Origin of the sequence: Pantoea dispersa, assembly GCF_019890955.1 — a bacterium.
In the GTDB taxonomy this organism is placed as follows: Bacteria; Pseudomonadota; Gammaproteobacteria; order Enterobacterales; family Enterobacteriaceae; genus Pantoea; species Pantoea dispersa.
On the sequence record NZ_CP082348.1, the window covers coordinates 115,344 to 172,747 of the forward strand.

53 protein-coding genes and 5 pseudogenes (1 of these 58 only partly in view) are annotated in these 57,404 nt (G+C 56.0%); 10 read left to right on the plus strand and 48 right to left on the minus strand.

The features are described 5' to 3' along the window. Window positions 1-98 precede the first annotated feature (98 nt). A pseudogene (gene istB / locus K7H94_RS22600) lies at window positions 99-695 on the minus strand (IS21-like element helper ATPase IstB); the annotation flags it as partial. A gap of 157 nt (window positions 696-852) precedes the next feature. Between istB (K7H94_RS22600) and K7H94_RS22605 the strand changes: the two are divergent. Next, on the plus strand, window positions 853-1,266 hold the full coding sequence (locus tag K7H94_RS22605) for a hypothetical protein (RefSeq protein ID WP_222952425.1): 414 nt from the start codon (window positions 853-855) through the stop codon (window positions 1,264-1,266). A 20-nt stretch (window positions 1,267-1,286) separates the two neighbouring features. Here K7H94_RS22605 and K7H94_RS22610 read toward each other — a convergent pair whose 3' ends face one another. Together K7H94_RS22610 and K7H94_RS22615 are read right to left on the minus strand one after the other, a co-directional pair. Continuing rightward, window positions 1,287-2,522 carry an acyltransferase family protein gene (locus K7H94_RS22610; RefSeq protein WP_222952544.1) on the minus strand — a complete coding sequence of 412 codons (1,236 nt, stop codon included), beginning with the start codon at window positions 2,520-2,522 and terminating at the stop codon, window positions 1,287-1,289. Beyond that, window positions 2,515-3,087, minus strand: a complete 573-nt coding sequence (locus K7H94_RS22615; protein ID WP_222952426.1) for a recombinase family protein — start codon at window positions 3,085-3,087, stop codon at window positions 2,515-2,517. The genes K7H94_RS22610 and K7H94_RS22615 overlap by 8 nt, the downstream gene beginning before the upstream one ends. 163 nt (window positions 3,088-3,250) lie before the next feature. On the opposite strand from K7H94_RS22615, the gene K7H94_RS22620 reads away from it, so the two are divergent. Continuing rightward, window positions 3,251-6,256 carry a Tn3 family transposase gene (locus K7H94_RS22620; protein ID WP_222952427.1) on the plus strand — a complete coding sequence of 1,002 codons (3,006 nt, stop codon included), beginning with the start codon at window positions 3,251-3,253 and terminating at the stop codon, window positions 6,254-6,256. Window positions 6,257-6,425: 169 nt separating this feature from the next. Here K7H94_RS22620 and istA (K7H94_RS22625) read toward each other — a convergent pair. From istA (K7H94_RS22625) to K7H94_RS22670, 10 genes and pseudogenes are all read right to left on the minus strand, one after another. After that, window positions 6,426-7,957 (minus strand): annotated as a pseudogene (gene istA / locus K7H94_RS22625) (IS21 family transposase). Between the two features lie 354 nt (window positions 7,958-8,311). Then, window positions 8,312-8,932: a LuxR C-terminal-related transcriptional regulator gene (locus K7H94_RS22630; RefSeq protein ID WP_222952428.1), complete on the minus strand. Its 621-nt coding sequence runs from the start codon at window positions 8,930-8,932 to the stop codon at window positions 8,312-8,314. Between the two features lie 27 nt (window positions 8,933-8,959). After that, window positions 8,960-10,039: a fimbrial protein gene (locus tag K7H94_RS22635; protein WP_222952429.1), complete on the minus strand. Its 1,080-nt coding sequence runs from the start codon at window positions 10,037-10,039 to the stop codon at window positions 8,960-8,962. Between the two features lies 1 nt (window position 10,040). Then, window positions 10,041-12,602 (minus strand): fimbria/pilus outer membrane usher protein, encoded by a 2,562-nt coding sequence (locus K7H94_RS22640; protein WP_222952430.1) that lies wholly within the window; start codon window positions 12,600-12,602, stop codon window positions 10,041-10,043. A 111-nt stretch (window positions 12,603-12,713) separates the two neighbouring features. Further along, entirely contained in the window at window positions 12,714-13,433 is a 720-nt protein-coding gene (locus K7H94_RS22645; protein ID WP_222952431.1) for a fimbrial biogenesis chaperone, read from the minus strand. A 160-nt stretch (window positions 13,434-13,593) separates the two neighbouring features. Then, window positions 13,594-14,124 (minus strand): fimbrial protein, encoded by a 531-nt coding sequence (locus K7H94_RS22650; RefSeq protein WP_222952421.1) that lies wholly within the window; start codon window positions 14,122-14,124, stop codon window positions 13,594-13,596. 18 nt (window positions 14,125-14,142) lie between these two features. Beyond that, entirely contained in the window at window positions 14,143-14,685 is a 543-nt protein-coding gene (locus K7H94_RS22655; RefSeq protein WP_222952432.1) for a fimbrial protein, read from the minus strand. A 244-nt stretch (window positions 14,686-14,929) separates the two neighbouring features. Continuing rightward, window positions 14,930-15,136, minus strand: coding sequence for an FKBP-type peptidyl-prolyl cis-trans isomerase (locus K7H94_RS23350; RefSeq protein ID WP_420874743.1), 207 nt, complete (start codon window positions 15,134-15,136; stop codon window positions 14,930-14,932). Window positions 15,137-15,850: 714 nt separating this feature from the next. Continuing rightward, complete coding sequence (locus K7H94_RS22665; RefSeq protein WP_222952434.1) at window positions 15,851-16,066, minus strand: hypothetical protein; 216 nt, start codon at window positions 16,064-16,066, stop codon at window positions 15,851-15,853. A 630-nt stretch (window positions 16,067-16,696) separates the two neighbouring features. Then, window positions 16,697-17,810: pseudogene (locus K7H94_RS22670) on the minus strand (IS3 family transposase). A 35-nt stretch (window positions 17,811-17,845) separates the two neighbouring features. On the opposite strand from K7H94_RS22670, the gene istA (K7H94_RS22675) reads away from it, so the two are divergent. From istA (K7H94_RS22675) to K7H94_RS22710, 8 genes and pseudogenes are all read left to right on the plus strand, one after another. Next, a complete protein-coding gene (istA, locus tag K7H94_RS22675; RefSeq protein WP_222952435.1) occupies window positions 17,846-18,868 on the plus strand; it encodes an IS21 family transposase in 1,023 nt (340 codons plus the stop codon). Next, window positions 18,865-19,652: pseudogene (gene istB / locus K7H94_RS22680) on the plus strand (IS21-like element helper ATPase IstB). The gene istA (K7H94_RS22675) and the pseudogene istB (K7H94_RS22680) overlap by 4 nt, the downstream one beginning before the upstream one ends. A 252-nt stretch (window positions 19,653-19,904) precedes the next feature. Continuing rightward, a complete protein-coding gene (locus K7H94_RS22685) occupies window positions 19,905-20,309 on the plus strand; it encodes a YobI family P-loop NTPase (protein WP_222952436.1) in 405 nt (134 codons plus the stop codon). A gap of 389 nt (window positions 20,310-20,698) precedes the next feature. Further along, window positions 20,699-21,352: pseudogene (locus K7H94_RS23265) on the plus strand (YobI family P-loop NTPase). Between the two features lie 60 nt (window positions 21,353-21,412). Continuing rightward, complete coding sequence (locus K7H94_RS22695) at window positions 21,413-21,874, plus strand: TolC family protein (protein ID WP_222952438.1); 462 nt, start codon at window positions 21,413-21,415, stop codon at window positions 21,872-21,874. Further along, window positions 21,832-22,431: a hypothetical protein gene (locus K7H94_RS22700; RefSeq protein ID WP_222952439.1), complete on the plus strand. Its 600-nt coding sequence runs from the start codon at window positions 21,832-21,834 to the stop codon at window positions 22,429-22,431. The genes K7H94_RS22695 and K7H94_RS22700 overlap by 43 nt, the downstream gene beginning before the upstream one ends. Further along, entirely contained in the window at window positions 22,389-22,793 is a 405-nt protein-coding gene (locus K7H94_RS22705; RefSeq protein WP_222952440.1) for a hypothetical protein, read from the plus strand. Before K7H94_RS22700 ends, K7H94_RS22705 begins: the two co-directional genes overlap by 43 nt. 75 nt (window positions 22,794-22,868) lie before the next feature. Next, window positions 22,869-23,438 (plus strand): hypothetical protein, encoded by a 570-nt coding sequence (locus tag K7H94_RS22710; protein WP_222952441.1) that lies wholly within the window; start codon window positions 22,869-22,871, stop codon window positions 23,436-23,438. On the opposite strand, the gene K7H94_RS22715 is transcribed toward K7H94_RS22710, so the two are convergent. The 35 genes from K7H94_RS22715 to rfaH form a co-directional block, all read right to left on the minus strand. Further along, window positions 23,435-24,148 (minus strand): IS6 family transposase, encoded by a 714-nt coding sequence (locus K7H94_RS22715; RefSeq protein ID WP_222952442.1) that lies wholly within the window; start codon window positions 24,146-24,148, stop codon window positions 23,435-23,437. The genes K7H94_RS22710 and K7H94_RS22715 overlap by 4 nt on opposite strands. Before the next feature lie 741 nt (window positions 24,149-24,889). Then, entirely contained in the window at window positions 24,890-25,825 is a 936-nt protein-coding gene (gene repA, locus K7H94_RS22720; RefSeq protein WP_222952443.1) for a plasmid replication initiator RepA, read from the minus strand. Between the two features lie 726 nt (window positions 25,826-26,551). Beyond that, window positions 26,552-27,349, minus strand: a complete 798-nt coding sequence (locus K7H94_RS22725; protein ID WP_222952444.1) for a DsbA family protein — start codon at window positions 27,347-27,349, stop codon at window positions 26,552-26,554. 68 nt (window positions 27,350-27,417) lie between these two features. Beyond that, complete coding sequence (mobF, locus tag K7H94_RS22730; protein WP_222952445.1) at window positions 27,418-32,889, minus strand: MobF family relaxase; 5,472 nt, start codon at window positions 32,887-32,889, stop codon at window positions 27,418-27,420. Then, window positions 32,886-35,420 (minus strand): type IV conjugative transfer system coupling protein TraD, encoded by a 2,535-nt coding sequence (gene traD / locus K7H94_RS22735; protein WP_222952446.1) that lies wholly within the window; start codon window positions 35,418-35,420, stop codon window positions 32,886-32,888. The genes mobF and traD overlap by 4 nt, the downstream gene beginning before the upstream one ends. A gap of 99 nt (window positions 35,421-35,519) precedes the next feature. Continuing rightward, window positions 35,520-35,879, minus strand: a complete 360-nt coding sequence (locus tag K7H94_RS22740; RefSeq protein ID WP_222952447.1) for a hypothetical protein — start codon at window positions 35,877-35,879, stop codon at window positions 35,520-35,522. A gap of 324 nt (window positions 35,880-36,203) precedes the next feature. Beyond that, window positions 36,204-36,503: a hypothetical protein gene (locus K7H94_RS22745; RefSeq protein WP_222952448.1), complete on the minus strand. Its 300-nt coding sequence runs from the start codon at window positions 36,501-36,503 to the stop codon at window positions 36,204-36,206. A 30-nt stretch (window positions 36,504-36,533) separates the two neighbouring features. Next, the gene (gene traT, locus K7H94_RS22750; protein ID WP_222952449.1) at window positions 36,534-37,265 is read right to left on the minus strand and encodes a complement resistance protein TraT; all 732 of its coding nucleotides are present in this window, start codon (window positions 37,263-37,265) and stop codon (window positions 36,534-36,536) included. A gap of 131 nt (window positions 37,266-37,396) precedes the next feature. Continuing rightward, window positions 37,397-37,957, minus strand: a complete 561-nt coding sequence (locus K7H94_RS22755; protein ID WP_150059748.1) for a hypothetical protein — start codon at window positions 37,955-37,957, stop codon at window positions 37,397-37,399. 16 nt (window positions 37,958-37,973) lie between these two features. Beyond that, the gene (gene traG, locus K7H94_RS22760) at window positions 37,974-41,003 is read right to left on the minus strand and encodes a conjugal transfer mating-pair stabilization protein TraG (protein WP_150059749.1); all 3,030 of its coding nucleotides are present in this window, start codon (window positions 41,001-41,003) and stop codon (window positions 37,974-37,976) included. A 62-nt stretch (window positions 41,004-41,065) separates the two neighbouring features. Beyond that, the gene (gene traH / locus K7H94_RS22765; protein ID WP_222952450.1) at window positions 41,066-42,433 is read right to left on the minus strand and encodes a conjugal transfer pilus assembly protein TraH; all 1,368 of its coding nucleotides are present in this window, start codon (window positions 42,431-42,433) and stop codon (window positions 41,066-41,068) included. Between the two features lie 34 nt (window positions 42,434-42,467). Further along, window positions 42,468-42,746, minus strand: coding sequence for a hypothetical protein (locus K7H94_RS22770; RefSeq protein WP_150059750.1), 279 nt, complete (start codon window positions 42,744-42,746; stop codon window positions 42,468-42,470). A 32-nt stretch (window positions 42,747-42,778) separates the two neighbouring features. Continuing rightward, window positions 42,779-43,402 (minus strand): F-type conjugal transfer protein TrbB, encoded by a 624-nt coding sequence (gene trbB / locus K7H94_RS22775; protein ID WP_222952451.1) that lies wholly within the window; start codon window positions 43,400-43,402, stop codon window positions 42,779-42,781. Next, window positions 43,392-43,604: a hypothetical protein gene (locus tag K7H94_RS22780; protein WP_141496874.1), complete on the minus strand. Its 213-nt coding sequence runs from the start codon at window positions 43,602-43,604 to the stop codon at window positions 43,392-43,394. Before K7H94_RS22780 ends, trbB begins: the two co-directional genes overlap by 11 nt. Then, window positions 43,601-43,744: a hypothetical protein gene (locus K7H94_RS22785; RefSeq protein WP_222952546.1), complete on the minus strand. Its 144-nt coding sequence runs from the start codon at window positions 43,742-43,744 to the stop codon at window positions 43,601-43,603. Before K7H94_RS22785 ends, K7H94_RS22780 begins: the two co-directional genes overlap by 4 nt. 10 nt (window positions 43,745-43,754) lie before the next feature. Continuing rightward, the gene (gene traF / locus K7H94_RS22790; protein WP_222952452.1) at window positions 43,755-44,552 is read right to left on the minus strand and encodes a type-F conjugative transfer system pilin assembly protein TraF; all 798 of its coding nucleotides are present in this window, start codon (window positions 44,550-44,552) and stop codon (window positions 43,755-43,757) included. Beyond that, the gene (gene traN / locus K7H94_RS22795; protein WP_104094405.1) at window positions 44,549-46,417 is read right to left on the minus strand and encodes a type-F conjugative transfer system mating-pair stabilization protein TraN; all 1,869 of its coding nucleotides are present in this window, start codon (window positions 46,415-46,417) and stop codon (window positions 44,549-44,551) included. Before traN ends, traF begins: the two co-directional genes overlap by 4 nt. Beyond that, on the minus strand, window positions 46,414-47,040 hold the full coding sequence (gene trbC, locus K7H94_RS22800; RefSeq protein ID WP_222952453.1) for a type-F conjugative transfer system pilin assembly protein TrbC: 627 nt from the start codon (window positions 47,038-47,040) through the stop codon (window positions 46,414-46,416). The genes traN and trbC overlap by 4 nt, the downstream gene beginning before the upstream one ends. 10 nt (window positions 47,041-47,050) lie before the next feature. Beyond that, window positions 47,051-48,043 (minus strand): conjugal transfer pilus assembly protein TraU, encoded by a 993-nt coding sequence (gene traU / locus K7H94_RS22805; RefSeq protein ID WP_150059754.1) that lies wholly within the window; start codon window positions 48,041-48,043, stop codon window positions 47,051-47,053. Continuing rightward, window positions 48,040-48,381, minus strand: a complete 342-nt coding sequence (locus K7H94_RS22810; RefSeq protein WP_222952454.1) for a hypothetical protein — start codon at window positions 48,379-48,381, stop codon at window positions 48,040-48,042. The genes traU and K7H94_RS22810 overlap by 4 nt, the downstream gene beginning before the upstream one ends. A 146-nt stretch (window positions 48,382-48,527) precedes the next feature. Further along, a complete protein-coding gene (locus K7H94_RS22815; protein ID WP_222952455.1) occupies window positions 48,528-48,815 on the minus strand; it encodes a hypothetical protein in 288 nt (95 codons plus the stop codon). A 41-nt stretch (window positions 48,816-48,856) separates the two neighbouring features. Then, complete coding sequence (locus K7H94_RS22820; protein ID WP_222952456.1) at window positions 48,857-49,621, minus strand: hypothetical protein; 765 nt, start codon at window positions 49,619-49,621, stop codon at window positions 48,857-48,859. Further along, entirely contained in the window at window positions 49,605-49,817 is a 213-nt protein-coding gene (locus K7H94_RS22825) for a hypothetical protein (protein WP_222952457.1), read from the minus strand. The genes K7H94_RS22820 and K7H94_RS22825 overlap by 17 nt, the downstream gene beginning before the upstream one ends. 31 nt (window positions 49,818-49,848) lie before the next feature. After that, window positions 49,849-50,331, minus strand: coding sequence for a hypothetical protein (locus K7H94_RS22830; RefSeq protein WP_222952458.1), 483 nt, complete (start codon window positions 50,329-50,331; stop codon window positions 49,849-49,851). Between the two features lie 10 nt (window positions 50,332-50,341). Next, window positions 50,342-50,980 carry a hypothetical protein gene (locus K7H94_RS22835; RefSeq protein WP_222952459.1) on the minus strand — a complete coding sequence of 213 codons (639 nt, stop codon included), beginning with the start codon at window positions 50,978-50,980 and terminating at the stop codon, window positions 50,342-50,344. 49 nt (window positions 50,981-51,029) lie between these two features. Then, complete coding sequence (locus K7H94_RS22840) at window positions 51,030-51,314, minus strand: hypothetical protein (protein ID WP_088518010.1); 285 nt, start codon at window positions 51,312-51,314, stop codon at window positions 51,030-51,032. Further along, entirely contained in the window at window positions 51,311-51,934 is a 624-nt protein-coding gene (gene traW / locus K7H94_RS22845; RefSeq protein WP_127835201.1) for a type-F conjugative transfer system protein TraW, read from the minus strand. Before traW ends, K7H94_RS22840 begins: the two co-directional genes overlap by 4 nt. Beyond that, entirely contained in the window at window positions 51,931-52,377 is a 447-nt protein-coding gene (gene trbI, locus K7H94_RS22850; RefSeq protein WP_222952460.1) for a type-F conjugative transfer system protein TrbI, read from the minus strand. Before trbI ends, traW begins: the two co-directional genes overlap by 4 nt. A gap of 15 nt (window positions 52,378-52,392) precedes the next feature. Continuing rightward, window positions 52,393-55,044, minus strand: coding sequence for a type IV secretion system protein TraC (traC, locus tag K7H94_RS22855; protein WP_222952461.1), 2,652 nt, complete (start codon window positions 55,042-55,044; stop codon window positions 52,393-52,395). Then, entirely contained in the window at window positions 55,034-55,264 is a 231-nt protein-coding gene (locus K7H94_RS22860; protein WP_222952462.1) for a hypothetical protein, read from the minus strand. The genes traC and K7H94_RS22860 overlap by 11 nt, the downstream gene beginning before the upstream one ends. Next, window positions 55,264-55,800, minus strand: a complete 537-nt coding sequence (traV, locus tag K7H94_RS22865) for a type IV conjugative transfer system lipoprotein TraV (protein WP_222952463.1) — start codon at window positions 55,798-55,800, stop codon at window positions 55,264-55,266. Before traV ends, K7H94_RS22860 begins: the two co-directional genes overlap by 1 nt. Window positions 55,801-55,902: 102 nt before the next feature. Next, window positions 55,903-56,274: a hypothetical protein gene (locus K7H94_RS22870; protein WP_222952464.1), complete on the minus strand. Its 372-nt coding sequence runs from the start codon at window positions 56,272-56,274 to the stop codon at window positions 55,903-55,905. A 114-nt stretch (window positions 56,275-56,388) separates the two neighbouring features. Continuing rightward, a complete protein-coding gene (locus K7H94_RS22875; protein WP_222952465.1) occupies window positions 56,389-56,568 on the minus strand; it encodes a hypothetical protein in 180 nt (59 codons plus the stop codon). After that, window positions 56,561-57,055 carry a hypothetical protein gene (locus K7H94_RS22880; protein ID WP_222952466.1) on the minus strand — a complete coding sequence of 165 codons (495 nt, stop codon included), beginning with the start codon at window positions 57,053-57,055 and terminating at the stop codon, window positions 56,561-56,563. Before K7H94_RS22880 ends, K7H94_RS22875 begins: the two co-directional genes overlap by 8 nt. Then, window positions 57,052-57,404, minus strand: partial view of a transcription/translation regulatory transformer protein RfaH gene (gene rfaH, locus K7H94_RS22885; RefSeq protein ID WP_141496857.1) — the 3' portion only. Its footprint extends 160 nt past the window's final position; only the last 353 of its 513 coding nucleotides appear in the window; the start codon falls outside the window, past its right edge — the gene reads right to left on this strand; it ends in the stop codon at window positions 57,052-57,054. The genes K7H94_RS22880 and rfaH overlap by 4 nt, the downstream gene beginning before the upstream one ends.

Genomic DNA, 57,404 nt, shown 5'->3' on the forward strand with positions numbered 1-57,404 from the left:
CATGTTGCGTATTCTGGTGAAGTTGAACGGTTATTCCGGGGGAACGTGAACGCGCTATTTCCTAACGCGCTCACGACGATATTTATTACCTCTCTTGTTCATTTTGTGTCAACCAGAGACCGCCTTTTTCGCATCGATTCACCCTTCATTTCCAGACGATGGGCATTGTGCATCACCCTGTCTAGGATGGCATCGGCAAGGGTGCTCTCCCCCACGCATCCGTACCATTCTTTCGTAGGCAGCTGGCTTATCATCACCGTCGCGCTCTTGCCATAACGATCGTCCATCACTTCAAGCAGATCGTTACGATGCGCGGACGACAGCGCTTCAAGCCCCCAGTCATCCAGGATAAGCAACTGAGTTCCTGACAGCTGCTTTAGTTGCCTACCGTAGCTGCCATCAGCCCGACCGTGCGTCAGCTCGCCCAGCAACCTGCTCAGCCGCCAGTACTGCACGCTGTAACCCTGCTGGCACCCGTTGTTGCCCAGCGCGAAGCCGATATACGTTTTGCCGCACCCGCACGGGCCCGTTATCAGCAGGTTTTGACCCCGCACTACCCAGTCGTTCTGGCTCAGCTGCGCTATCCGCGAACGATCCAAGTTTCGCGTCGGCTGCCAGTCGACGTCGTGCACTGAGGCCTCCAGCCTCAGCCGTGCTTTTTGCAGCAGTCGCTTCTGTTTACGCTGCTCCCGCAGCAGATGTTGGGGTCTGACGCTCAGTGGAACGAAAACTCACGCTAAGACCTGCCTCCTGCATTCTCCTGCTGAAATTGTCCCCAGGTATTTTTCGGGATGATTTCAAATTATTGTCCTAAAGTTAATCAGCAAACACGTAAACTCTATGCGAGTGGATATGAATAACTACTTCAGAATAGTGCCTGAGCCGCTTACTAAAAAAGACATCGCAGAATCGCTCCAGCTGGCGACACGGTTTTCCGGTAAAAATAAGTTAGCTGAGGTTACGTTATTTACCCGATATCCTCTTGAAATTATAAAGTTTCTTGATGGAGTGATACCGGACCGCGATACTAAAAAATTAGTCGCAGGAGAAGCCGTCCAATACCAGGGGGTTAACATCAGCTATTCTACCGCTGTTGATGAAACAAAAAACTACAACGTGATTCTGGCTATTGACTGCCTGCCAGATAGGGGAGGGGCCGCTACCAGCAATTATGAGTATCAGATTGTTCTCGCTTCAGTCAGTCCGGACGATTATTCCTTGCCCATCGATCACTGGCTCCGAGATACGAACCCGACCAGATTCTGACCGGGTTCGTATCTGTGCCGTCAGAGCAACCTGTTAAGCAATCTCTTTCTTATGCTGACCACAACCTGTTCCTGAAAATGAAGGCTAATCCAGACCGTCAGGACAAGAAATAAAGCATATCCGCTCAGGCTCAGCTGTATGCCGCCTGCCCTTTCAACCCACTCATGCCATCCTCCACGCCAGTCTGAGAATATGCTCCGCAGCAGAGGCTCGAACGTGCTCCACAGGTAAAACAGAGGGACGTGCAGGGCAAAAATCGACAGGGATGATGCCCCCAGACGAGGCAGATAACGCCGCAACAGGTCTGAGCGCGGAGTGGGAAGCAATGCACACAGGTACAGCAGCGTCAGCTGTGACGGCAGTAAAAGACCATTATGCAAAAGTGGATACCAGAAGCGCTCCGGGCGCTGGGTATAAATCCACGATGCCAGGATAAAACAGGCAAGAATAAACAGCGAAAGCATGCTGCAGCGAGCGGCTCCGGGCCGGTACCCCCTCTGCTGATGCTGACGAAACAGGCTGTAACACAGGATACCGCATATAAACTCAGGCAGTCGAAACGGTGGAAATCGCTGCAGCAGGCCTGTCCAGGGTATTCCCCACAGGGCATTTAAAATGACGTAAAGCGGTGGTATCAGGCTGATAAAGCAGGTTAACGCGATAGCTGACTTAACTCTTTTTATGTTCAGTAACCGGGGAGTGATAAAAGGAAACACAAGGTAGAAAAAAAACAGTGTTGACAGAGACCAGAGTGGCGCATTAAAGGTGAGGTACAGCGGGTTCCAGGCCTGCAACATGAATAGCTGTAAAACAGAGTTAATCATCAGCTCACTGTTATCCATATAATGTTCCAGAAGCGAACGATCAGCTATCAGTTCATGCGTGTCATAAACGACAAAGCGTGGCGAGGCCCCGGCGCCATCCGGCGGAACTGACAGCCAGTGCATAAGTATCAGAACCAGAACTGAAGAAATGAGCGCGACAATATGTACAGGATAAAGATTACAGAAACGTTTAATCCAGAAACTACTTGCGGGTTCACGCATCTGGTTCTGATTAAAGTAGACGTGAGCAAGCAAAAATCCGGACAATACGAAAAAAGTGCTGGTAGCAAAAAATCCCATGCTGGTGACGTTTCTTAACCATGGAATATAATCAAGCTGCGGATAACGGTGTGCGGTATGGTAAACCATAACAAAAAAACCAAGGGAAAATCTCAGCCATTCCAGTCCGACAAAACGGGTTTTATTATTCATCATGGCTCCGGGACATGTTTATTTCGGTGAGTATTTTATAAACGGTTGAACGGGCAATTTTAAGCTGTCGGCTTATCTCTGATGCACCTGTGCCCTGCCTGTGCAGAGCCAGTACACCTCCACGATCAACTTTTCGCTTACGCCCAAACCGGACCCCTTTCGCCATAGCTTCCTGTCTCCCTTCGTTAGTGCGTTCCAGAATTCTGCGCCGTTCGGCCTGTGCAACAGCTGACAGAATGGTGACCACCATTTTCCCCATGTCTCCATCAGTGCTGATCCCGTCATCGATGAAACGGACTGCCACGCCCTGGGCGTCGAATTCCTTTATCAGCTGGATCATATCGGCGGTATCCCGGCCGAGGCGGTCGAGCTTTTTCACCAGAATGACATCCCCTTCCTCCACTTTCATACGCAACAGGTCAAGCCCCGGACGATCGACTGAACTGGCGGATGCCTTGTCGTTAAAGATGCGATTGGCTCTCACCCCCGCGTCTTTGAGCGCTCTGATCTGAATATCGAGAGACTGCTGACTGGTTGATACCCGTGCGTAACCAAAAAGTCGCATAAAAATGTATCCTAAATCAAATATCGGACAGGTTGTGTCTGTTATAACAAAATAACGATTTAACGGACATATAAATTAAGCAATTTTTACGTGTCCGATAATTTATAATATTTCGGATGGTTGCAAAATTGTTAATTTATAACAGTCAGGCAGGGAGGCCGATATGCCAGTTGATTTTCTGACCACTGAGCAGACTGAAAGCTATGGCCGATTCACCGGTGAACCAGATGAGCTTCAGCTGGCCCGCTATTTTCATCTTGATGAGGCAGACAAGGAATTTATCGGAAAAAGCAGAGGTGATAACAATCGTCTGGGTATTGCCCTGCAAATTGGATGCATCCGTTTTCTGGGCACCTTCCTCACCGATATGAATCATATTCCTTCCGGCGTCCGGCATTTTATCGCCAGACAGCTCGCCATCCACGATATCACCGTGCTGGCAGAGTATGGTCAGAGAGAAAATACCCGTCGTGAGCATGCCGCGCTGATACGTCGGCATTATGATTATCGCGAATTTGCCTGGCCCTGGACTTTTCGTCTTACCCGTCTTTTATATACCAGGAGCTGGATAAGCAACGAACGTCCGGGGCTGCTTTTCGACCTAGCAACAGGATGGCTGATGCAGCACCGAATTATTCTCCCCGGCGCGACCACGTTGACCCGGCTGATTTCAGAGGTAAGGGAAAAGGCAACGCTGCGTCTGTGGAGCAGGCTGGCAATGATACCGTCTGCCGTACAGCGTTCACAACTGGAGACGCTGTTGGGCCCCGCAGATTCCGGCCGCCTGTCGTTGCTGGAATCACTGAAGAAAGGCCCGGTGACCATCAGTGGCCCGGCGTTTAATGAGGCAATTGATCGCTGGAAAACGCTGAGCGATTTTGGCCTTCATACTGATAACCTGAGTGCGATCCCGGCTGTACGTCTGAAAAATCTCGCTCGTTATGCGGGAATGACTTCGGTGTTCAATATTGCCAGGATGGCTCCGCAGAAAAGGGCAGCGATATTGGTTGCCTTTGTCCTTGCATGGGAGACGCTGGCGCTGGATGATGCACTGGACGTTCTGGATGCCATGCTGGCTGTCATCATCCGTGACGCCAGAAAGATTGGGCAGAAAAAACGACTCCGATCTCTGAAGGATCTGGATAAATCAGCACTGGCGCTCGCCAGCGCGTGTTCGTACCTGCTGAAAGAGGAAACGCCGGACGAATCAATCCGGGCTGAGGTGTTCAGCCACATCCCCAGGCAAAAACTGGCCGACATCATCGCGCTTGTCCGCGAAATTGCCCGCCCCTCAGACGATAACTTTCATGATGAAATGGTGGAGCAGTACGGACGGGTTCGTCGTTTCCTGCCCCATCTGCTGAATACCGTTAAATTTTCAGCAGCTCCCGCCGGGAGCGCCACCCTGAATGCCTGCGATTACCTCAGCCGCGAGTTCAGCTCGAGGCGGCAGTATTTTGATGATGCACCAACGGAAATCATCAGCCGACCATGGAAACGACTGGTGGTTAATAAGGAAAAACATATCACCCGAAGGGGATACACGCTGTGCTTTCTCAGTAAACTGCAGGACAGCCTGAGACGGCGGGATGTTTACGTTACCGGCAGTAACCGGTGGGGAGATCCCCGTGAAAAATTACTACAGGGCGCAGACTGGCAGGCAAACCGAATTAAAGTTTATCGTTCCCTGGGGCACCCGACGAATCCACAGGACGCAATAAAATCGCTGGGTCTTCAACTGGACAGCCGTTACAGGCAGGTAGCCGTACGTCTTGGCGAAAATGACGCGGTTCAGCTGGATATTTCCGGCCCCAAGCCCAGGCTGACAATTTCTCCCCTCGCCAGTCTTGACGAGCCGGACAGTCTGAAACGACTGAGCAAACAGGTCAGCGATCTGCTCCCTACCGTGGATTTGACAGAGCTGTTGCTTGAAATCAACGCCCATACCGGATTTGCTGATGAGTTTTTCCACGCCAGCGAAGCCAGCGCCAGAGTTGACGATCTGCCCGTCAGCATCAGCGCCGTTCTGATGGCCGAGGCCTGCAATATCGGCCTGGAACCCCTGATACGGTCAAATGTTCAAGCCCTGACCCGACACCGGTTGAACTGGACAAAAGCAAACTACCTGCGGGCTGAAACTATCACCAGTGCGAATGCCAGGCTGGTTGATTTTCAGGCAACGCTACCACTGGCACAGGTCTGGGGTGGTGGCGAAGTGGCCTCTGCAGACGGAATGCGCTTTGTTACGCCGGTCAGAACAATCAATGCCGGGCCGAGCCGCAAATACTTTGGCAATAACAGGGGGATCACCTGGTACAATTTTATGTCCGATCAGTATTCTGGCTTTCATGGCATTGTTATACCGGGAACTCTAAGGGACTCAATTTTTGTACTGGAAGGCCTTCTGGAACAGGAAACCGGGCTGAATCCCACCGAAATTATGACCGATACCGCCGGGGCCAGCGATCTTGTCTTTGGTCTTTTCTGGCTGCTGGGATACCAGTTTTCTCCGCGCCTGGCTGATGCCGGTGCTTCGGTTTTCTGGCGCATAGACAATGACGCCGATTATGGGGTGCTAAATGATATTGCCAGAGGACAGTCAGATCCCCAAAAAATAGTCCTTCAATGGGACGAAATGATCCGGGCTGCAGGCTCCCTGAAGCTGGGCAAGGTGCAGGCTTCGGTGCTGGTTCGCTCGTTACTGAAGAGTGAACGCCCTTCCGGACTGACTCAGGCAATCATTGAAGTGGGACGCATCAACAAAACGCTGTATCTGCTTAATTATATTGATGATGAAGATTATCGTCGGCGCATTCTGACCCAACTAAACCGGGGAGAAAGCCGCCATGCCGTTGCCAGAGCTATTTGTCACGGTCAGAAAGGTGAGATAAGAAAGCGATATACCGATGGTCAGGAAGATCAACTGGGTGCACTGGGGCTGGTCACTAACGCTGTCGTGTTATGGAACACTATTTATATGCAGGCAGCCCTGGATCATCTCCGGGCACAGGGGGAAACCCTGAATGATGAAGATATTGCACGACTCTCACCGCTTTGCCACGGACATATCAATATGCTCGGACATTATTCCTTCACGCTGGCGGAACTGGTGACGAAAGGGCATCTGCGGCCATTAAAAGAAGCGTCGGAGGAGGAAAACATTGCTTAACGTGAGTTTTCGTTCCACTGAGCGTCAGACCCCATGTTCATGTGCGACCAGCAGCGACAGTCGCTCGCTGAACGCCAGTGGCTCATAGGTGCCGGGCTGCTCCATCTACGCCGACAGCGCTTCCGCCATCCCGGTCAGCTTCATCACCATCGGGGACATTGTTTTTCTCTCAGTGGAAGTGGCGCGGGCCACGGATGTTCTCATGCTCCCGGGGCAGCTTCTGCGACGGTTGCGCGGCGCTGTCCGGTGGAACTCGATCGCGGTTACTTTTCAGCACCGATTTAAGCTGCTTCAGCCGGGTAAGCCCCTCGCGGTTGGCGAGCCTGCAGCAGGCGTTGACGCGTTCAGCCGGATATTCCCGCGCCAGGCTCAGCAGCCCCAGACACAGCCGGTAGGCCTGTTCAGGATGCGCCCGTTCATCGAGACGCGCGCTGCCCCACGTCAGCACCTCGCGGCCCAGCTTTTCAGGCGGCCCGGCGTCCACTGATGGTGGTGCCGGTACCGCTCTGGCATATGCGCGGGCGTGGTGCTGCTGCCCGGGTGAAGTCGGCTTGCGTGAGCAGCAACCTGCTGGCCGTTGCACCACACCTCCACCAGGTTTTCGAACACGTGCAGCTCGGCCAGACTGCCAACGTACTGATGTGGCACGGAGTAGTGGTGCTGCTCGTATTCAACGTGGTAGTCGATATTCACCTTCGCCTTTTTGATGTGCCGGTAGCGCTGGGGCTGAACGTGTAAAGGCCGCAGCGCGGGCCTGTCCAGCCTCTCTAAGGCCTCCTGGCGGGACCCGGGCAAGTTTTTGAAGGCACGAGTGTTGAGAGCGTCAACCAGCACGCGGATACAGCTGTTCAGCTCGGCAAGGGAGAAGAAGGTCTGGTGCCGCAGACGTGCCAGGATCCAGCGCTCAACGATCTTAACGCCAACTTCTACTTTCGGTTTGTCCCACGGTTCTCTCGGACGTGCCGGGATCACCGCCACCTGATAGTTCTCGGCCAGCTGCTGGTAGGACGGATTCAGCTCCGGATCGTACCGGCATGCGCGGGTCACGGCGCTTTTCAGGTTATCCGGCACGAGGATTTCGGGTACGCCGCCGAAGAACTCCAGTGCCCTGACGTGGCTGAGCAGCCAGTCGGGCAGCGACTGGGTATACGTGGCCTCAGCCCAGGTGTAGCTGGATGCTCCCATGACGGCCACGAAGATCTGCGCCTGTCGGCACTCGCCGGTTGAGGGCTAGATGATTGCTACCGTCGGGCCGCAGTAGTCGATAAAGCACTTCTCGCCCGCAATGTGCAGCTGGCGCATGGTTCGCTTCTGCTTCTGGCACCAGGCCCGGTAGCGGCAGCAGAACTGCGAGTAGCTGTAGGCCCTGACCGGCACCCGCTGGCAGTACTCCTCCCACAGCAGATGGCGGGTAACGCCCTTACGCCGTAGCTCCATATGCACGCCGGCCCAGTCAGGATCTTCAAGGTCGCCGGGCTGGCTGTCGGATTCGGGGTAAAGAAGGCGTGCAAGCTGAGCGTCAGACATTCCCTCCGGCAGCGGCCAGGACACGGGCGCTGCCGCAAGCCGTTTTAGCATTTTCTGGATTGCACCGGTACTGACGTCGGCGCACTGGCTTATCTGGCGGAAGGAGAGTCCGACGTCAAAACGCAGTCTTAAAATTTCACGGATTTCACGCATTGCTACCCTCTGATTAGGCATCTCTCGCTCCTGATGGGGAAACAGAGAGATATAGCAGCAAAAAACAATGCGTTAAGAAAGATTCCGGAGAACGTGAACGGTGATTCTGCCAAAGTGCACGCCGATTCTGGGGCCATGAACGGTGATTCTGGTGATGGGTCATAAATGTGGCACTTTAAGCCAGAAAACGCGTTCACGGTAAACCAGAATGGGTGTTCACGATGGGCCAGAATACGCAGTTGTATCTAATCCTGGGGGCAGGTCAAATCGGAAAGCCCATACAGGAAAAACTTTAACGCAGTGGCCACTTTTAGGTGACCACTATAATCAATTGTATTGATGAGTTGAGTTGGCTGCACATCTAGCTTGGAAAGGTCAAAGTAAATTTATATCCATACGAAAGATTTCACTCTCACTATCAAATCCTAGTTTGCGCATAGCAGCACGCTTTTGTGAGCTTATGGTTTTTACGCTACGTGATAATAGTAACGCCGTTTGTGATACCGATAGACCAGCATAAAGATATTCAATCACAGCTTTCTCCTTTTCTGAGAGAAGTTGCCGACTTGGCTTATCCATGTTTTGATTATCATCAAACTTCAGTTCCTGAACATTACAATGGTGAGTCCAGATGTGGCTTAAACCCGTAATCCAGTTTTCTAGCGAAAATGATTTACAAAAGTAACATTTCACCTTTGGCTTCAACATATCACTAAATTGTTGTTGTTGAAGGCTATCTCCCATAGTGACGATGATCATGTTAGGATAGGTTAACGCCAGTTGATCAACCAGCGAATGTAGATTCAATTCCTCTTTTGGCAGTGAAGCATCAATTAAAGCAATATGGGCTGGAGCTACACTCAGAGAAAAAAACAGTTCCCGGCTGTTTTTACAGCAGTCAGACACGGCAAATCTGGGTACGCTATTAATAATTTTCTTAAGGCCTTCCAGAAAGATGGGATGATCATCAAGAATGATAACTTTAACTTTCTTCATTTTTTAGGGTGACCAGAGTTAGTTCATTTATTCGATCGTTATTGTATAAGTCGCAATTGCATCAATATTGCCTGTTTGCTGATGATTTTCTCCAGGTAGATAACGCAAGAACCAATACCAAGTTTGCGCAAAGTGACTCGTGTCACCACTAATTGCGGCATTGTATGGCATGGGTAATTTCTCACCAAACTTCTGCCAGTCCCCACCTTGCGCGTTGGTAGAAAAACGTATAGCCATGTCGTCAATCGACGTTGCCAGTGCGCTTGTGTCGTTATTCAGCAATTGAGCCGCCTGAAAGGTAATTGACACATTGTAGTTGTTGGCAGTGTTATCACGTAGCGGCGAGCAGGAAACTTCAATCGGCGTTACCTGCGCCTGACCGAGGGTTGCTTCCTGATCGCCTGATTTGGGTCGATAAATGGTCCCGAAATTCACTGTGCGGTTCTGTTCAGTGACCAACGTGCAGCTGGCTTCAGTAGCAATGCTCGGGGCCAGCAGGCCACTGTTAAGCACATCCATTTGCTGTTGTGTCGCGCCATTCGATTCCAGCAGTAGCGCGCCACCGTTGGTCAATTGTAGCGAGCGCTGCAACTGGATTGGTGTGTTATTACTGATTTTAACGAGCTGCGCCTTCAGGCTTAAACCGACGCGGCGCGTGCCTGTACCTTCACTGGTGATTGAACAACTCGCGGATTTACCTGCGGAAATCGCGCCGCTGCCTATACACCTGCTACCTTCGCTGTAGGCATCAGCGAACAAACGTACACCGATGCCATTCACATTGGTTGTCAGCACATCGCGGCCCGGACCGATCCAGTCCAGTGCACCGCTTTCTTTCAAACCCAGCGATACCGGTGTGGTGATTGGGCCATCACACTGTACCCCAATATCCAGCAGCGTGTGTGGTGCATCGCCGATAGCAGCAAACAGCGGCGTAGCGGCAGGGATTTTTACCAGGCCATTGAGCGGTTGCTGTTCGCTGCGGGTGTAACTGCAGCCATTAGGTAAATCCGACAGCGCCAGATTTTGTGCCCACACGGCATTGCAGCCCAAAAGCGCGGCAATCGCGCTGCTTAACAGCAGTTGTCTGCCTAACACTTTACTCATTTTAAACTTCCTCACTGTTTTGGCAGACGCTCTGCACCTGAAGCGGTACACCGTCCATCTGATTTTCACTGGCGGATTTCAGGTTGAAGTTCACCTTGCAAGATGCATCCGCGCCGCGCCCCCACTGCACTTCGAGCGAGCCGCTATCTGGCATGCCGGAAATATAGAGCAATCCTTCATCGCCGACGATGCTGCCGTTGTTCTGCTCGCCTTCCTTCAGCAGCAGTTTGGCGGTGGCGCCAAACGGCACATAGTCGCCGTTGGCTTTACGCAAGGTCATCATGACCTGATGGCCACGCTGGGTTTTGAAGTCGGCTAAGACCACAGCACCACGGGTTGGCGTCACGGAAGTGCTGGTTTGATCCAGCGCGACGTTGGTGCCCAAACCTTGGGGATCGAGAGAAATGTCGGTGCGACGATACGGCGTCATATAAGGCATCACCGCATAACCGCGCCAGTCGGTGGACAGCCCGGTTTGGTTGTTCACTTTGATGTTGGCTGCGCCCGGGGCACGCACCAGCGCCACGGTGTCGCTCATCTCCTGCGACAAGGTCACGCCATACGGATGAGCGACGATGCCGCCGCGCAGGCCGTAGTTGATTTGCTCCTGCGCCTGGCTGCGGTTATAGCCCGCTGACACCGTGCCGCTGTTGCCGCGATACGATGCAGAGAGGTTACTGGTGTTGCTGTAATTGCCCAGCGTCTGGCTGACGTTGTAGTTGAGCTGGTTATCCAGCGCATTACCGCTCAGACCGGCCTGTTGAGTGGTGCCTTGACCTTTGATGCGTGCCATGCCGTAGTTCAGCTGCATGGAGTTACGGGAATCCCCTGCCAGCCAGCGGCTCAGCGGCACCGATGCGGTTAACGCCAGACGACGATCTTCTTTGCCGCTGTTACTATCGTGCGACTGGCTGAGATTTAGGCCGTAGCTGACGCCGAATACGTTGGTGTTGTAGCCCAGCGTGTAGGTGCGCAGACTACCCGGCTTGTTCCAGTAATCACGTTGTGAACCCGAGACATACATTGAACCGGCATCGCCCAGCGCCTGGTTCAGCATCACCTGGAACTCACCACGAGGACGGTAATGGCGGTTAAACGCACCGTTCATGTTATCCGCCGGATTGGTCATCGCATCCTGCAAGGTGTAATAACCTTCAGTTGAGTAGCGATAGGCCGCCAGCGACACCGACGTGCCGGTTTCGACAATACTGCGTGTATAGCGCAGGCGATAAGATTGTCCCTGACTCTTTTCACCGTCCGGCAGCGTGGCACTGGATTGGGTAATATCCGCAGAAACCGCGCCCAGGCGACCAATACCTAATCCTATACCGGCGCTGGCAGACAGATAACCTTTCGCCAGCTGCATGCCGCCATATACGGTCATAGCGTTTGGCAAACCATAAATCAGCGTGCCCTGAACAAATTTAGTCGGACCGGTGGTGACTGTGCCGCCATTGTTGCGCAGGCGACCAAGAGTCAATGCGTATTTAAGCTGTCTTTCACGTTGCATGATGGCTATGGAAGAGTAAGGCTGAGAAAAGGTGCGCTCACTGCCATCGTTCTCTTTGACGGTCACAACAAGGTCGCCGCTTAACGAAGCAGGGTAAAGATCATTGATCTCAAACGGGCCAGGCGGCACATAAGATTGATAGATCACGCTGCCGTTCTGGCGAATTGTGACTTCTGCCCCTGATTCGGATACTCCGCGAATGACCGGCGCGAAACCACGCAGGCTGTCGGGTAGCATGCTGTCGTCAGAAACCAATTGGCCGCCCTGGAACTGCACGCTGTCGAAGACATCCGCCGGCGTGGCGCTATCCCCGAGAGTGAGCTGGCCTTTTATGGTATGGATATCGCGTTGCAGATAGGTGCTGATGACATCAAAACTTGAACTGTCGCCCTTACGTGGACCACTGCGCTGTTGATAAGTGCTGTAACTGCGTAAGCGCCATGGACCGAGATTCAACCCGCTGCGCAGATTGGCGTAAAGTGCATCAGATGTCCCTGGCTGGCCCACAAGACGACGTGATTGGTTACCACTGATATTGTAATTTAGTAATACCGCAGGTAATCCCTGACTCCATGAAGCAGGATCGGTTTCTCCACGCGCACGTTGTTTGACTAACATTTGCGGAATCGAGATGTCCAGTCGTTGATCAGAAAATTTAAAATCCAGGCGAGCTGCAGGAATCAGCTCCCGAATGTCATTTATCGTTGTAATTTTATCTGCTGCTATTAGTTGCGGTATAGCATTGCTGCGGAGCCCCATGCTCTCATAATCAGCAAGGGTGAAATTTGGCAACAATTCATTTTTGTCATTTAGGAAAAAATCTACATCCCTGTCGTCAATAAAGTAATTATTGACATATACGCTGACACGATAGATGCCAGGAGCCTGCGCGCCTGCCTCAAAGTGGCTTAAGTCAGTCACTACCGCAGCGGTCGGTTGATCTGATCCCACCCTTAATAATGCGGGATTAAAATACTCTTCAGCGTGCACTTGGCATGAAAGCGTGGAAAAAACACTACCGCTCAATAAGATGTTGCATATCAGTTTATTCATGTTATTCACAAAGAAAGGAAACTGTACGTTATGCCACTCACTTAAAGGTGGCGTTATTTTTTTTCTTACTATCATTGAGAATATCGCGCCTGTGTAACTGATGGTTTTTAACTAGATATCAATGTTTTTCTTCATCACCGGCATCGTTCCACCCATATCGTTAATGCTGCGATACTCAACCTGTGAACCATTAATGGAAGCGTCTAAATGATAATTTTGACTCTGGAATGGTGGCACCATAGCGCTTACATCTTTGATTTCTTTTCCGCCTACGCTAATTTTATTGAGCGTGACGTAGTAGGGTGTCGGATTGTTGACTTTCAAAGTTGAACCACTGCGTGAGAAGGTCAAATCACGATAGGCATCTGACGACTTACCTTTCAAGTCACTAGGACGGTAGAACATTTTTATTTTCAAAACATAGGCGAATGAAATAGTATTCTTTCCTGTATTCGACTTTGACTGTGACGGAATAGCTTTAACATTAATCCAAAACGCCGATTCTCTATCCTTTGGCAAGTCACCACCTGTTTTTACGATGCGGAGCGTGTTCTTTCCTTTATCCTGCCGATAAAGAGGCGGCGTTAAAACAAAGGGCGGCTTAGCCTTATTATTCACCTCGTCAATGTTAGATAACCACGACTGAGCTAAGAAAGGAGCATTTTCCGCTGAATTAATCACAGTAATATTAGCTTCTTTGTTAATCGCATTGTAAATAACACGCGTAGAACCCAGGCTGAATCCACCTTTATCATCTACAGCATTAGCTACTAAAGGCGCGACTGTAAATAACAGGATCATGCCTTTGATAAAGGATGATATCTTCAACATTTAACTAACCTCAAATATTTTTTTGATATATATGCAAATGAGCTTTTATTTTACAGGCGCAAATCAATAAGCACGCTTGCTAATTGCAGAATTATCTGACATTGAAAGAAGCCGCAATATTTCTATGCGGCTTTGCGCTGGATTTCAAACCGGACCGAATTTATTGCATTGCAAGCGCAATCGTTGCAACTGAATTAATATCACCAGCTACGGGAGTTACAGAACCTACACGGTAGGCTTTAACGTGTGCAGTAACCGTACCCTCACCATTGGCTGGAACAAAATTTGATGACCACACAGTTCCACCGCTATTGACACGACTATCATCAGTTTCAGTAATGCCAAGAAGCACACCGGTAGCAGTACCTGTGTTTGCAAGATATTGTGCATCTCCAGCATCGGGAGTATAGGTAAATTTAACACCAACATTAGAAACTGAGCTTGGGCAGCTATCAATATCAAAGCTGAAGGCTTCTTCGCCCACAACCTGCCCCGGCGATGCAGCAGCCAAATCAGCTGTGATGATATTAGTCATATTGATAGTTTGATTCAAATGTTCAGATTTAATAACGCAAGTTGTATCTGCAACCGATGCATTGATAGTTAAAATACCGGTATCATCAGCCATAACCGGAGAAATAGGACTTAATGCAATCAATGCAGCTCCAAATGGTAAAAATTTCAATTTCATGACTATTCCTTGATTGTTTTATTCGTATGACATTGTCAAGTTGACAAGAGCGACATAATTTCCTGACACGACGGTTGCAGCCCCGCCTTCACTGGTATACCTAGAGCGAAATAAGCTATTTGTAAGATTAAAATCAGCTGCCCCCCCAGATAAGACCTTTTCAATTACCGCTCCTTTACGAATAGCGTTATTATTATCATCCGGATTGTATAGAATAGTTCCTATCCCTCTGGCATCAGAGCTGGTCTCTGGAACAAGACTGCCCCATTCATTGGCCTCATTGAAGTCAAAAGCAAGACTTGCTTTATTCAAATTAGCTGGACAACCTGTGACGCTGATAGTTATTGGTTTATCCTCAATTCTGACTCCATGATTAAGAGCTTGTATGTCAGCTCTGTTAACAGGAGAGAATTTTACATTCGAAGTTAATCCAGAAATAGTACAACTCGTATCTGTCACGTGACCGACAAAGTTAATAGAGCCTGTCGATGCTAAGGCATGACTTGCAGCCGACAGCAGAGTCAATGCTGCAACGGCGGTGCATAATTTTCTAAATTTCATATTTCATTCCTGAAAATCAAAATTAAAGGTAATTGCATGTAAGAAAATCACTAGTAAAACATGCTCAAGTGTTACAACTTAAGCTAGCTACGCAATAATAATGATTCTGAGGTATTACGCATACGAGAGCACTCTCAAAAAACACAAATCAATCCGAGAATAAACTGCATATCATTGTGGCTTGAGGTAAAGCAACCCAAAAAATCTTCAAGGAGGCAACATTCTACTTTCGACGTCATTACATTTAGAGACTGATTTTAATATCAAAGATCAAGGTTACATTCGGGGGAATAAGATTCTCCACACCAATATCACCAAATGCTTTATCTGCCGGCAATGTCACTTCAACTTCACTGCCTTTTGTAAGCTTACTTAACACCTTAATTCGGAGAGACTCAATCTTCAGTGGACATAATATGCAGTCTCCGTATTCTTTTCGCCACAAGAGCACTCTCAAAAAGCATTACGAATCGACACGGGTTGTAGACATCTCAGAGGTCAATTTGAAGTGACTCCGAGCCCATAAATAAATCTGCTCTAAATTTTGAGCCCAGGAGGACCCTATGGGCATGCTTTAAAGATGAAGCTGTCCGCCAGATCAACAAGCGGGACTATTCAGCAGCCGAAGTTTCTGAGCTCTAGGCGTCTCGCAACACAGCATCTATGCAGCTCAGCCTGCTTCAGGGCAAAAACTATCTGCTCTTCGGTGAATCGTGACTTTTTCATCGGCACAACCTCCGCTTGCGGGGGAGTGAATATCATGCCGGAATTCTGTTTCTGAATGGAGCAGGATTTAGGGTCAGGCTCAAACGTGCTACAGTGATTTTTCGAATAGCTACGATAACTGCTCAGGAATTTCAAAAATGATCGGATGCCTCGAAAGATAAAAATATCGTTTTCACAGGCATCATCACACGTACTCAGATAATGGTGGATGACACAACAGTTACTTGCGACAGCCCCGCTCCATACTTCATATAAGATTCAAACTTAAAAAGTTGCGAAGTATCTTTACTATACGGACATGGCTCATAGGGAATGTAACAGTGATGACATTATAGAAAACGCGGTATACTTGCTAATCTTGGATTGGGTCGCAAGCCAATCTGTAAAAATATTAACATTCTCGTTAATGATTGAAGTTTTGAAATTAAATAGCTAATACTCAATCCTGAATATATCTGTCAATAATTTTGCAGATGGCTCGACAACTTCCATAGACCTCAGTGTAACAATCATGACCATCTCTTAATTCATCATTGACATAACCAAAAAAAAATATTGACGCTATAACGGCACCGAATACAAAAGAGAAAAAATGACCTGTTAGGTTTTTTATAGTAATGCCTTGGCCTTCATCTTCATTATTATTGAGCATCATGCCCTCCGTGATAAAATATGAATGCTTGATAAATTTAGAAATAAAAGCAAATGCAATAATCTCTTAACGCAACATGTATACACTCGTTTTCAAAATTATGCAAATAAAATCCATTCTTTATGTTAAAAATCTAATTTTAGCCATTAATTAGCTTAGTAATAATTTCAATCATAAATACCTGATTTGTTAAAATGTGATCCTTGTCGCATAATTGATTCAGATCCAAACGTAGCTTAAGTGAAGATATGTGTTTTAATGTCATTATTCAAGCGCAGTTTTATATGCTTTATACGATTCAGTTGTGAGATATTCAACTAAATGTACATTTGTATAAACTGTCATTTATCAACGTAATAAAAATATCACACTCAAAGGGATGTTTTATATGCTGTGTTTATTTTAATCACCTAAAACTTAATTTATAAAATCACCATAAATAACTAAAAATAAAACTAAAGTTACTGCCGAGCTTTCTCATAAAAAATTAATAAGCCGTTGTATAATCAGTGCATAACACGCATCTTGCAATGCTAATAAGAGTTATAACTTAATTTTCATAAAGCTCTCTTTATGCATCTTATTCTATGTGGAACAGTTACAATGACCTGCCCCCAGGATTAGATACAACCTTCAGTTAGTAATGTCAGTTGGTTTTTCTTCATATTTCCCGTTTCGCCAGCCCGCTGCAAATTCAGCCGGCGTCAGGTAATACAGCGATGAATGTGGTCGACATTCGTTATGATCCTGCCGCCAGTCATTAATGATTTCCCGGGCATGTAGAATATCGCTGAACCAGTGCTCATTCAGGCATTCATCCCGAAAGCGACCGTTGAAACTCTCAATAAATCCGTTCTGCGTTGGCTTGCCCGGCTGGATTAAGCGCAACTCAACACCATGTTTAAAAGCCCATTGATCGAGCGCGCGGCAGGTATATTCCGGACCCTGATCGGTTCTTATCGTTGCAGGATAGCCACGAAACAGCGCAATGCTGTCCAGAATACGTGTCACCTGAACGCCTGTAATCCCGAATGCCGTGGTGATCGTCAGACATTCCTTCGTGAAATCATCCACGCAGGTCAGGCACTTCATCCTGCGGTCGCTGGCAAGTGCATCCATGACAAAATCCATCGACCATGTCAGGTTTGGGGGTGCGGACGAATAAGCGGGAGCCGCTCAGTCGCCAGCCCCTTGCGGTGTCGCCTGCGCTTTACACTCAGGCCGTTGAGATGATAGATGCGGTATACCCGCTTGTGGTTGACGTGAAGGCCCTCCCGACGCAGTAGCTGCCAGATGCCGGTAAACAAAGCGGCGGCGCTCATGTGCCAGCTCTGTGATGCGTAGAGACAGCTGCGCGTCAGCAGCCGGACGCTGAGCCGAATAACGGCAGGTCGACAGGGACAAACCTGCCAGCCTGCAGGCACGGCGTTGCGACAGACCTGCGGCCTCACACATGACTTCCAGTGCTTCCCGCTTCAGGTCTGTCGTCAGAACTTTCGGCAAGAGCCACCTGAAGCATCTCCTTATCCAGCATGGCTTCAGCGAGCAGCTTCTTGAGGCGGGCGTTCTCCTCTTCAGGCGACTTTAGCCGCTTCACTTCAGGGACTTCCATGCCGCCAAACTTCTTGCGCCAGGTGTAAAACGTGGCATCGGAAATGGCGTGCTTACGGCAGAGCTCACGGGCAGAAACTCCGGTGTTACCAACGGTGCAAAACTGATCCACCCCAGCGTTTGAAAACTGATCCAGGGGTTAATCTGCTCCTCTGAATACAGGGGGAGCTTATGATCACTTTTGAGATTCGTATGGAAATTAAAGTCCTGCACAAGCGGGGAATGAGTATCCGGGCCATCGCCAGAGAACTGGGTATTTCACGCAATACTGTCCGCAGCCACCTGAAAGCCAAATCTGAAAAGCCGCAGTATTCACCACGCCCGGCATCATCATCACTGCTCGATGAATACCGCGATTATATCTGTAAGCGGATCAGCGACGCGCATCCCTACAAAATCCCGGCTACCGTTATTGCCAGGGAAATCATGGAGCTGGGCTATCGTGGAGGGCTGACTATCCTGAGGGAGTTCATCCGTTCGCAGACACTCCCCGTACAGGCAGAGCCGGTCGTTCGCTTCGAAACCGAGCCCGGGCGGCAGATGCAGGTTGACTGGGGGACCATGCGAAACGGCAAGTCCCCCCTGCATGTGTTCGTTGCTGTTCTGGGGTATAGCAGAATGCTTTACATCGAGTTCACCGACAACATGCGCTACGACACGCTGGAATCCTGTCACCGCAATGCGTTCAGCTTCTTCGGCGGCGTACCGCGGGAAGTTCTGTACGACAACATGAAAACGGTTGTGCTCCAGCGAGATGCTTACCAGACCGGACAGAACCGGCTCCATCCTTCCCTGTGGCAGTTCGGCAAAGAGATGTGCTTCTCTCCCCGGCTGTGTCGCCCCTTCAGAGCACAGACTAAAGGTAAGGTGGAGCGAATGGTCCAGTACACCCGCAACATCTTCTACATCCCGTTAATGACGCGCCTGCGCCCTATGGGGATCACCGCCGATGTTGAAACCGCAAACCGTTACGGCCTGCGCTGGCTGTACGATGTGGCCAATCAACGGAAGCATGAAACTATCCAGACCCGCCCCTGTGATCGCTGGGTGGAAGAAAAGCAATCCATGCTGGCACTGCCGCCGGAGAAAAAACAGTATGACGTGCAGGTCAACGAAAGCCTGGTGACCTTCGACAGGCAGCCGTTGCATCATCCGCTGTCCATCTATGACACGTTCTGCAGGGGAGCCGCATGATGGTCGAACTGCAACATCAACGGCTGATGGTGCTTGCTGAACAGCTCCAGCTGGACAGCCTTATCGGCGCGGCGCGGCGCCGGCGCTGTCGCAACAGGCATTGGATCAGGAATGGAGCTACATGGACTTCCTGGAGCACCTGTTACATGAGGAGAAACTGGCCCGGCCTCAGCGTAAACAGGCGATGTACACGCGGATGGCAGCCTTCCCGGCGGTCAAGACGTTCGAGGAATACGACTTCACCTTCGCCACCGGCGCACCTCAGAAGCAAATCCAGTCGCTGCGTTCCCTGAGCTTCATCGAACGTAACGAAAACATCGTGTTACTGGGCCCCTCGGGCGTAGGGAAAACACATCTGGCGATAGCCATGGGCTACGAGGCAGTACGGGCGGGCATCAAGGTTCGCTTCACAACAGCAGCGGACCTGCTGTTACAGCTGTCGACTTCCCAGCGTCAGGGGCGTTACAAAACGACACTCAATCGCGGTATCATGGCCTCAAAACTGCTCATCATCGACGAAATAGGCTATCTGCCGTTCAGTTAGGAGGAGGCGACGCTGTTCTTCAAGGTCATCGCCAAACGTTATGAAAAGAGCGCGATGATCCTGACCTCTAACCTGCCGTTCGGGCAGTGGGACCAGACGTTCGCCGGGGATGCGGCCCTGACATCGGCGATGCTGGACCGGATCTTACAACACTCACACGTAGTCCAGATAAAAGGAGAGAGCTATCGACTGAAGCAAAAACGAAAGGCCCGGGTTATAGCGGAAGCTAATCCTGAGTAAACAAGGTGGATCAATATTTGACCGTTGGTGGTGACGGTAAGTAGATCACTTTTTACCCGTTGTTGACATCCGGCTTCTGCCTCGCGGAGAATACTGATGATCTGTTCGTCGGAAAAACGCTTCTTCATGGGGATGTCCTCATGTGGCTTATGAAGACATTACTAACATCGCGGTGTGTTAATCAACAGGGAGCAGGTCAGTTGTGTTAACTTCAGCCGCAGCTGCACGCATGAATATTAAACAAGGATAGAAATGAAATTATTACGCTGGGCAATGGATGCATGCAGAAAGCTGGAGACTTGCCTGATTAGAATGCGGCCTGAGGAAGAGACTGTGCCAGATTATAGCTTTACAGCGCTGACACCTAAAAAAATCCCTGCGGCTCCTTCTATTGAATATTTCAGAGTGCTGACATTTGCCCTTTCACAGAAAAGCGTCAGGAATATATCCGTTACAGATTCATATGGAGCAGGAAAAAGTACAGTCATCAATTCCTATCTCGAGGAATATGAAAAAGGGCATTTTATCAACGTGTCTCTTGCAAGCTTTGATATGCCGGGGAATGGCGATCCCGCAAAGTCACAGGAAGTTGAACTGAGCATCCTGCAGCAGAACCTTTATAAAAGAACCGGGATGCGCTTCCTGATTCCAAGATAGATCGTATTCTGAACAGAAATAAAGCGCATATAGACCGCGTGTTCTGGGCATCGCTCAAGATCTTGGTACCATTAAGCGGGGTTTTATTCCTCCTGTTCCACAAGACAGCGCACCAGTCCACAGGCGTACCTGAAAAAATATACGATATAATTAACGAATTACCTTATGGAAAATTCGCAATTCTGCTTATCCTGTCACTGGTAACGCTTTATCATTTTGCAGAATGCGCCTCAAAAGTTGGCATTTTCGATAAAAAGATAAAGCTTAACAAGGTAGGGTTACTCAGTGGTGAAATAGAACTCGACAGCCGTGAGGCCTCGTCGCTGCTCAATAACTGACTGGATGAGATTGTTTATTTTTTTTCAAAGCTTGAAGAATACCGCATCGTTATTTTCGAAGACCTGGACAGGCTTAAAAACCCTGACATATTCGTCAAACTCAGGGAAATCAATAAAATCGTCAATAACAACCTTCCGTAAGATAAACCACTGCGCTTTATCTATGCTGTACGCGACGATATCTTTTCGGGAGTGGCTGCCCGCACCAAATTTTGTGATTTTATTGTGCCCGTTGTACCTGTGATGGACAGCAGGAACGCATTCTCCCTGCTGAACAGCATAATGAAAGAGATGATCCCTGATGGTGAAGAGTGCCTGCGCGGCACGGCTGGGTATATCAGTGATATGCGAACGCTGCAAAACATTATGAATGAGTACCGTATATTCAGCGCGGTGGTTGATAATAAAAACCGGAAAGTCAGCCTTTATGCCATGGTTTTCTATAAAAATATATTCACGCACGACTACAGCTTAATCGACAGGAAAATCAGCGTACTTTTTAATTTCATATATCAGTATCGCACGCACAGGCTTCATGAAAGCTACTTCACCGGACTGGATGATCGCATTCGCTATCTGAGCCAGAAACTGACAGCGATTCGCGAGGAAAAATCCAGCACCGCTGAGGACGTCAGAAAAAGCTTGATATATTCATTTTTGCCTGAGAAGTTATCGGGAGTGGTTCATTTTTTTAAACCTTCCTAGTCATCAGCGTATTATCAGAATAACCCTCAACTGATTGATACGGATCAGTTTGTCAGTGATGTGAACGCGTTTGAAAAGTTATTTTCCAGTCCTTCAGGCGTATCGGTAGGCTATGTTTATCAGGGTAATTATAACACGGTCAAGTTAAGTGAAGCCGAGCAGGCTGAAGTTACGAACAGCTATCAACGCAGGGAAAAACTTGTCGGGGAAGAAAGAGAGCAGAATTATATCAGGGTTCAGAGTGAGCTGAGGCTGGCCCGTGAAGAGAAGCGCCGCAGAAATGCCATCTCGCTGGCCGAATTAGTGATATCAATAAATAAAGTAAAATTTGATGCCATTGTAATAAATTATTTAGATAAGATAGATACGCATGACTTCATCAGCGCGGAACAGAAAAAGCCGTCAGGGATGAAATGCGCTACGGCGGCTCGGATGCTCTGTATCTGCTTCTGTCACGGGGCTACCTCGACTAGGATTTTATGCGTTCCCGTTCTGTTTTCCATGACGGAGGCCTGTCCGTAAACGACAATGAGTTTATTAAAAACGTGGCTCTCGGGATTTCCAGCCATCAGTCCAATGAAGATGTCGCTCTGGATGACGTCAGCGGGGTCATTCTGGAAATCGCCGCGCAGCATCTCCTGCACCACGAGGCCACCATGCATCGTCAAATCGTCGCGCACATGCTTAAGACCGGCGACGGGCGCCTCGATGAAATGTTCGCTACGCTCTTCACAAAATCCGGGGAGCATATTCTCAGCCTGATGGTTACGCTGGAGTCCCGTTTTGCAGAGCCCGGCAGTTTTGCCCCACTGCTTATACGGGCGCTGGATACAAACCGCTACCTGGATGTTCTGGTTGCACACCTCAGCGAGGCGGTTAATGGCGGGACCTATTCAAGGCTCGCTGCGGCCGTTATCTCCCGTATAGCACCCGAACGCGCAGAAAAGCGCAATGAGTACCGGCGCTACGTGGAGTCGCTCGGCACCGGTATTGCTGACTTCCTTACGGGCAGATTACCCCTGAAGAGTGCAGAGCTTTGCCCTGGACGACCGCGCAGGTGCACGCGCTACCGGCGCTAAAGTACTTCAGTGAGAATGCTGATGAATTCGTGGAGTCGGTGTTCCTCAGCTCACAGGAAGAGGGACAGGCCGTTACCGACGTGCTCGCGCTGGAAACGCTGAGCGATGAAATGAAGATCAGGATAGTCAGGGAAATGAACTTCTGCCTGGACAGCCTTTCGGCAATATCTTCCGACCCCACCCTGCCGGACGCAACCCCGACGTTGTCTTTCCATGACCTGTTCTATCGTCACGACCGGATACAGGTCGGATGGCCTGAACTTATCCTGTACATATGTGAAGACTGCAATATGCAGGTTCTGACCGAATATATCACGCGCCACGCCGGTACCCTGTCACTCTCCGGCCCGGAGGTAAGCTAGGGCGATATTTACGTATTACTTTATAAGAAAGTTATCTGTAACGCGGACTTGAGCGAATAAGATTACAGAAAGATTATGACTCAAGTTGAAATCAATAAGTTCTGTTTCGATAAAGATATTGGCAACAATCGGCTAATTCACCTGCTGGAAATGAATAAAATACCGTTGTCCGAAGAGAGTTTTACTCACGTAATTAATAGTGCATCCGAAACTGACCGCAAATTCTGCCAGGCTCTCGCAGGCTGGTACTGCTGCTATCAGGATATCTTTATCACAGCAGCAGATTTATATCTGCATAAAGAAGAGAGCGAGGAGTTGTTCACAAGCGTTCTGGGCCGGCTCATGGTTTCTGATGCTAATAAAATGGCGCTGTATCTTCACTGCGAGGAGCATTATTTAGAAGGAAATGAAGTTGATATTAACCTGCCGCAGGATATAAAAATATCCGCTTTCTCTGCCACCAGGAATCAGGAGGTGAAGATGCGGTTAATGACTTCACTTATCGCCAACAACTACCGTGATAAGAATCGGCTGGCCGAGATGGCGGGGAAAATGAGCGAAAGCGAATTGCAAAAAATATTTACGCAGAGCACCGCAGCCACGCTTACGCTTAATGACCGGGATTTATGGGCTCTGTCTCATTAACGTTGGCAAGTCAGCAAAGCAGCCAGAAGATAAAATTGTTCCGCAGGGGGCAATCCATCACCCTGTGGATGGTGATATTGCCCCTTGCGTATCATGTGAATCAACTCGATGCCGGCCAGTATTGCCTGCGCCCGCCGGAATGATTTGAACCCCAACATCTGGCGTATCCGACGTTTGATATTCCGATGGTCCTGCTCCACAAGGTTATTCAGGTATTTGTTTTGCCTGACGGTAATAGTTTCTTCACCGGCTTTATTGGCATTGAGCATGGTCAGTGCTGCTGTGTTGGCGCCACTTTTATCGATAGTCACTACCTCAGGGTCACCGTGGTGTCGAATGGCTTTATGGAAGAAACGCAGGGCGGCTGCGGCATCCCGTTTAGCCGTCAGCAGGAAATCGATGGTCTGACCCGCTGTATCAACCGCCCGGTACAGATATTTCCACTGTCCTCTGACTTTAATATAGGTCTCGTCCATTCGCCACCGACGTCCCACGGGACGTCGGTGCAGACGAAACGCCTTATCCAGTAAGGGCACCATACGGATAACCCAGCGGTGAAGCGTGGAGTGGTCAACGATAATACCGCGCTCAGCCATCATCTCTTCGAGGTTGCGCAAACTCAGGGAATAAGCTAGATACCAGCGGACACACTGTGCGATAACATCGGCGGGGTAATGCAGACGTTTGAAGGCTTTTCGGATCAGAGACATGGTCAGGTAACATAACAAAAAAACAACATGTTACCTGACGACCCCTTAATGCGACAGAGCCGGCGAAAGCCCAACCCCGCCCTGACCGACGCCGCTTAAGCAGCGGCCTGTCAGCAGCTTATCAGTCAGACGGTCGGAGACGAAAGAAAGAAACCGCGGGCCTCTGGCCACAAAGCGGCTCAGACTCTGTAGTTACAGCATTCATTTATCAGCCACTGCAGTTCCGGCCCTGCGGGCCGGGCGGCCGGGGCTGGTCAGTGGGGGCAACCTGGTTTCAGGTACGGCGCGGGTCTGGGTTGAGAGGGGCGTTAAGTTTCAGGGCAGCACCGTATCTTTCTATGCTGAGTCTATGTTTGTTGTAACTACTTTCTAATTCCGGTGCCCGCGTCAGCGGGAGGTGCTTCAGACTCCGAGCGGCGCGGACGTTTACGGCCGCTGCAAGCGAAGGCCTTATTTATCCCCCGCAGAATGTTGGCATGAACACCTTATTTATCTTTTCTGATTAATTCTTTCTGACGTAAGTCAGGAATGTTTTGCGGATAATTTCAGATCTGTTTGCAGGTAAGTCACGCTTTCCTATTGCGGCTAAATGTGGATAAAAAATTCCGCGACCGGAGAGCGGCGCGAATGTGGGATATTTTGCGGAAAAGCGGATGCCGCGGCGGGCCGGAAATACGCGATTTTATCTGCGGCACAAACGCCTTTACCGCCAGTTAAGGCGGTAAAATTCGCAGGTGTTCGTCAGTGGACGACGTCGGGCGGGGCGGGCTCGTAGCCGAGACCGAGCTCCAGCTGGTTCAGGTTCTGCCACACCAGGCGGTCAAAGGCGTCCGCGTCGGTGTTCATCAGCTCGTGGTTCGGCAGCGTCCGGATAAGCCAGCTGGCCATCGCCGTACGGCGCTCGTCGAGCGGAAGTTTGCCCAGCTTATTGCGGCGCTTCTCTTTCACGGCCTTTTCACGCCGCTTCAGCAGCGTGGCCATGCGCATGTTCTCATACCAGCGCTGGCGCGCGGCGCGCACCGACTCGTGCGTGCCCGGCTCGATGATGCCTTCCGCTTCAGCCCCGAGGCGCTCATTGCGCTGGACATACAGTTTGTCCATATTGACGCCGCACAGCTGCCAGAAACGATCGGTGAGCACGATATGGCGCGGCATCCAGAATTTCTCAACCGGGTCCCACTCAAGAGAAGGCATCTCCAGCAGCCCGTATCGCGCCAGCTCCGGAAAAAGGCGCGACAGCCGGCACGGCTCGACCCGGGTGCCGGGTATGACGTCGCCGTTCTCATCTTTCGGGCTCAGCTCGTCGGCCAGGCGGCCGACGTTTACGGTGACCACCCAGGTGGCCATATCGGCGCGCTGAACCAGCAGCGGAATAAGGGCGTCAATGAGGGCTCGGCGCTCCGGCCGGAAGTCTCGCTCGCGGCCGGCCGCGTGGCGCAGCCTGACGAAATACGGATTGCGTGAGATCCGCTGGCGCAGACGCAGCTGACCGGTGGCCCGGTCTTTCACGACGAGCCGGCGCATGGCGTGGCCGAACTCACCCGGCAGCGGGCGATAGTTCTGCGGTGCGAACCAGACTGGCTCAGGACATTTGCAGGTGACGGCGTGATCACCGCGATGGCGTCCGTCAGGTCTGGAGATCGGGTCGTTTAACCCGATTAAAATCTGGTCATTCACCCTGTCCTGAACTTATGGCGGACAGGGGTTGCCTTATGAACTGCATGCGTTATAATCCTTTGCAGGCACAGCGCCTGCTTTTGGACCCCCTGATTTCTGAACCTTCCGCCAAGTTGAGACAGAATTCGGGGGGTTTTTGCATTCAGAGCCCGGTAAATCCCGCGCTCCGTACCCTGGACGTTTTTACGGATACGTCCCATCCGGTTCAATTCTGCCCGCGCCGCGCATGTCCGGCCACAGGTTTTCGCACATCCCCGTCGTCAACCACCACAGTATTCGACAAGGATCTAAAAAGGATCGCCGCCCGGCGAATTCTGAAAAGAATAACCATCTCAACCGGTTAAATCCAGCACAGATTGCACATAGCACGAATCGTATGGATAAAAAAAGTTCACCGATAAATTTTACCGTGACCGTCATCACAACTGCGGTTGTGGCTGAACGCAGTTCTGCGCCTGGCGGGACGCTGAAACGACTGAGAGCACGGGGGACGGGTCATTTGTCATTATTCAGCGGAACGATCGCGGACGATCGGCATTCAGGCGACGGGCAGGGCGTTCAGGCTGAGGCGTACCGCAGCGGCGCGAGGAACGAACAGCCTGAACGACGTGGCCGTCAGGGGGTAAAGGTTCTGGCGGGATGGCCGATACCCCCCTCAAACGCCGGCAGTGAAACCATTCTGATAATGCCGGCGCTGCTGGTTGCCCGGTTCTGCACCGGGCTTTTTTAGTTTCCGCCTGCGCGGACGATGGCCTGCTGCAGGACGTCTTCACTGACGACGCCCGGGATGACGGTGGTGTTGTCTGCCGTGGCATTCTCTGCCGGCATGACGATAATGCCCGGCGTGCCCGTCAGTCCCAGCATCTCCGCCAGCGCGTCGTTGTTCTCGATGAGCCTGTCGGAGGCAGCACTGTCATCACCGGAAGCCGTACCTGCGCCGGCGGCCGTAGCCACCTTTTCAATATCCTCTGCCGTGAGTTTCCCCTCGTTGTGCCCGGTCCGGTAAATCCCGTTGTGGAAGGCCATGTAGGCCTCCGCGCCCTGCCTGCGGTAAATACCCAGCCCACGGTGCGAGGCCAGCGTGGATTCCGGATAGCGTGAGGCAAAGATGGTCCAGTCGCGGAAGGCAAAGCGTACGCCGGCGCTGGCGGCCATCACCTTTTCCATCACCGGCGCCATCATGCTGCAGGCGATGCATTCGTAGTCAAAGAACTCCGTAACGATGACCTTCGAATCCGCCGGCCCCTTAACCGGTACGCCGTCGAGTTGCATCAGCAGCCGGTGTGCTTTAAGCGCAGACTGCACGTAAGCCTGCTGCTGCATCGCCTGCTGGCGCGCCTGCAGCTTTTTGCTCACCTCGATGAGCACGTCGGGATGCGCCACCAGGTAGTCAGCGGCAATTTCACCAATGCGGGCCTGCTGCGCGGGGGTAAAGTCTGCAGCCTCAGCCGCACTCGATGGTGCTGAGGGCAAAGCGGTGCTCATGGCCAGCGCAATGGCGGCCAGTTTCAGGATCTGTTTCATGATTTCTCTCGCATGCCTGCGCGGGGCAGGCGGAAGGTGAGGCGGCCGTACAGGGCGGGCCGCAGTAATTAACGTTCTTTTTGTATGTTCCGGGACGGCTCGTGAGACAGTTCGGGCGGCAGGCGCTCCGGCCCCTCGTGCTGAACCGGTATGCTGATCCCCGCCGCAATCTCCCTGTCCGTCCGCGAACCTGCGACAAGCTCTGTTGCCAGTTCTGATTCTCCTTTTCCGGAAGGCGCCGGTTGCTCCCGGCTTTCCTCCGGTATCCTGACCTCCGGATAAGCCTGCCGGCTGCCTTCCAGAGCCCGGCCGGCCAGGTCCGTTTCATCCACGGCAGGTTTCACGATAAGGTCCACGGGCTTCTCAATGTCAGCCGCCTCCTGTGGAACTGCACGGCTGAGGTCTGCGGCGAGCGTTTCCTCTGCCGTCATGTCTGCCAGCCCGTCTCTGACGCTGATCTGCACCTCCGGCGCGTCCGGCACATCAGGCTCATGCGCGTCCTGCCTGACGAGGTCTCTGATGGCCTCGTCGCCAATGCCGGCGGATGCCGCCGGCGTGACCGGTTCATCCGGAACAGGCGGCGGGCTCTGCAGGCTGCTGACCGCCTCTTCCACCGCCGCCCCGGCGAGCGGCTCCAGGCCGCCGGAAACCTTCAACAGCTGCGGTGACGGAGCGGCGTCCCCGGTCTTCAGCAGAATGCCGGATGTCGGGTATTTTCGCGCCGCGCTGAGCGCCTCTTCCAGCGTGGTCACCACAAGCGTTTCTCCGTTCCGGCTTTTCTGTACAAGTGCGGCCTGCGCGCCGTCGGTGACGATACGCCGCTCGGCCCCTCGATCGACGTCACCGCTTCCGGGGCGCAGCGGAACCATTGTCAGGCCCGCCGGTTTACCGTTACCGTCAAACACCGGCAGGGCCAGGTGGGGTTCAGGGAACTTTCGCGTCGGCGGGATGATACGTGCCGTAACGGGACTGCCGCTGAGGCCGTTTGACCGCAGGTACGCACGGCCAATTGCGGTTTTCGACGCGGCCTGCCCCATCGCCCAGATCCGCCGGGCCTGATCCCGCTCAGGCTCCGGCATAAGCGCATCATGCGCCGTCGCCGGTCCGTTTTTTCGGACGCCGAGCGTCTCCATCCAGCCGGCTCTGTCATCGGTAACAATCTGGACATGGTCCTTCGCGCGTGAGACGTTGATATAAAACGCCCGCGCGCCGCTCATCCGCTTACGGGCACCTTCCACGCCTTCCAGCGCCAGCGAATACCGGGCACTGGCACCCTGCGCACCATAGCCGGTGACCGCCCAGCTGTAATCCACGTGCCGGTCTGCCAGCGTTGTCGCCGGGTCGATGACCTTCACCCCGCTGCCGTTACGCAGAACAATCTCACCGTTTTCACGCAGTTCATCGACGCGGTATTGCTCGTGCGCAGCGTGACCGGCCTGCTTCTGGGTTTTACTCAGGCGGACGCTGTCACCGGTGCGCAGCTCAATTTCACGGTGTTCAAAAACCTCGATTTCCATTGCGTTAAGCTCCTGCGGCGACCAGTAGTGCGTGCGACCCGCTTCATCCCGCAGGGTGACGTTGCCATTTTCGTGGTCCACGCCGGTAACGTGCAGATACCGCTGGTTTGCCATAACCACCTGACCGGTTTCCCAGTCCTTTATGCGGTTAAAATCGTGCCGCCCGCCATTAATCCGGTCCAGGACAGAGACGGTCCGGGCTTCCCCGCCCAGCTCTTTCGTCACCACCATCGCATTATGGATGCCCTCGTTGATGGCTCTGCGGTCTTCATGCAACTGCACCATGATCATGGTCTGCTCCCGCGCCTCATCGGTGCGGCTCATAAAGTCAGCCACAATGCTGGACACCGGGTCTGCTGACTGAACAATTGATCCGCCAGGTACCACCGTACCTGCCCGGCGGGGTACAACGTCTGGCGCGACGCTTTCAATCTTTCTCAGCGCCGCTGCGGAATCATTACCGATGATGCTGTAGACCGCAGACTTCAGCGCCGTATCACGCTGGCGCACGATTTCCTTCATCACCGCGACGTCGATCGGGCTCCGCTCCTGCATCAGCTGGAACGGCGCGCCACTTTCAGGCGACTGCAGCTGCGCAATGTCCCCCACCGCCACGGCACGGCCGTTGCCGGCAGCGATTGCGCGGTACGCCGCCGCGGTGTCCTGGTTACCGATCATGGAAGACTCATCGATAAGAAACAGCATATTGTCGTAGCGGACGTCCTCACCGGCGGCGCTGCGCGTCTGCCAGTCCAGTACAAACGACTTAAGCGTCTGCGCATCGATGCCCGTCCCCGCCATCTCTTTTACCGCCCGGTGAGTCGGCCCCAGCCCGACGATAACCGGACGCACGTCAGCCGGCAGGGTATCAATAGCCGCCTTTACCGCATTAAACTGGGTGGTTTTACCGACGCCCGCATACCCCTGCACGGCCGTAAAGCGGTCCGGACTCTTCAGAATAAGCGAGGTGGCCTCTTTCTGCCCCTGCGTCAGGCCTGACAGGAGAGCCGGATCGACCTGTGCCATCAGCGGAACCTGTGTGTTTTTACCCCGATCGATTTCACCGAGGATGGCTTTTTCCATCTCCCATGTGGACCGCGCAACGAAGTGGGGCCCGGCGCTGGTCTGTACCCCGATGAGATCACCTTCCTTGACCTGCCGGGTAATTTCATTTTCGATGAGCTTCAGGTCACCACTGAACGTCAGCGCCTCATCAAGCAGTTTTGTCCGGGAGAAAGCGACCTCCCGCATCTGCGCGACGCCGCGCGTAACGGCTTTCTGCGCGTCAGAGAGCAGCTGCGTACTGAGCGTGTCTATGGCCTCACTGGCGTCTTCCTTCCCGCTGGCCTGACGGACCAGAGACAGCGGGGAGCGTGTTGAGCGCAGGCGGCCGAGCTTCTCTTCCGCCCGGCTCAGGGCTTCGCCGGTAAATATTTCGGCCTCATGGCCAGACTGCGCCAGCGCGTTAATCATGTTGACCGACAGATCCTGAGCCCCGAGGCTGGCCAGCACGGTACCGTGCTCGTTGTCCCGGCTTCCGGGGGCACTGACGTAGCCGTATGTAACGTAAAGCGGATTTGCCGGGTCGATACGCAGCGGCTTTTTCTGCCCCTCCCGCTGCACGACAAGTGCGCCATTCTCAACGGACGTGACGGTGAGGCGATCACGTGCCTTCAGCCCGGCGTTTTTGTCGCCGGCAAGCGCAAACAGCCGCTCCCCCGCAGCAACCTCCAGCTGAGACTGTGTAAACAGGCGCCAGTCACCGGAAAGTGCGCTGAGCTTTACACGGGACAGTACACCATCCCCGTCAATCAGGGAGAGCATGCGGGTTTCATCATGTACGCGGTCAATGACGTAGTGACGCGTTTCATTTCTCTCCGACCTGTCTTCCAGCACCATACCGGCGCGGTAGGTCTGAGGGAGGCGACGCTCTTTTGCTGTCATATACACCGGCGTGCGCGCCGCAATGCTGACCTGCGCCTCCCCCAGTCGTCCGGCATCTTTCAGCGCATTCCGGATGACACCGGTCAGCTGGGCCTGCTCACGCGGACCGGCCACAACCGCCGTCACGGGACCGTCTGCGGGGTCCATTCCGGCAAAACGCTCTGCGAGTGCACGATAGCGCTCGCGCTTGTCCTGAATGCTGGTCACGCGGACCTCAATACTGTCAGACGGTGCGTTCAGGCTCTGACGTTCTACCCCCGCTGCGGTCAGCACGGACAGTGCGTTCGCGTTTGACTGCCGTCCGGCGCTGTCCAGAAACAGCAGCTGCGCGTTCTGCAGCTGAGCCTCTCCGGTCAGCACCAGCATTTCCTTCAGGCTGAGCTTTTCCGCACTTTCCACGATGACCGTACTCTGGGGGGCGAGGCTGAAGGTGCCATCAGGCATGCGGCTGCGGTGGAGAAGCCGGTTTTTGAGCGCCGGTGATTTGGCAAAGCTGAGTGCGCGCTCGGCTGAACTGGTCAGTACACTGACCTCGCGCCCCTGTTCACGTGACATTGTCACCAGTTCTTCTGTTACCGCACGCAGACGGCCGACTGAGGCCGGTGCGCTGATGATAACGGCGGGCGCCCGGGCCACGTGCTCAAGGTGCCCGGGAACCGGACTGCCGGTGAGGCTGAAACTGACCACCCTGTTCTCTTTCAGAATATCCGCCGCCAGCGACTGCACCGACAGCTCATCCAGCAGGTGAATGTGCGAGGTAAATACACCCTTATCACCGTCGAGAGGCACGAGCAGGTTGTCATGAATCGCCTGATCCAGTGCCCTGCGCAGGTCCGGAATGCTGTTCTGCAGTTCACCGGCGTTGTGTGCGGTCAGCAGGATGTCCCCATAGGTAAACCGCGTTTTGTTGTCGCTCAGCACGGAAATGGCGGTGCGGACCGCCTCCATCGCCTGCACTGGCGCGTCCTGCACCTCACCGGCATCAGGCCGGGATTTTTCACGCTCGCGGGCTTCATTCATGACGCCCTGAAGATCAAAACCGACGTCATCCATCTGCCGCTGCCAGCGATCGCGCAGACGGGCCCGTCCGTCTGCGGTTTCTGGCTTAGCGATCGGCTCTTCCTGCTCCCGGACTGCAGATTTTAACGTCGCCTCAGTGCCTGCTTCAGGGACTCTGTCAGACGCATTCGCAGCCAGCTCTGGTGAGGCGGGCGGTTCCTGCCGGGTGCGTAACGGTGCCGTTTCGTCTGCGCCATACTGACTGATATCCTGCTTGCGCTGGCGCGTATCCAGCGCTGCCACGTCGCGGCTTTTCAGCGAAGCGTCTTCGCCTGCGCGCGCATGAATTTCACGATGGCGCGATGAGAATTCGTCCAGCACCTCCCCGGTAAAGCCCTTTATTTCCCACAGGTCGTGCCGGCCGCCGGTGGGCAACGTTTCATACCCAATATCCTCCGCCTTACCTTTCAGCAGGTTGCGGTAAATTTTGCCGTACGTTATCTGGTTGCGGTACACCGTTTCGATGAAGCCGGCGCCGTGGATCGCATCGGTAGCCAGCGCTTTCCACTTCCCGTCCAGCTCCGTCACGTTGGCCACCACTGCGTGAGTATGGATCTGCGGGTCGAGGTTACGCGAAGTGTCGTGCGTGAACAGCGCAGCGACCATTTTGCCGGTTGGCGTAATGCGCGTGACGCCGTCCTTCGTGTCGCGCGCGCTCACCATCTGTTCCATGATGGCCAGCGTTTCTTTCACCGCATCGTGGTGCGCCTCAAGCAGGCGTTTATCGCCGCCGGCGAGGATCAGCATTGAGACGCTCTTGGGTGCCGAGAAGGTAAAGTCATGACCGGGGCGGTGCACGTGTGCACCCTGAACGTCCTTACCCAGTACCACACCGTTGGGGAGGCTGCCGTGCAGAATTCCGGTGAAAGTATCGAGATCGACCGGGCCTTCCAGCCCCAGCTCGCGCGCGCCCTCCCCCAGCCACTGGGTGGGCATGTCGTCCAGAAAGTAATAGTTATCCTTGCTGCTGTAGTAGCCGGCAGCGTCGGCGGCAGAGGCCACCGGAGCAACGGTCATCATCGTTCATATCCTCCCGGGTCCAGGCTGTCACTCATCTCCTGGTACGCCGCGTAGTCGTCGCGGTGTCGCAGGATGTTTTTTTCGTCGTCGGCCATACGTTCGTTGGCGTCGCCGTGCTGTGCGGCGCGCTCCTCCTCACGCTGCTGTTCGGTTTTACGCGGACTGATGTGCCGCACGGTCAGCCGGCCCCCGTCGTCTTTTTCCATCTGCATGTGCAGTTCGGGGGCTTCACCCGCGGGGGCTTCGCTGTCGGTTTCTGCATTACCTGATGTGCTGTTCTGGAGCCTTCTCATCCTCTCCAGTGGAGAAAGCGGCGAACCCGCCTCTTTCCTGGCCGGTGCCGGCGTGGAAACAACCCTGATGGTTTCCGACGGTGCTGTGGCGGTACCGCCCTCCGGGACAATGGCAGGTGTGGATGATTCAGCCGGAACCGTAGTGACGCGCGGAACCACTTCGCGGCGCGGGAACGGTCGCACGTTAGAAGAGCCTGACGATGCGCTTATGACGGGGGCAGGCGTAGCGGGAACAGCAGGCTGGCCCGGTGCGACAGACGGCTTCCCCTCTCTCACGGTAGCCGGCTCCGGCGTCATCACGGGGACGTCAGCTTTTGCCGGCGCGGCGTACGGCGAGGTAGCCGCAGGTTTAACCGGAGCGGGCGCGGAAGCGCGGTCCTCCCCTTCCAGCCACTCCTCTCCGGTCGGGAACGAAATGTCCGCCGCCCGGGCGCTGCGCTCGTTGTTTTTGATGATGCGCTCGAGTTCGGGACTCAGCCGGTCACGGAAGTCGCGCTCCATCAGCGCCGGATGATATTTCTTCTGTTTGCGGTACTTCAGGCTCAGCTTCACCACCGGGTATTCGCCCGGCAGGCGTACGTAAAAGCGCAGGTTGGGCATCTTCATAATCTGGTCGTAGTCCACGATGGGCTCGTTGACCTTGTCCTTGCTGATGGAGATACCGTCCCGAATCTGGTCGAGGCCGTAGCTGTTCTGTTCGCGCGCCTCGCGCCGGCGCTGATGTCCCAGCTCCTCTTCCACCATTTTGGCCACCTCGGCGCTCGGCGAGCGGCCGTAGGCGCGGGTGTTGAGTAGGTCCAGGATGGCTTTGGCCATCTCGCGGCCGTAGATGTGCACCAGCTGCGGGATGTTCTGGATGCCCAGCACGAAGCAGCCGCCGAACTTGCGCGCTTCGGCCAGCGTTTCGTTGAACTCCGGTATCTTCTGCAGGCTGGCAATCTCATCGCCGACGAACCACACGCGCCGGTCGCTGTTCTCCCCCATGCTCTGCAGCAGCAGGGTGGCCAGCGACAGCCACATGGATATCAGCGGGCGCACTGCCTTGCGGTGGCGGGCTGTGGTGGAGATAAACAGCCAGCTGCTGTCGTACTGCGCGTCGGTCATCCACTCGCGGATGCTGAACTCCGGTTTGCCCTCTTTATCCAGCCCCTGCAGGTAGCGCAGCGACTTGGCGTAGTTGGTCAGCACCGAGCGGATGGAGATGGCGGTTTTCTCGATTTTTTCCTCGACCAGGTTGGCCGACGGGGTGTTTTTGAGAAACTCGCGCAGGCTTTTCAGGTCGATCGAGAGGCAGGTCTTCAGGAACGTCTCGATACTGCGATCGGGGCGTGAAGCAAACTGCATGGCCGTGTCGCTGAAGATGGTGCGCGACGAAGACACCCAGAACGGGTCGGAGTCGCCTTCCACCGGCATCAGCGCCGCCGTCATGTTCTCGTAGTCCACCACGTCGCGCGCCTCGCGCCACAGCACCCAGTTTTCACAGCGGCTGTCGTGCGCGTTCAGGATTTTGTCCAGGCGCTCGTCGTAGTGCGTCTCGATGAAGGTGCCGCCGGAGTCGTACACGATCGCGCGATCGCCGCGCCGGCGGATATAGTCCAGCAGCCAGCGTATGAGCGTGGACTTGCCGACGCCGATGGTGCCGTGGATCAGAAAGTTCATGACCTCGGCGTTCTTCACCATGTTCAGACCGCCAATCTGCAGATCGGACTTCTCGCCAGCCTTTTTCAGCAGCCGGTTTACCTCCTTCGGATTATCGGTGAGCGTCATACCCGAGATAAATTCGTCCTCGCTCTCCTTCTTGCCGATGCGCCCCACGTACCAGGCAATCAGGCACCAGAGCAGGCTGGCGGCGATGCCACACGCGGTCGCGATAAAGCGCAGGTTCGCCATAAACTGGCGGCCCATCTCCTGCATCCACGGATTGGCCAGCAGCTGCGCCGGCGTCAGCTTTATGGTGCAGAGCTGTGCACCTTCGCCGCAGTGCCAGAAGATGTCCCACGTAGCGCCGGCCGCGCCAGGGGACAGACCCAGCAGCGAATGAGTGGGCCACGCCGCCCAGTACCAGAAGCCGTTACGCAGTACGTCGTCAGGCGTCGTCAGCCAGAACAGACCTGCGGTGGCCGCCACGAACAGCAGCAGCATCCAGTGAAATATCCAGTTGCTGACCTGCGCAAACATGCGCAGGCGGTAGGCCGTCATCTGGCCACCCTGTGTCAGGTATTTAGGGGTAAAACTCATGGGAAACTCCGGAAAGCGCGCAGGCGCAGCCCGCCCGGGGAAATCGGGCAGGCTGTTGCAGGGAGAGAAAGTGGCTGAGGGCCGCGCGGGCCCAGGAGATTATTTCAGGGTGCGCAGTGCGGGCGTGTTGTTATGTCCCGTGCGGCGCAGCAGCCAGTGACCAGCCATCAGGGGGAGACCGCAGGCAAAGAACAGCAGGTTCCAGCAGGCAAGCGTCAGGGCAGACAGCACGCTGCCGGCCGTCAGCACCAGTAAAACCAGCAGCGCAGTGATAACGCCAGGCGGCATCATATTGCCCTGCATCGTGCGGGCGGCGAGATCGAACGCGAACAGATTGCTTTCGGTCATGATGGTTTTGACGATATCAGGCCCGAACTGCCACAGCACGATGGCGCTCCAGGCAAAAAACAGGGTAGTCCAGACAATAAGGGTGCGTGCCGCATCGTTGAATGTGAGCATGGGGTTTTCCTTCAGGAAGTTAAGAACAGGGGTTAAATACAGCCGTTACAACGCAATTCCCGACGCGCGCGAAGCGCAGTAGTAATACGTCAGGGAAATCAGAGCCACGCTCCCGCCACCCCGTGCATCAGAGGGGAAGCGTAAAAGGGGATCCCGTGAGGGAGGAGGACAGCACCCGTGGTGGTGGTGGTGCTGTCCCGATGTCTGCTGCCCGGGGGGCACAGACGGGGGTCGGCAGGCGCCCCGTTGTCAGGAGAGTGTTCTCATTTCTCCTCAAGGCGCGTGCCGCCGGCTCTCACCGGTCGTTAATTAATACCAGGTAATTCAGCGGCCTGCAAGCTTCAGAATGCGTTTTATGGCTGCCTGCAGCACGGCGCTCAGGACCAGCCCGCACGCCCCCATACTGATGATATAAAGCGACATCGCCGTCAGCATGAACAGGCAGAACTCACCCGTTCCCGCTACACCCGGCGCGGCATCGAGCAACCTGAGCCAGGCCACAAAACGCCAGGGGAGCCAGCTGTCCGTTACGTTCACGAGCAGCAGGGTGATGATGGCGGCTGTCAGCATCAGATTCAGGAAGCCGGGCAGTGAAGACGCCAGTCGTTCAATTTTTCTGCGCATGGCGCCTCCCGCATCTGTCAGCTGACTGAATTACATGATTCCGGCAACAGACTTCGCCAGCTGCGCCTCCAGCACCGGCTTCGCCTCTTCAAACTTCAGGTTGACCTTGTTCGCGTTTGACACCACGCGGGTCTGGTATTTCATGCGGTTGCCCTCTTCGCTGCTGGTCTGCAGTTTGATTCCGGAAGTGCCCTGACGCAGCGCCGCCACGTTGTCCGTAGTTACGGCAGTTTTGCTGCGTTCAGAAATCTGCAGATCGGTCACCATTGTGAAATTAACATCCTCTACCAGTGCATCTGCGGCCATACCGGCCAAGCCGGCCGCCAGGCCGACGCCGAGGATAGCACCACCGGAAGAACTGTTGTAGGCGGTGATCCCGCTGCCCAGCGCCGCGCCCATTACGCCCCCTTCGTAGCCGGAGGACAGGAAGCCCTGTGCCTGACGCAGATCCATCTTCTCGGCCTTCAGAACGTTGGCCTGAATCCAGTAGTACGCAGCGTCAGGATTTGACGTCACGGTATAGCCCTTCGCGCGCAGGTCCTGCGCCAGCAATGGCTCCAGATCGCTCATATCTTTATCAGAGGTATTTCGTACCTGCAGGAATACGGTCTTCTGGCTGGATGGCTCAAGCCAGACGGTCTGGCTCATTTGCGTTTTCACGTCAAGGTTGCGCTTCTTTATAGCGGTACTCATGGCACCACAGCCAGAAAGCATCAGGGAGGCAGCGGCAATCGCCGCCACGAAGGCGTTACAGTTTTTCATAGACGTATCCTTGTTTTACGGAAAAAACGGGACAAGCGCGCCCCGGGGCACGCTGTTTTAATGGGTGTTTTTTTGGAGAGAACCCCCTCCGTCAGAGTGCCGGAAGGGGTATCGGCAGGAGCCGAGAGAACTTAAATCTTTTTAATAATCTTGGCGAATTTACTCATCGCCCCAGCAATGCCATAACGCGTTAATTCTGAGCTTATTGATGCCTGCATGATCAGGTAACTAATTAGAAGAACGAACGGAGCGGCATAAAATAACTGCGGAATAAATGCCGCAGCGATTGCTAACATGCCATTTATGACTATTGCTACTTCACTTATTTTCCTAAAGAGAGCAGTTAACCTCTGTATCAGTAATGACTTAATCCTGACTTCTTTGGGGATGGAGATCAAAAGCATAAACGGAGTGTACAACATGGCCATTATCGCAATGGCCAGGATAAGAGTGAAGCCGCCAAAAGCCAACGTCAGCCCCTGATAATGCAAGATTGGATTAATCCAGACATCATCTGGGGGTACAAAACTATAGATGATGTATGCGAGCGATAATGCATAAAATGACAAGCAAGACATAGGGAAAACAGCACTCGATTTGATTACATCGAATGCAGAGGGAATCAATCGCTCTCCGGATGCAAGGCTTTCAAAAATAAAATCCGCATCCTTCTTAATATCGTTATACATCATCGCTAGCACCCCTTACTTATCCGGCACGCCGCCTGAGTTCCTTTAGTTTTTTATCAAAGTCGTTTCCAAGACTTTCTCTGGGCTTCTGACCTTGTTCGTTTAACTCTTTATCATGACCAGCTTTGAAACTACCCTTAGCAGCATCATGCTCATGCCTCAGTATATCACTGGACGTCTGAACAGTGGTTTTATTTTCAGCGATTTTACCGTCATTTTCCCTGATTGTTTCCATCAGGCCAGATCTTTGTGCTGCAACCTTGTTGGCCACGTTACTTTCAATGCCGGCACCCGACGCCTTCTCGCCCACGCGTTGTGAGCCACTGCGAAAATCTTCGCTCATGGCCTGCGACGGGGCACCTGCCGGCGCGGTCAGATTACGTTCACGTGTCTGCACGCTTTCCTCTGTGACGCCGCTGCCGCGTCTCTCCGCAGACGAATGCTGGCTGGGATGAGACGCCGTGCGGACAGCACCGCCGCTGACAGCTTCCGGCACGCCAACCCTCTCAACATCACCACTCCGCGCTCCCCCCGGAACGTCCAGTGACTGAGCCGGCTGCAGCGGCTGGCCATTAACCTGCTCTGTGCGGGCACCGTAGTTGCGCATGATTTCCGGCTCAAGCCGCTCGTGCATGAACTCTGTGGCCGCACCCTGCGCGCTCCGGACGTTGGTCAGAATGTTCTGCGCGTCGCTGCCGTACTTTGCCGTAGTCCAGTCCACAAACTCCTGATTGTAGTTGGCGTCCAGGCTCGCGCTCTGCGTCTGCGACAGCGTGGCCATGCGGCTGAACTCCTGGCTGCGGGTGCTGCTCTCCGTATACTGATGGTACTGACTTTTTGCGTCATTGAGCGTCGCCGCGAACTGCTGTGCCAGCGAATTCGACTGGTTGTCCGTGTGGCTGCCCGACTCGCTCAGGCGGGTCGACGTCACCATATCCATACCCTGACGGAAGTCGCGTGCCTCCTGGCTGCTCTGGTCATGACGGTTATCACGCCCCTCCGCGTGGCTGTCCTGCGTGCCGTGTGAGCTGCCGGTAGTATGGCGCAGATCAGCGCTGATATTACCCTCACCGCCGGCGCTGAGGCCTGTGGCCCACTTACCGAGCTTCCCGGCCAGCTGGTCGCCGGAATCAAATTTCACATACCCCCTGACACCCGCACCGGCGCTACCCTGATTGGTGATATCCATCAGCTGGTTATACGCCTGCTGCTCGGAAACGTTGTGCGACTTCGCATAGCTTTCCACTGCCGACTGCATTTTGCTGACCCCGCGACTCACACTGGTGGCCACGCTGTTGTCGCTGCCCTGCGTGACGGTGTCGCTGTTGCCGCTCTGCTGCGTCAGCTGGTTCATCTGCTGGAAGCCGCTGGTCACGCTGTGGTTGTAGCCATCCAGCGAACTTTGCGCCTGCTGCTCCGCCTGCCGCGCCTGTTCGGTGAACCCGCTGCTGGCCAGCGAGCTCAGCCGCATGCTCACCGGCAGGTTGGATATCGCCTGGCTGGTATCCACCACCGTGTGGCCGTCCGCCGTCTGCGTCATCATCGCATTGTTGCCGGTCTGGATGCTCTGCGACCCCGAACGGCGGAGCATGTTGGTGTCAAACTTGTTGGCGCTGACGTTATCCATCGACATGTTGTTAAACGACCAGTTGCCGTCCGCTGTGGTGGACGCCTGCCCGCCGGTTGCAAACGCAGCCGAACTCATCACGCTACCCACAACCTGCGAGCCCACTGACGCCGCCCCTTTGGTCAGGAAGAACGCCAGCACCGGAATGGACATACTCAGGTAGCCCGCGATGTTGGCCGCGTCCGAATGCTGCAGCGCCACCTGGTCCTGATTGGCCAGCACCAGCGGCGTCGCCCCGGTTTTGGTCTGCAGGTAGAAGTTGGCCAGCGAGTTGAGGATGGCGAACATCACCGGCCACATCGTGAAATAGATAAACCCGCCCGCGTACAGCTTCAGCGTTTTCAGTCCGAAAATATCGTGGTTCACCAGCGCCAGCGCGATCACCAGCGGGAACAGCGCAATCAGGACCAGCATCATCAGTGACTGGAACATCGGCAGCGTACGCGCGGCAATAACCCCGCCCGCACCCCAGCTGATGCGCTGCTTGGTCAGACTCGACTCGGTGGCGAGGTTCAGCAGGTTGGCGGTATCCGACGATCGTGCCGCAAAGCCCTTCCAGCCGTCGCGGATGGCCGCGTTGGTAATGTTGTTGCGCATGATCTGCGAGGCGCTGAGGCCGCCCGCGTAAAAGAAGTTGTAACTCTCGTCCATCGCGTTGCCGAGCAGCGTATCCCCGCTCACGCGGGTGCCGAATATACGCGTGGCCAGCGCGTGCCACGTCGTGCCGCCGATGCGCACGTCCGCACCGATAAGGTTTTTGATGACCGCCGCCGCCTGCTGGCAGGTGATAAACTGGCGTCCGCCGCCGGTATCCTGATACAGGCCGCGCAGCGGGCTCGGGTTATCGGTGATCAGCGTCAGCGGATCGGTGCTGTTGAGCAGTTGCGACACGGTGTACTTGTTGTTCAGCAGGATGTCCCCTACCACGCAGTTCTCCACGTAGTCGGTCAGCATCTGCGACAGCTGCGGGTTCTGCGAGCGGAAGTCCGTGGTCTGCGCCACGATCTGCGAGCCGAACAGCATGCCCGACTTCGTGTAGGTCAGCGAGTCCGGACGCGAGAAGCTGTACTCATAGAGGCGCGCCAGCCCGAACTCCGTGGACGTGGTCAGCCCGGCGATGAAGGCGAGCCCCGCCGGCACGTTGTCCACTTCGTACACCGCCGCCGGGTCCGTGACGTCGACAATCTGCACGCTGCGCTTCGGTACGAGCAGCACTGAAGTGATCACGAAGAAGACGGCCAGCCAATGCAGAAATACCGTCGGGTTGCGCGATTTGACAAAGCTGAACATTACGCCCAGCACGCCAAACAACCCGACGATGCGCTTCAGCGTGTCGTACGTGTCGCTGCCGATGACGGTGACAACGCCGTTGAACACCTGCCGCCACATGTCACCGCCGTAAATGGTCCAGACTTCAGTCATGACGGATACCCCGCTGAGAATTGCCCTGCCAGGACGCTGCGATCATGTCCGGCGCCGTAAAATCAGTCATTGCCGGTCCCCCACTGATAGTTGCCCTGATAGGACGTTGAGATAATGGTCGATACCTGCTGCTGCAGGTACTGCATGTTGCGATCGATGCCGTCCAGCGCATTCTGGTCGGCGGTCGACTGCAGCTTCATCTGCGCCAGCAGTGAGGTTGCGGTCATCACGTTGTTACGCAGCTCGCCGGCGGCCTGCTCCGGGAAGTTTTTACCCGCCAGCGACTGGCTCGCCTGCTTCACCAGCTCCTGCAGATACTGGATCATCATGTCCTGCGCGATGAAGTCCGCGACCTGAATCAGGTAGGTCGGGCTCATGCCCATGCTGCGGGAGTTGGTCAGATACTTGAGCACCGGCACAGAGGTGGTGTTAATGAAGCCCTTTTCCTTGTCCGACAGGCCGGTATCAGCGCTGAGCTTGCTGTCGATGGAAATCATCAGGTTGCGCACCTGGGTGACCAGCGCCACGTCGCTGCTGACCGTCACGCTGGTAACGGTCGGACCGAGGCAGAGATCCTGCTCGTCGCAGCCGTAAATCTTCGCGGTACCGCCGCGCATCAGCACGGTGATGATGTCGCGGTTATCAACCAGCGGGGTCAGGATGGTGACCTGCCCGTCCTTGTTGAAAATGATGGAGCCCACCACGCTCATCACCAGCTCCTTCAGCTGACGGTTGCCGTCGAACAGATGATTGCGGCCCAGCGCGTCCCAGATGAGGTTTTTGTTTTTCAGCACCTGGTCTTTATCTTTATCCGAGGCGCGACTGGTGACGCTGTCACCCTGCCCGCCCACCGTGCAGCCCTGACGGGACGCCGCCCAGTCAGAGAAAATGTTGCTCTCGCCGGCAATGTCCTGGCAGATTTTCTGATTGGACACCTGCGACACCGGCCAGAGGCCGCCGATGATGCCCTGCGCTGCCTGACAGGAGCTCATGTTCATGGAGTTCACATCCGAGGCCAGCTTCTGCAGGAAGTCTTTGGCCTGCTTGAGCTCCGGCACCATCGTCTGCAGCGCGAGGTCAAAGGCGTAGCCGGCGGCGTTACTCATAATCTGCTTCACGAACCGCTGCAGCTCGGCGCCGTTGATAAAGGAAAACGCCCCGAGGTAGGCATCGATGCCGCCGCAGCCCGCGTTCAGCGAGGGCACCTGCATCGAGATGAGCTGCACCTGTTTGACGGGGTTACGCAGATAAACCGAACCGCCGGTGAAGTAGCCCGCGGCCTGTCCCTGCCACGCCTGCGCTTTTGAGACGTTGCCGTCAAAGCCGAGGCTGCCAAAGTAGCCGTTGAGGTCGCCCTGCACGTCGGCCAGCGCCGGGCTGCTGATGGTCAGCGCCGCCAGGGTACTGATGAGTATTTTTCGCAGGTTCATGATGCTGACCCCGCCTGTGAATGCACTTTCTTTTTCATTGAAAACTCCGGTCAGTCATGAATCCGTGCCGGCGCAGCGTGATGCTGACCAGCGCGCCGCAGCCAAAGCCGCCGGCAAGGGCAAACAGGAACAGCAGCGGGTAGAGCTGCAGCCCGCTCAGCAGCAGCGCATCGGTGCCGTAAGCGATACCGTCGGGCAGGCGGGCAAGGTCGCAGGCAAGCCAGGCGTAAATCCCGGCCGCCGCCAGCATTGAGGCGCAGACGAGCAGCAGCGCCGTCTCGGTTCGCGAGAGTGTAAGAGGGTGTTCCGTCATGATTTTTTCCGTATGCGGCGGGACCGCGTGCGTTAATGCGGGGTCAGCGAGGAGCTGCTCGGTACCGGCCCCAGCGTGTCGGGAGGCAGGTGGTCAATGTCGGCCTCGATCATCTGCGTGAGGCGCTGGCTTACCGTGCCCATGTCGGTGTCGCCCTGATAAAGCGGATAAGCCATGTTGGTGTTCACGTTGACCATAAAGGTGGTCGGCGTCGCGATGGGCAGACCGTTGCCGAAGAACGTCAGGATCTCGCCGGCGATGGGCTCGTTCGGCCCGGCTTTACGCGGAATGAGCGCCACCGGGAAGGACGTGTCGCCGTAGCCGTCAAGCGTATACGGATACACTTTTATGCCGGTTTCATCCGCCCACGCCTTCAGTTTTGGATCAAACTTCGCGCTGTACTGGCAGCCGCGCTGCATGAACACCACCACCGCGTAGTCGTTGAGATTTACGCGCCGGCCGTCGGTCAGCGTCATCAGATTCGGTGGCTTCGCCGGCGCTGTTCGGGCAGGCAGGTTGCCCGGCAGCCCGAAGTCTGGCAGCTGAGCCCCCTGCTGCGCCTTAGCCTGCTCCAGCGCGGCGATTTCGTCGGCCACCGAAGCCTGTGCCAGCACCGGCAGCAGCAACGCTGCCGCCAGCAGAATTTTAAGCCTCATGATGGCCTCCCGGTCCGCTGCGCGCGCGGCGGTGCGCGATGATCCCGAGGAGAATCCCCAGTGCCATAAGGACAAAACACGCCACCGATACAACGATCAGCACGTCGTACGTCAGGCTCTCGGAATACGTCAGCAGCTGGCGCAGGCAGTTGAAGATAATGCCCGCCATAAACAGCGTGACGATAAGCGGCAGTCGGTTCATGCATGTTCTCCTTTAGCACGGCGGCGCAAGTGCCACATGGCCAGATTAGATATGACGGAAACCAGCGTCTGCACCAGCAGGTTCGTCAGGCCACGGGCAGCGCGCAGCCGCCCGTGCCAGACGGGTGATAGCGTCAGCATCAGGAACTCCTCAGAAGTTAGGTTTAAAGCCGGTGGCCACGTTAAGAAAGCGCTTCGCCAGGTCATCCTGCGTCATAAAACCGTAGGCGAGCGGGCGGAAGCTTTTTGACTTCGGGTCGACCAGGAACAGCGCCGGGAAGTGGGTAATGCCCATGCGCGCGCTTTGTCCCGCGTCCTGACGGCTGTCAGGCACCTGCGGCGACACCGTGCCGTCCACGCTCACCGGTATCAGCGAGACGTGACGCAGGCGGGCAAAGTCCGCCACCACGCCCGCCATCTGCGCGTCTATCGGGTCCCCGCCCCGGTAGAAGTAGAACAGGCCATACTGCCCGGCGAGTTCGCTGATAGCCTGCGTCTGCTCCTCCTGATCGCGTGCCTGCTGCAGCGGCGCGGTGCTGTTGTAGTGCGGGTGTTCCAGGTTGTAATCGAGATCCGGATGGTCAAGCTGCGCCACCGCGAACGACTGGCTGAACATCGAGGCCCGGTCGGTCCAGAACTTCTGCCAGCGCAGGAAGGTAGCCGTATTCTCCGCCGACGGATGCAGGATGGCGTTGTTCAGCGCCTCCTTCGTGTAGCCTTTCAGCACGTCAGCCTGCTCGCTGGGTGACAGCCGGCTGAAGTCCGGCACCTGCGGCGCGGGCTGGGGCTTCGGCGCAGGGGGATCGGGTTTTTTCTTCGGCTCGTTGTACCAGTGCCAGCCGGTGAACGGCTCTGCGGGCGTCACGACCGCATTAGCTGACGGTGCATCGTCCGCGAGAGCCTGACAGGCGCCCGCCATCAGCAGGCAGGCAAGCACTATCTGCTTCATTTTTTTCCTCCGGTCTGCGCCTGCACCTGCGCGGCGATGCGATCTTTCGCCTGCTTTACCATCGTGGCGGAGTCAGGAATTTTCTGGTTGGCCATGAGGTCACTGTAGAAATCCTGGAAGTTAATCAGGTCGAAGTTGATGGCCTGCAGCTCGGGCACCGTGATCCCGCGGCAGTTGGGGGAGTCACCGCTGCCGAAGCTCACGTGCAGCTGGTCGCGGCGCCCCTGCTCCTGAATGATACGGGCAAGCTTTCCGCCGAATACGCAGTAGGCCTGCTTCTTCTGTACGCATACGCCGAGCACCGCCCGGTTGCAGGCCTCACCGACCAGCACCGTGACCTTTTTGGCTTTCGCCTTGCCGATGGCCATCTCATCGCTGTTGCAGTTGGCAAGCCCGGCGCTGTTGCCCCAGCCGGTGTCGACACAGCAGTTGGAAAAGCCCGCCATTGCCTTGCGGCAATAGAGAGCCTGACCGGTGAACGCCTTCACGTTTACCTGATCGGCTTTGACGTCATCGCCGGCCGAGGCCAGGCCGGCAAGCTTCGCCACCGCGGTATCAAAGCCGCTGTCGCCGGCGCCGTCGGTTCCGCTGCAGTCACCGGTACGGCAGAAGTACTGACCGCCGCACAGCAGCCCTTCTGAGCTGTAGGTGGTCTGGCACTGGTAAGTGTCCTGCTCGTGCAGGCAGGTGCCGCCTTCTTTCTGAGTACAGCTGCGGGCTGAGACCGTGCAGTTTTTGTTAGCCATCAGCGTGCTGCAGTTGCCGGTTGAGCTGACCGGCACGATATAGGCGTCCGAGTACTGCCAGCAGGAGGCGCTCTGCGTGTAGTCTTTACCGTTCTGATTTACCGTCCGGCTCCCGCCCGGGTCGGTACACACCGTGCCTGCCGTGCCGGTAGCCTTTGATTTATCGAAGCCGCAGGACTCGCTCCACACAACAGTTGAGGTAGTCGTGTCGCGCTCGGCCTGTAGTGGGAATATGACCTGGAAAACGTAATTGCCATTGCTGACAGCCCTGATCAGCCCATCACGGCCGGTATCATAGTGACCGTCAGTGTTGTAACGCAGGTACAGAGAAACCGTCTGACCTTTCGTAACGCGCTGTGGCGATATCGCTGCGTCACCGTTACGGTTTGGTTTAGCCCTGTCCGTCTGAAAATCCAGCGCCTTAATTGAATACCACAGGCGATCTCCGGATTCCCCGTGGTAGCTGGGGCTTCTGGGGTAGGTAAAAGCCCAGGTTCCGCTGCTTACAACTCCATCATCCGGCACCGTAAAGTCGTAACGCACCCAGTAATTATCAAGGATTACCGCCGTTGAATTGGCCGCATTGAGAACTAACTGAGTGTTGTAAGACTCACGTGATCCTGTGACCTGAATGCTTCCGGTCCGTGCACACGTCTGCACCTGTGCCACATCCCGGTCGCAGCTGTAGTTTTCAAACACCGACTTTGACACCACTTTGGTGGTGCACTGCTGGTTCGTGCCGTCCACGATGGAGCCGCTGTTCGCCTCGGCGTTTTTGCCGTTCTGGATAAAGTCGGCGTTCGGGTCGATGGTCACCGCCGGGTTCTTCGTGGACGAGTCGGATATTGCCTGCCCGGCCTCGTTCTGGCTGAGTTCGGTCTGGCCCTTGTCGCTGATGCCGCCATCTCCGCCCTGCACCCCGCCATAGTAGCCGCTTTGCGATGGGCTTGACGTGTAGCCCGGGATAACTGACGCCGGGTCTGTGCCTTTTGCTGCCGATGTTCCCTGACCTTTGTTCGAGCCGGCATACCCCGCACCGGCGTTATAAGCATCGCTGACGTCGTCAGCACGGGCCCCGGCGACTGAGAACAGCAGCAGGATGAGTAGCAGTCGCTTCATCGCGCGCCCTCCGCACTCTGCAGCAGCTGCGCCGCCGTGGCTGAACAGTCACCGCGCTGCCTGACCTCCTCCAGAGCCTGCTGCACCGGCAGGCTGCCGTACAGCACGTCAAATTTGCCACCGCAGGTCACAACCAGTGCAGGCACCGCTTTAATGCCGTACTGCTGAAACAGGGTCGGGTCAATCTGCACGCCCGCCTGCTTGTCCTTCTTCGACAGTTCAAACATCTTCTCTGCGGTCTGGCGAAAGTCGTTGTTCAGCAGCCCGCGCAGGGTTGCGGGAATGCCGAAACGGCGGGCATCAGAGAGCATCGGCAGCAGCCCCTCTTCCGGAATGCCCAGGCTCACGAAATACACCGCGCGCGGGGTCTGACGGGTAGCGCTGTTCTGATCCGCCTGTCCGGCGGCTATCTCATTCTGCATTTGCGCAACCCTTCCCTGTTGCGCGTCCGGCAGGGTGATGTTCATGCCCTGCAGCTGACTTTTAAACAGCGCGAGATCGCGCTGCTGCTGTTTCATATACGCCATATCGTCGCCGGCAATCGCTGGCTGATCAGCTGCGCCCGCGTCCGCGCAAAGCAGGATGGCGCTGAAGGTCAGCGCCGTAATGAGTAAGGTTTTCATGGTCATTCCTTTACAGGTATACGCAGTTGCGCTTTCGCCACATCAGGTAGCCGAAGTTTTTCTTTGATGCGGGCGTGTTGTGCGTGCTGCCCCACAGCTGCGTGGTGGTGCCGAACGGGTGGCAGTCCGAGGGTTCGGGGTACATGTTCACCATCTGGTAGCGCCAGCGGGATTTTGGGATGATCGGGGACGGATATTCGTAGCACACCGCCACGTCCGCCCCGACCGTCTCCATGACCAGCCCCTCGCGATGCAGCTTGAACGCCATGCGCTCGCTGACCAGCAGCGAGGCCTCCAGCGGAGAAAACTCGTTGCTGGTATAGCCCGTGAACGGATACATCGAGCCCTGTGCGCCGGCGCACCAGAACAGCGGGTCCAGCGGCATGCCCGCGGTGGAGGCGATGGAGTCAGCCGCGCAGGCGCCCTGCGCCAGCAGGTTACTGAAGAGCGCCACCTCCGGGTTTAATATCATAGAGAGCGTGCTGTCGTTCCAGAGCGGGTCCACCTCGGACAGGTAGGCAATGTCCATGTCGCCGGTCTGCATGCAGCCTGCGCTGGTAATAATGTTCAGCCAGAAAATCAGCGGATACTTGTACCAGTGCACGTGATAGAAGCTGCCGGGCGTGGGCGCGTCGCTCTGCCCGCCGCGCCCGGTGCCGGTGCGTCCGAGGTCGATTTTAAAGCCGCCCATGTTCACCATGACGCCCGGCTCACGCGTGACGTCCGTCATGGCCAGCGGCTCCCAGAAGCCGATGGCCAGCCCCAGCCGGTACAGAATGCCGTACGGGCAAAGCTGGATGGGCGAAGCCGGGTTCGGCGTGTCCGGATGCGCGCCGGATGCCAGCTGAATGCTGCCGAGCGTCATGGGGAACAGGCACTTCCAGCAGACGTCGCTGATGGGGTTCACCCAGCGGCCATCGCCGGCGTTGCTGGCGGCCGCCATCACCGGCTTTGCCATGATGCCCGCTGTCAGCAGGCACAGTATGAGGAGAAAGCGCTTCATGCGTCCTGTGCCTCCGTATGGCGGCGGAGCCAGACGCACACCGGACCGTCGTCCGTATCGTGAATGCTGCCGGTAAACCAGCCCGGGCCCGGGGGGCCGGAAGGCTGCCACGCGCTGCAGTTACCGGTGCTCCGGTAGTCGGCCATCATCCAGTTCGGCACGTCGTTTTCCATCCAGGTGGTCGCCGCCTGCAGATTGTGCGCTTTAAGCCAGGCCTCAAACTCGCCGGGCTGTGGGTACTCGTTGCCGTCCGCCGGCACAAAAAAGGCCGGATGCGTCCAGCCGCCCCAGCGATCGCGCACGACCGGCTGAGCCGATATTTCAGCGAGGTGTGTCATAAGAGGAAATTCCGTGGTTGCGGCAGCCGGGCTGCCGGGGTCAGACGTTAATCAGGCCTGCCTGCGGGGTGCAGGCTGAGGCGTACCGCAGCGTATGCGAGGAACGAACAGCCTGCGCAACGCGGGGAGGAAAGGGTTACCGGTTTTCAGTAATACGGGAGCAGAACAATCAGCAGGCAGCCTGACGCGAGCGTCACCATCGCGGCCATGGTAAATTCCAGCACAACGTTAACGCGATCTCTGCGCCACCAGGCGTGCCGGAACGCAGCGTCACCGTTCTGCATGGCCGCGTTACGGCGCTCTTTGCGGCGCAGACCACGGTAATCAGCGATCGCCCGCCACCACAGCGTCATCACCACGAGCCCCAGCACGCCCAGCAGCATGCCGTCCGTCAGCGTAAAGCTCAGTTCCCGGTGCCAGTGTGTATCCTGCATATTCTCATCCTTAACCGTTATGCCAGCGTCTGGGCGGTATTCTACGCTGCTTCACCCGTTAACGCCGGGTAAATGCACCAGGTCAGGCCAATCTCAGTGGTGATCCGTATCCCGGCGTAAGGGCCCTGAAATTCAATGTTGCCGTCCAGTTTGCCTAACAGCATTCCCAGCTGTCTACGCTGAGGCGGGTCACCGAAGGTCTGCATCATGACCGCAAGGTGGCTGCGGCCGGGGTCGGGCCGGAAATCATGAAACATCTCCAGCCAGGCACTGGCCGTGGCCATCCGGGTATTCTCAGAAAGGAATTTCCACAGCCCTCCCGGCCACGCGTGATGATCGCGACGGCATTCGCTCATTACCCACTGCGCGCCGTCTGTTTCTCCCCGGGTTTCCTTTAGCTGATGATATTTTACAGGGGCAGCCTGCAGTCTGCTAACCTTGTCCCGCAGAGCCTGATCCCAGTTATTGGTCCCGGGTGGCAGCAAGCATGTGAACTGCTCCCTGATGGCGTCCAGTGCGTGGTGCAGTAAAAGACGCTCAGGATCGGGCGGAGTGGAGATAATCAGCCGGTACTGGTGCACCGACTGTGCCGACAGTGCCAGCAGGCCATTCAGCAGCGGGCTGCCGGTATCAGCGAATCCGCCAGCTTCATTTATTTCATACACGGCATTGCCGCATTTCTCCTGCAGCCACTGTGCATACGCTTTCTCATAATCAGCCTTTCTGCCGGTCTGGTCCTGCCAGAACGCCAGCTGTTCCGCCGTCGGCGGCCAGAGCCGCGGCGACAGGTCAGGGTAAGTGTCCATCAGTCTGCATCCTGTTGTCAGGTTTAGGTTCATCAGTCGCCGTTACCGCCGCAAATGTGCGGAAGGCCCAGCCGCTGTCGTCATCATGCTTAACCCCGTCTGCGTCACCCATCTCCAGCCTGTCTGCTACATCCAGCAGATAAAGTGAAAGCGTCTCTGCGGAGATATGTCGGATGCCCTGCAGCAGGATGGCCACGCGTTCCAGACTATCTGGCATCCGGACGTATTTAAATCCGCGCCGCCACGCCCCCGGGCGGGTTTTGCTGCCGTGTCCGTCGATAAAAATTGACGGTTCCGTTTCGGTGACTCTTGAAGCGATGTGCCACATCAGGCCTGGCGCCCCCCCCCGCCTCAGTGAGGCAGTCACAGCTGAAATTCCCGGCGCCGTTCTTTGAAAGCTCACCAGCTGCTGCGCGCAGCGCTGCCGGAATGCCGCTTGTGAGCGATCCGGGCGGGCCGGACCACATCAGGCTTATCTGCGTCAGCGGCCACGCATGGCGAAACCACCTGTCGGTCACGCCGAGGCGCTGCAGCATCGCGTGATAATCCTGTTCGGCGTTTTCCAGGTCATTCCGGCGCAGGGGCTGTTCTTCAGGAGGAACCTCTTTGCTACCACGCGAACTTTCAAGAAGAAAGTTAACAAGATTAATTAACCCTCCCCCTGCCAGCACACCTATCAGGGACAAAACACCTATTTCGGTTTGCGTCATATTCCGCTCCTCACTTCGTTACCGCATCGTCAGGTAGCTGGTCTACCTCACGCCTGATGACATACCAGCCGGCCGCCTCTGCGCCCCGCTGGCACCAGTCCGCCCAGCTGCCCGCGTAACCGTCCTCCGCCGCCTGCAGCTGCAAATCTTCCAGCGCCGCTTCACTCCGCAGCGGCGTAATATGCTGCGAGCGCGCTTTCACAATTGCCCCGCCCGCACGGGCCCGCACGGCGTGCGGTAACGCCACTTTTGCCCGTGCATCGGTGCCGAAGGTGTAACCTTCCGCCTCAATAGCGGCTGCGAAAGCGGCCAGCAGCTGCTGCCAGTACGCGGTTTCCTCATGCGCAAGTGCACATGCAGCCATCGCCGGACTGCCGAACGGCGCCGGTACGGGCACTGACGTTCCGTGGCGAACGCTGAATGCATCACTCCGATCCGCCTGCTTTGCAGGGAACACCCTGCCCAGACGAACCATCACAACGGACAGCACCAGTAGCATAATGAATAAACCGACCGCGGGCAGATGATCCGTCAGGTCACCGAGTGCACGAATACTCGCCGGCGAAAGCGAAATTTCCGCGCGACACGCAGGCTCCGGCGCGGGAGCGCTCCAGACCGGCTGCACGGCTGGCGCTGCATTCTGCTGCATGGCGGAGACCTCTGAAGATTTCCAGTCATTAACCAGTCGCGGAAGCAATTCATTCTGCATGAGGCACCCCCGTCAGCACCGTCATGCCGTACTGACGCATGACCTCCCCCACGTCTTTGTCGGTGAGTGAGGCCAGTACGATGGCCGACCGGACCTCTCCGCTGCACGCCAGCAGCGTCTGCAGCGCCGCGCGCATAATCATCGACTCCGAGTACAGCGGGAACTCGGCGGTCATGCGGCGCAGCCCGGATTTGTCGTCGTCATCGAGGCGCACCTGTGCGACATGACGCTTTAACTTCTTCGGGGCCGTCTGCCCCCGTGCGTTGTGACTCATTTCAGCGCCACCTCCTCCACCTTCAGCATCCTGTCCGCGCGCGTGATGCGCACCGGCGTGTGCTCAAAGCCGAATTTTGTTGTTAACGTGCCGTACTGGTCGAAGTACACCGGCTCATCCAGCGCGATGCTGCTGTCGTGCACGTTACCGTTGACCAGAATGACCTTATAATTCTGCTGCCCGGCGAGCTGCGGCTTCAGCCACGCCATCTGCTGCGGGTTGTCGCCATCGATGAAATACAGCGTCTCGCTGAAGGCGACCTTATCCAGCGGGTTGACCCTGTCTCCCGCCCGGGCGATGACGTTGCCGCGCATGTCCCGGATGGTTTCCCGCACCGTGAAGGTCGGGTCATACAGGAATGCCCTGTCCGTTTTCGCCGGCGTCAGGCCGGCCACCGGCGCGGGCCTGACGGCGTGGGCCTTCACCCGCGCCTCGGCCTCGCGCTGCAGCCGGTCCAGCTCACCGCTGTCTTTCATGCCCTGCAGGCGCTGGCCGATAAAGGCCAGCAGATCGGGTTCGGCAATGGGAAACAGGTGGCCGATGGTGCCGAGCTCTTTCGCCTGCGCGGACCAGATAACCGCTGTGGCGAGCAGAGCAACCGCTGTGGTGAGCCGCTTCATGGCGTCGCCTGCATCTGGCGGGCGATATCGGCCTGAATCGCCGGCGTAATGTCGGTGACGCCGGCCACCACCGCGCCCTTCACCAGGATGACGCCGCCGTGCGCGGCCTGCCAGTCCGACAGGCTCGCGTCCAGCGCAGAGCCGAAGCGCTTCGTGAGCGCCGCCAGTCTCTCCTTATCCAGCGCAGACTGCGCGGTCTGCTGGCGGAAGGTGTCGATGGTGCCCTTCATGTCAAACACCACGTAGTCGGGCTGTACGGCCTGCGCAACCAGCGCGCTGACGCCGGCGCTGAGCGTGATGACCAGCGCGGCAAACACGGCCAGCCGGACGCTACGACGGTGCAGCAGGCCGGAAACGCGCTTCACGGTTACGCCCTCACGCAATGGCTGCGCGTCCGGCGTTTCGCCCTCTTCAGCGGATAAGGCATGGATATCTTCCTGCATCGTTGATTCCTCTTTTTATACGGGGGCCAGGCCGGCCCAGCGCTCCAGCTCCTGCATCTCGGCCTGATACATGTGCGGCTCGCTGGCCAGCAGGTACGCGGCTTCCTCGCTGGTTGCGCCGGCCTTCTGCGCCTCGGTCATCCACTCGTAGTCCTCACCCGTGGTGCTGAACATCGCGCGCGTGACCGGATCGACAAATACCCGGTAAAACGAACTCTGCTCGCCCATTGAGATCATCACGGAGCTGAAACCCGTCAGGCGGGCTTTGGCAAAGCCGCGGATAATCTGCGTTTCCATCTCGGTAAACTGATCCGGACTGGCGTTGAGGTAGGTCTTGAAGGCCTTCGCATCCTGCAGCAGCGTGATTTTGGTTCCGCTGTTGTCCCAGGCAGCGGCAGCGGCAGACGGTGCCGGCTTGTCGGGCAGGCCGGTGAAGTCCTTGATGCCCTGCGTGATGGTAATGAACGCGCCGCGGTGGCGACGTACCGTGCGGTAGCCGGTTTCGATAAAGCGCGCGGCGTGCGGGTTCTGTCCGCTGAACAGGCGCCAGGCCTCGTCGATGATGGCGAGCTTCTTGAGGCTGCGCGGTGAGTGGTACATCTTTTCCTGAATCGCCAGGATCAGCGAGTACAGTACCGCGGACAGCAGCTGCGGGCGGCTTTCCAGGCTCAGCAGCTCCAGCACCGTGAAGCGCGTTTCTCCGTCAAGCGTCGGGTTATCCGAGTTAAAGTACTCCCCGTCGCTGCCCCAGGTGCACCAGCGGTCCAGCAGCAGCACCAGCTCGTTGATGCGGTTGATGATGGTGGGTTGCTCTCCGTATTCCTTTCTGACGGCATCCGACTTGAGATACCCCACGACGTCGTCTATGCGCGCTTTGTTCTTGCGCGCCGCATACGCCGCCACCACGGCCTTCTGCAGAATGGCTTCACTGACCTCATCCAGCTTCCCTTCGGGGCTGGCCAGCACGGCCATCAGGCCAGCGATCCCCTCTACTGACTCCTTCAGGCTGAGATCGGTCAGATTGGCAAACGGATTAAAGCGCAGCGTGGCACCGTCCAGGTACGCGCCACCCGCCTGACGGCAGTAGTTTTTGTAACTGCCCCCCATGTCGATAACCCAGGCAAACCCCTGCGCATTCAGGACCTCACGCAGGATCCCCTGTATCAGGAAGCTTTTGCCCGCGCCCGACGTTCCCGTCACGCCGATGTTAAAGTTGGTCGAACCGTTTTCCTCATCGAACATGTCAAAAAAGGCCAGCTGGTTGCGGTAGGTGGCCAGCGGTATGCCCCTCGGCGACATCTGACGCTCGGCAACTACCGGCATCAGGTTCACGGCGTTAAAACTTTTGCAGCGCAGGGTGGCGTTCATGTGCTTCATGTCGTCCCACAGCCCCTCCTGCATCACGAACGGCAGCGAGGTCAGCCAGTTGCGCAGCTGCTGATAGCGGGGTGCGGACATCTCCAGGTCATTTTTACGGAACACGTTGATGGCCGAGAGCTCACAGCGCTGCTGCCCGCTGTCGCTGTCGGGCGTGAACAGCGTCAGGTTAAGGTTGAAGCTGCACATGGCAATTTCGTTGCTGGCAAGCCCCATGCGCAGGTCGCGCCACTCCTCGTAGGTGCGCTGCGTGTTGGGGAACAGCTTGCCGTAGGAGGAGTTGGCCTTCTTGCCCATGTCCTGCTCCTTACGGAACGCCTCGTTCTGGCTGCTGACCTGTTCTTCCACACAGATGGTCCAGCTCAGCAGGAACGGACAGGGGATGCCGAGATCGGGAAAGCGCATGTTCTGCAGGTTGTCGGCTGCCTGCCAGAGCGCGAACTGCTTCGGCACCTTAGTCAGCTGCATGTTCACGATGCGCGTGCTGGCCACCGTGGACGCAGCGCCCTCCTCTACGGCTCTGTCACCGGCTTTTGTGGAGGTGGTCAGCCGCAGGTAATCCGGGTGCACCTCCATTTCTGTACTGGTGTCCACGCACTGGCGGTGCAGCTCCTGCTCCGGGTTCCAGTGCTCGCTGGCCGTACTGACCTGGCCGGGGCGGTAGTTCAGCTGCTCGCGGATGATCGACAGAAACTCCGACGCGCCCACCCGTCGCGTATCCATTGACGCGGACATCAGGGACACGCGGACGGTCTCCCGAAGTTGTGCCACCTCGTCCATCGATTTAAGGCCGCCGGTGCCGGGGTGCGCATACACCAGAAACACGCGGTAGTTGCGCAGGTAGAGCGGATATTCTCGCTCGTTGGCCAGCCCCTTCAGGGCCGATCGTTCCCAGTAGGCTTTGGTGATGGCATTGAGCTGCGGCGCCATGTCGCCCTTCCACATGTCACGGCTCAGCCCGTTCTCCAGCATGTCACCCACGCATTTGCTGGCCACCATCAGCACCGTGACCGGCGTCCTGCGCGGGAGCTTTTTGCGCATCAGGTCGTCCAGCGCCTGCACCACCTGCTGGTTGGCGCCGGCGAGCGGTGCCACCTCCAGCATAAAGCCTACCGAGCGGGTATTAATGAAGAGTTCCGATTTTTCGTCGAACTCGCGCCACGGCAGCAGGCTGGTCAGTGAGGGGTAGCTGAAGCTTTCCTGCAGCTTCTGGCGGGCAAGCTTTGCCCCGCCCTCGTCCCGGCTGCTGTTCATAATGCCGGCGAGGTGATCGATAACGTTACTGAGCATGCTGAACTCCTGCGTAAGGTGCGCGTAGCACTGTGTTCATCACATCCCGTAACAGCAGGCTTTTGCCTGCGCCGGTGTCGGCGCAGATGAAAATATGCCCCGATGAAACATCAGCCCGCAGCATACTGATACCGGGCCAGGGCCGGTGATGCAGCGCGGCCGCAGACGATGCGGGCACCCGCTGCGCATGCGCGGAACGGAAAGAAAAGCTTTTTTTCATTACTCCCCCTCGCTGATAACCCGGAAATCTTCGTCCCAGCGTGATTTCTGCTTCACGAATTCCACCACGGCGGGCTGATGGAAGCTGTCCTGCTCGTCGACCCACGGCGCGATCCACAGGCGCTGCGTCGCGTCAGGAATGCGGCGGGCGTCTACCTGTCCCGGTCCGCTGTAATCACCCGGCACCACCGGTGTTGCTGCGCGAACCGGCACCGTGGATGCCCGGAGACTGTCTGCGCTCAGCGCCTGCCCGGAGACAGGACGGGGAGTCAGCGTCGCCACGCTCACGGGGCGGTAAGGATTAACGGCGGGCTTCACATTGCCGGGCGTCGCCAGCGCCTCAGCGGCAGGCTTTGGGCCGGCCTCCTTCTGCGCGGTCAGGTCGTCGAGGCTTTTGCCTTTTGATGCCAGTTTGCTGGCGTCAGACATCGACAGGCACTGGTCGGTGGCGGTTTTGTTGCAGTCAAAGTCAGAGTTCATGCCGGCGCAGCCGGTGAGCGCGGCGCACAGTAGTGCGCACGCAAAGATTTTTTGCATGGGAATATCCTCAGTGGCGGCCGGGCCGCAGCGGTATTAAAAATGAGTGTGCGGGTTAATCGGATGGTGCGGGTTGCCCTGGTGAAGGCACAGAAAACAGGTTCAGCCGGTATGTTTACCTTTCATGAAGGCGTTGACCGTCAGCAGATCCTTGAGCGCATCCTCGCTCATAATACGATGGCTGCTGGCAGCGGATACGTCTTTTACCGGTGCTTTTATGCGCGCCCAGACATCTGCGCGCGGTGTGCCCGGTGAAACCTGGCGGATGACGTCAGCAATGTACGCCGCCAGCCGCTCAATCGTGACGTCCGTGAGTGCGGGTACGTGACCGGAGTTCTCTGCCAGCGGGCGAATTGCCGCATCCGGAACCGGTCGGGTATTAAGTCTTTCAAGCCGGAACACCATATTGCCGGCGGGATGCGTCACGCGGATGAGCAGCGCTTCCGGCGGGGTGACTGTTTTATCAGGATCCATAGGCACCTCAGATTAAGCGATAAGGTTAAAGAACAAAGCCGGAAAGGTGGAGCAGCAGCGCCGCACTGGCCAGACAGGTGCTGGCGGCACTCGCGATGGCCAGCCGCTGGAAGCTCAGCTGCATATGGCCTCCGTCTGAGTACTGTCCGCGGCCAGACGGTGCTGAATCACCTCGATTTCGGTGAGCAGCGCCGCGAGCCTGCAGCTGCTGGCCTGCGTCTTCCACGCTTTACGGTAGCGGAGCTGCAGCGCGCAGAGCCGGATACGCTGCTCCCGGCGGGTGCGTTTATTCATGATGGCTCCTGCAGTCAGATTCCCCGCGCTCATCCCGTTCACGCTCAGTGAAAGCAAAGGTCCGACGCCGGGCGGGCGTCGTGAAGGTCTGCATCTCTTTATCAAGCCAGCAGGCAAGCATGGGGACCGAAATAAATCCTGCCTCAACCACCACCTGCTGCAGTTCACGCCAGGCCGTGACGTCCCGATAGGGATAGACCGCCAGCCTTCGGGCAATCAGGTCCTGCCAGTTAAGCGGCTCCCGCAGCCGCATGACAACGGCGGCAGCCGCAACAACGGCGGGCAGCACCATCAGCCAGCCGGCCCAGACCCGCCCATGATAAGAGTAATCGCCCCAGAGCACGGCCAGTACCGCCAATGACAGTATGCAGACAACCAGCGTGTCGGCATAAGGCAAATGGCCGTGCTTCCAGCTGGCCACCATGACCCGTATCTCTCCCAGCTGACGGCGCCGGCGTTTTTCATCGGATAAGCGTGTCCTGATCATGCCGCCTCCCCGCGCGCGGTAATGTGAAAGCGCATATGGCTTTCTACCGGCACGCGCACCTGGCGGTTCATCAGGGTCAAAAGCAGAATGGCGCGTTTTGTACCATCCGGTTCACACCACACCGCCTCCAGCCCCTCGAATGCCCCGTCCTCAATCATCACGCGGTCACCGTTCACCGGCGCGTCCGTGGTAAGCGGCACGCCCTCCCAGCCGGCCTCCAGCTGCGCGATGACGCGGTCGGGCACCACCGCTGGCAGGCCGCCAAAGCTGATGAGCGTGGAAATTCCCCGCGTGCCCTTGATGGCGGTGGTGTGCACCACCTCCGGATCGAAGCGCACGAACAGGTAGC

Excerpts from the sequence above, each read along its gene's own strand:
- K7H94_RS22815 (WP_222952455.1), bottom strand. The coding sequence starts at position 48,815 with ATGCAGGATACACACTGGCACCGGGAACTGAGCTTTACGCTGACGGAC.
- traV (WP_222952463.1), bottom strand. The coding sequence starts at position 55,800 with ATGCAAAAAATCTTTGCGTGCGCACTACTGTGCGCCGCGCTCACCGGC.
- traT (WP_222952449.1), bottom strand. The coding sequence starts at position 37,265 with ATGAAAAACTGTAACGCCTTCGTGGCGGCGATTGCCGCTGCCTCCCTG.
- K7H94_RS22880 (WP_222952466.1), bottom strand. The coding sequence starts at position 57,055 with ATGATCAGGACACGCTTATCCGATGAAAAACGCCGGCGCCGTCAGCTG.
- K7H94_RS22655 (WP_222952432.1), bottom strand. The coding sequence starts at position 14,685 with ATGAAATTTAGAAAATTATGCACCGCCGTTGCAGCATTGACTCTGCTG.
- traU (WP_150059754.1), bottom strand. The coding sequence starts at position 48,043 with ATGAAGCGCTTTCTCCTCATACTGTGCCTGCTGACAGCGGGCATCATG.
- K7H94_RS22840 (WP_088518010.1), bottom strand. The coding sequence starts at position 51,314 with ATGAGTCACAACGCACGGGGGCAGACGGCCCCGAAGAAGTTAAAGCGT.
- traH (WP_222952450.1), bottom strand. The coding sequence starts at position 42,433 with ATGAACCTGCGAAAAATACTCATCAGTACCCTGGCGGCGCTGACCATC.
- K7H94_RS22740 (WP_222952447.1), bottom strand. The coding sequence starts at position 35,879 with ATGCTCACATTCAACGATGCGGCACGCACCCTTATTGTCTGGACTACC.
- K7H94_RS22630 (WP_222952428.1), bottom strand. The coding sequence starts at position 8,932 with ATGAAGAAAGTTAAAGTTATCATTCTTGATGATCATCCCATCTTTCTG.
- traF (WP_222952452.1), bottom strand. The coding sequence starts at position 44,552 with ATGAAGCAGATAGTGCTTGCCTGCCTGCTGATGGCGGGCGCCTGTCAG.
- trbI (WP_222952460.1), bottom strand. The coding sequence starts at position 52,377 with ATGCAGGAAGATATCCATGCCTTATCCGCTGAAGAGGGCGAAACGCCG.
- traN (WP_104094405.1), bottom strand. The coding sequence starts at position 46,417 with ATGAAGCGACTGCTACTCATCCTGCTGCTGTTCTCAGTCGCCGGGGCC.
- K7H94_RS22745 (WP_222952448.1), bottom strand. The coding sequence starts at position 36,503 with ATGCGCAGAAAAATTGAACGACTGGCGTCTTCACTGCCCGGCTTCCTG.
- K7H94_RS22615 (WP_222952426.1), bottom strand. The coding sequence starts at position 3,087 with ATGCGACTTTTTGGTTACGCACGGGTATCAACCAGTCAGCAGTCTCTC.
- K7H94_RS22610 (WP_222952544.1), bottom strand. The coding sequence starts at position 2,522 with ATGAATAATAAAACCCGTTTTGTCGGACTGGAATGGCTGAGATTTTCC.
- K7H94_RS22685 (WP_222952436.1), top strand. The coding sequence starts at position 19,905 with ATGAAATTATTACGCTGGGCAATGGATGCATGCAGAAAGCTGGAGACT.
- trbB (WP_222952451.1), bottom strand. The coding sequence starts at position 43,402 with ATGAGGCTTAAAATTCTGCTGGCGGCAGCGTTGCTGCTGCCGGTGCTG.
- istA (WP_222952435.1), top strand. The coding sequence starts at position 17,846 with ATGATCACTTTTGAGATTCGTATGGAAATTAAAGTCCTGCACAAGCGG.
- K7H94_RS22620 (WP_222952427.1), top strand. The coding sequence starts at position 3,251 with ATGCCAGTTGATTTTCTGACCACTGAGCAGACTGAAAGCTATGGCCGA.
- K7H94_RS22860 (WP_222952462.1), bottom strand. The coding sequence starts at position 55,264 with ATGAAAAAAAGCTTTTCTTTCCGTTCCGCGCATGCGCAGCGGGTGCCC.
- K7H94_RS22755 (WP_150059748.1), bottom strand. The coding sequence starts at position 37,957 with ATGATGTATAACGATATTAAGAAGGATGCGGATTTTATTTTTGAAAGC.
- traC (WP_222952461.1), bottom strand. The coding sequence starts at position 55,044 with ATGCTCAGTAACGTTATCGATCACCTCGCCGGCATTATGAACAGCAGC.
- K7H94_RS22650 (WP_222952421.1), bottom strand. The coding sequence starts at position 14,124 with ATGAAATTGAAATTTTTACCATTTGGAGCTGCATTGATTGCATTAAGT.
- K7H94_RS22835 (WP_222952459.1), bottom strand. The coding sequence starts at position 50,980 with ATGCAGCAGAATGCAGCGCCAGCCGTGCAGCCGGTCTGGAGCGCTCCC.
- trbC (WP_222952453.1), bottom strand. The coding sequence starts at position 47,040 with ATGAAAACCTTACTCATTACGGCGCTGACCTTCAGCGCCATCCTGCTT.
- K7H94_RS22640 (WP_222952430.1), bottom strand. The coding sequence starts at position 12,602 with ATGAATAAACTGATATGCAACATCTTATTGAGCGGTAGTGTTTTTTCC.
- mobF (WP_222952445.1), bottom strand. The coding sequence starts at position 32,889 with ATGATGACCGTTGCTCCGGTGGCCTCTGCCGCCGACGCTGCCGGCTAC.
- K7H94_RS22725 (WP_222952444.1), bottom strand. The coding sequence starts at position 27,349 with ATGAAACAGATCCTGAAACTGGCCGCCATTGCGCTGGCCATGAGCACC.
- K7H94_RS22875 (WP_222952465.1), bottom strand. The coding sequence starts at position 56,568 with ATGAATAAACGCACCCGCCGGGAGCAGCGTATCCGGCTCTGCGCGCTG.
- K7H94_RS22665 (WP_222952434.1), bottom strand. The coding sequence starts at position 16,066 with ATGATGCTCAATAATAATGAAGATGAAGGCCAAGGCATTACTATAAAA.
- traD (WP_222952446.1), bottom strand. The coding sequence starts at position 35,420 with ATGAGTTTTACCCCTAAATACCTGACACAGGGTGGCCAGATGACGGCC.
- K7H94_RS22830 (WP_222952458.1), bottom strand. The coding sequence starts at position 50,331 with ATGACGCAAACCGAAATAGGTGTTTTGTCCCTGATAGGTGTGCTGGCA.
- K7H94_RS22820 (WP_222952456.1), bottom strand. The coding sequence starts at position 49,621 with ATGGACACTTACCCTGACCTGTCGCCGCGGCTCTGGCCGCCGACGGCG.
- K7H94_RS22780 (WP_141496874.1), bottom strand. The coding sequence starts at position 43,604 with ATGAACCGACTGCCGCTTATCGTCACGCTGTTTATGGCGGGCATTATC.
- K7H94_RS22870 (WP_222952464.1), bottom strand. The coding sequence starts at position 56,274 with ATGGATCCTGATAAAACAGTCACCCCGCCGGAAGCGCTGCTCATCCGC.
- traW (WP_127835201.1), bottom strand. The coding sequence starts at position 51,934 with ATGAAGCGGCTCACCACAGCGGTTGCTCTGCTCGCCACAGCGGTTATC.
- K7H94_RS22635 (WP_222952429.1), bottom strand. The coding sequence starts at position 10,039 with ATGAGTAAAGTGTTAGGCAGACAACTGCTGTTAAGCAGCGCGATTGCC.
- K7H94_RS22810 (WP_222952454.1), bottom strand. The coding sequence starts at position 48,381 with ATGACACACCTCGCTGAAATATCGGCTCAGCCGGTCGTGCGCGATCGC.
- K7H94_RS22645 (WP_222952431.1), bottom strand. The coding sequence starts at position 13,433 with ATGTTGAAGATATCATCCTTTATCAAAGGCATGATCCTGTTATTTACA.
- K7H94_RS22770 (WP_150059750.1), bottom strand. The coding sequence starts at position 42,746 with ATGACGGAACACCCTCTTACACTCTCGCGAACCGAGACGGCGCTGCTG.
- traG (WP_150059749.1), bottom strand. The coding sequence starts at position 41,003 with ATGACTGAAGTCTGGACCATTTACGGCGGTGACATGTGGCGGCAGGTG.
- K7H94_RS22715 (WP_222952442.1), bottom strand. The coding sequence starts at position 24,148 with ATGTCTCTGATCCGAAAAGCCTTCAAACGTCTGCATTACCCCGCCGAT.
- K7H94_RS22605 (WP_222952425.1), top strand. The coding sequence starts at position 853 with ATGAATAACTACTTCAGAATAGTGCCTGAGCCGCTTACTAAAAAAGAC.
- K7H94_RS22710 (WP_222952441.1), top strand. The coding sequence starts at position 22,869 with ATGACTCAAGTTGAAATCAATAAGTTCTGTTTCGATAAAGATATTGGC.
- K7H94_RS22700 (WP_222952439.1), top strand. The coding sequence starts at position 21,832 with ATGCGTTCCCGTTCTGTTTTCCATGACGGAGGCCTGTCCGTAAACGAC.
- K7H94_RS22785 (WP_222952546.1), bottom strand. The coding sequence starts at position 43,744 with ATGCTGACGCTATCACCCGTCTGGCACGGGCGGCTGCGCGCTGCCCGT.